The organism is Exiguobacterium sp. FD-YE-25-4, assembly GCF_057004685.1.
In genome coordinates this window covers 1,133,368-1,191,038 of sequence record NZ_CM168041.1, presented here as the reverse complement: position 1 = coordinate 1,191,038, position 57,671 = coordinate 1,133,368, and the positions used below count along the sequence as shown (strand labels likewise).

The 57,671-nt window shown below is 54.7% G+C and carries 55 protein-coding genes, 1 pseudogene and 1 riboswitch (2 of these 57 only partly in view); of the genes and pseudogenes, 2 read left to right on the top strand and 54 right to left on the bottom strand.

What is annotated here, in order from left to right; all coding sequences use genetic code 11:
• From fabG to AC13H5_RS06080, 9 genes are all read right to left on the bottom strand, one after another.
• A protein-coding gene (gene fabG / locus AC13H5_RS06120) for a 3-oxoacyl-[acyl-carrier-protein] reductase (protein ID WP_214752696.1) crosses the window boundary here: on the bottom strand, window positions 1–207 show its start. The gene continues 534 nt to the left of window position 1, outside the view; only the first 207 of its 741 coding nucleotides appear in the window; it begins with the start codon at window positions 205–207; the stop codon falls past the left edge of the window.
• Window positions 200–1,120, bottom strand: a complete 921-nt coding sequence (gene fabD / locus AC13H5_RS06115; protein ID WP_214752694.1) for an ACP S-malonyltransferase — start codon at window positions 1,118–1,120, stop codon at window positions 200–202. Before fabD ends, fabG begins: the two co-directional genes overlap by 8 nt.
• An 18-nt stretch (window positions 1,121–1,138) precedes the next feature.
• Window positions 1,139–2,128 (bottom strand): phosphate acyltransferase PlsX, encoded by a 990-nt coding sequence (gene plsX / locus AC13H5_RS06110; protein WP_034777147.1) that lies wholly within the window; start codon window positions 2,126–2,128, stop codon window positions 1,139–1,141.
• A complete protein-coding gene (gene fapR, locus AC13H5_RS06105) occupies window positions 2,125–2,694 on the bottom strand; it encodes a transcription factor FapR (protein WP_021067087.1) in 570 nt (189 codons plus the stop codon). The genes plsX and fapR overlap by 4 nt, the downstream gene beginning before the upstream one ends.
• 92 nt (window positions 2,695–2,786) lie before the next feature.
• The gene (recG, locus tag AC13H5_RS06100) at window positions 2,787–4,817 is read right to left on the bottom strand and encodes an ATP-dependent DNA helicase RecG (RefSeq protein WP_034777146.1); all 2,031 of its coding nucleotides are present in this window, start codon (window positions 4,815–4,817) and stop codon (window positions 2,787–2,789) included.
• On the bottom strand, window positions 4,804–5,691 hold the full coding sequence (gene sdaAA / locus AC13H5_RS06095) for an L-serine ammonia-lyase, iron-sulfur-dependent, subunit alpha (protein WP_034777145.1): 888 nt from the start codon (window positions 5,689–5,691) through the stop codon (window positions 4,804–4,806). Before sdaAA ends, recG begins: the two co-directional genes overlap by 14 nt.
• A 12-nt stretch (window positions 5,692–5,703) precedes the next feature.
• The gene (gene sdaAB / locus AC13H5_RS06090) at window positions 5,704–6,366 is read right to left on the bottom strand and encodes an L-serine ammonia-lyase, iron-sulfur-dependent subunit beta (RefSeq protein ID WP_034777144.1); all 663 of its coding nucleotides are present in this window, start codon (window positions 6,364–6,366) and stop codon (window positions 5,704–5,706) included.
• Window positions 6,367–6,429: 63 nt separating this feature from the next.
• The gene (locus AC13H5_RS06085; protein ID WP_483546471.1) at window positions 6,430–8,112 is read right to left on the bottom strand and encodes a DAK2 domain-containing protein; all 1,683 of its coding nucleotides are present in this window, start codon (window positions 8,110–8,112) and stop codon (window positions 6,430–6,432) included.
• A gap of 22 nt (window positions 8,113–8,134) precedes the next feature.
• Window positions 8,135–8,497, bottom strand: coding sequence for an Asp23/Gls24 family envelope stress response protein (locus AC13H5_RS06080; protein ID WP_016509701.1), 363 nt, complete (start codon window positions 8,495–8,497; stop codon window positions 8,135–8,137).
• Between the two features lie 253 nt (window positions 8,498–8,750).
• On the opposite strand from AC13H5_RS06080, the gene rpmB reads away from it, so the two are divergent.
• Window positions 8,751–8,939 carry a 50S ribosomal protein L28 gene (gene rpmB / locus AC13H5_RS06075; protein WP_015881349.1) on the top strand — a complete coding sequence of 63 codons (189 nt, stop codon included), beginning with the start codon at window positions 8,751–8,753 and terminating at the stop codon, window positions 8,937–8,939.
• 58 nt (window positions 8,940–8,997) lie between these two features.
• On the opposite strand, the gene AC13H5_RS06070 is transcribed toward rpmB, so the two are convergent.
• The 14 genes and pseudogenes from AC13H5_RS06070 to gmk form a co-directional block, all read right to left on the bottom strand.
• Window positions 8,998–9,585, bottom strand: coding sequence for a thiamine diphosphokinase (locus tag AC13H5_RS06070; RefSeq protein ID WP_483546470.1), 588 nt, complete (start codon window positions 9,583–9,585; stop codon window positions 8,998–9,000).
• Window positions 9,585–10,157 carry an energy-coupled thiamine transporter ThiT gene (gene thiT / locus AC13H5_RS06065; RefSeq protein ID WP_034777141.1) on the bottom strand — a complete coding sequence of 191 codons (573 nt, stop codon included), beginning with the start codon at window positions 10,155–10,157 and terminating at the stop codon, window positions 9,585–9,587. Before thiT ends, AC13H5_RS06070 begins: the two co-directional genes overlap by 1 nt.
• 76 nt (window positions 10,158–10,233) lie before the next feature.
• Window positions 10,234–10,334, bottom strand: a riboswitch (TPP riboswitch).
• A gap of 19 nt (window positions 10,335–10,353) precedes the next feature.
• A complete protein-coding gene (gene rpe / locus AC13H5_RS06060) occupies window positions 10,354–11,010 on the bottom strand; it encodes a ribulose-phosphate 3-epimerase (RefSeq protein WP_214752686.1) in 657 nt (218 codons plus the stop codon).
• A gap of 1 nt (window position 11,011) precedes the next feature.
• Window positions 11,012–11,896: a ribosome small subunit-dependent GTPase A gene (gene rsgA, locus AC13H5_RS06055; RefSeq protein ID WP_214752684.1), complete on the bottom strand. Its 885-nt coding sequence runs from the start codon at window positions 11,894–11,896 to the stop codon at window positions 11,012–11,014.
• Between the two features lie 44 nt (window positions 11,897–11,940).
• Window positions 11,941–13,878, bottom strand: coding sequence for a Stk1 family PASTA domain-containing Ser/Thr kinase (gene pknB / locus AC13H5_RS06050; RefSeq protein WP_214752682.1), 1,938 nt, complete (start codon window positions 13,876–13,878; stop codon window positions 11,941–11,943).
• A 5-nt stretch (window positions 13,879–13,883) separates the two neighbouring features.
• On the bottom strand, window positions 13,884–14,618 hold the full coding sequence (locus AC13H5_RS06045; RefSeq protein ID WP_034777132.1) for a Stp1/IreP family PP2C-type Ser/Thr phosphatase: 735 nt from the start codon (window positions 14,616–14,618) through the stop codon (window positions 13,884–13,886).
• Between the two features lie 8 nt (window positions 14,619–14,626).
• Window positions 14,627–15,712 carry a dual-specificity RNA methyltransferase RlmN gene (rlmN, locus tag AC13H5_RS06040; RefSeq protein WP_034777130.1) on the bottom strand — a complete coding sequence of 362 codons (1,086 nt, stop codon included), beginning with the start codon at window positions 15,710–15,712 and terminating at the stop codon, window positions 14,627–14,629.
• 2 nt (window positions 15,713–15,714) lie between these two features.
• Window positions 15,715–17,043 (bottom strand): 16S rRNA (cytosine(967)-C(5))-methyltransferase RsmB, encoded by a 1,329-nt coding sequence (gene rsmB, locus AC13H5_RS06035; RefSeq protein WP_034777128.1) that lies wholly within the window; start codon window positions 17,041–17,043, stop codon window positions 15,715–15,717.
• 1 nt (window position 17,044) lies between these two features.
• Window positions 17,045–17,959, bottom strand: coding sequence for a methionyl-tRNA formyltransferase (fmt, locus tag AC13H5_RS06030; protein WP_251131351.1), 915 nt, complete (start codon window positions 17,957–17,959; stop codon window positions 17,045–17,047).
• 39 nt (window positions 17,960–17,998) lie between these two features.
• Window positions 17,999–18,430: pseudogene (def, locus tag AC13H5_RS06025) on the bottom strand (peptide deformylase); the annotation flags it as partial.
• Window positions 18,431–18,441: 11 nt separating this feature from the next.
• Window positions 18,442–20,766: a primosomal protein N' gene (priA, locus tag AC13H5_RS06020; RefSeq protein ID WP_483546469.1), complete on the bottom strand. Its 2,325-nt coding sequence runs from the start codon at window positions 20,764–20,766 to the stop codon at window positions 18,442–18,444.
• Complete coding sequence (coaBC, locus tag AC13H5_RS06015; protein ID WP_232939336.1) at window positions 20,763–21,953, bottom strand: bifunctional phosphopantothenoylcysteine decarboxylase/phosphopantothenate--cysteine ligase CoaBC; 1,191 nt, start codon at window positions 21,951–21,953, stop codon at window positions 20,763–20,765. The genes priA and coaBC overlap by 4 nt, the downstream gene beginning before the upstream one ends.
• 59 nt (window positions 21,954–22,012) lie before the next feature.
• Window positions 22,013–22,222 (bottom strand): DNA-directed RNA polymerase subunit omega, encoded by a 210-nt coding sequence (gene rpoZ, locus AC13H5_RS06010; RefSeq protein WP_034777123.1) that lies wholly within the window; start codon window positions 22,220–22,222, stop codon window positions 22,013–22,015.
• On the bottom strand, window positions 22,222–22,869 hold the full coding sequence (gene gmk / locus AC13H5_RS06005; protein WP_052090097.1) for a guanylate kinase: 648 nt from the start codon (window positions 22,867–22,869) through the stop codon (window positions 22,222–22,224). The genes rpoZ and gmk overlap by 1 nt, the downstream gene beginning before the upstream one ends.
• A 131-nt stretch (window positions 22,870–23,000) precedes the next feature.
• Between gmk and AC13H5_RS06000 the strand changes: the two genes are divergently transcribed.
• A complete protein-coding gene (locus tag AC13H5_RS06000) occupies window positions 23,001–24,689 on the top strand; it encodes an Rqc2 family fibronectin-binding protein (protein ID WP_483546549.1) in 1,689 nt (562 codons plus the stop codon).
• A gap of 406 nt (window positions 24,690–25,095) precedes the next feature.
• Here AC13H5_RS06000 and AC13H5_RS05995 read toward each other — a convergent pair whose 3' ends face one another.
• The 31 genes from AC13H5_RS05995 to rsmH all read right to left on the bottom strand — a co-directional run.
• Window positions 25,096–26,031 (bottom strand): FUSC family protein, encoded by a 936-nt coding sequence (locus AC13H5_RS05995; protein WP_034777117.1) that lies wholly within the window; start codon window positions 26,029–26,031, stop codon window positions 25,096–25,098.
• Window positions 26,028–26,828 carry a hypothetical protein gene (locus AC13H5_RS05990; RefSeq protein ID WP_483546468.1) on the bottom strand — a complete coding sequence of 267 codons (801 nt, stop codon included), beginning with the start codon at window positions 26,826–26,828 and terminating at the stop codon, window positions 26,028–26,030. The genes AC13H5_RS05995 and AC13H5_RS05990 overlap by 4 nt, the downstream gene beginning before the upstream one ends.
• 134 nt (window positions 26,829–26,962) lie before the next feature.
• Window positions 26,963–27,589, bottom strand: a complete 627-nt coding sequence (pyrE, locus tag AC13H5_RS05985) for an orotate phosphoribosyltransferase (RefSeq protein WP_483546467.1) — start codon at window positions 27,587–27,589, stop codon at window positions 26,963–26,965.
• The gene (pyrF, locus tag AC13H5_RS05980; protein WP_483546466.1) at window positions 27,573–28,277 is read right to left on the bottom strand and encodes an orotidine-5'-phosphate decarboxylase; all 705 of its coding nucleotides are present in this window, start codon (window positions 28,275–28,277) and stop codon (window positions 27,573–27,575) included. The genes pyrE and pyrF overlap by 17 nt, the downstream gene beginning before the upstream one ends.
• A complete protein-coding gene (locus AC13H5_RS05975) occupies window positions 28,252–29,178 on the bottom strand; it encodes a dihydroorotate dehydrogenase (protein ID WP_034777110.1) in 927 nt (308 codons plus the stop codon). Before AC13H5_RS05975 ends, pyrF begins: the two co-directional genes overlap by 26 nt.
• A complete protein-coding gene (locus tag AC13H5_RS05970; RefSeq protein WP_034777108.1) occupies window positions 29,175–29,894 on the bottom strand; it encodes a dihydroorotate dehydrogenase electron transfer subunit in 720 nt (239 codons plus the stop codon). Before AC13H5_RS05970 ends, AC13H5_RS05975 begins: the two co-directional genes overlap by 4 nt.
• On the bottom strand, window positions 29,891–33,094 hold the full coding sequence (gene carB, locus AC13H5_RS05965; protein WP_483546465.1) for a carbamoyl-phosphate synthase large subunit: 3,204 nt from the start codon (window positions 33,092–33,094) through the stop codon (window positions 29,891–29,893). Before carB ends, AC13H5_RS05970 begins: the two co-directional genes overlap by 4 nt.
• A gap of 1 nt (window position 33,095) precedes the next feature.
• Window positions 33,096–34,178: a carbamoyl phosphate synthase small subunit gene (locus AC13H5_RS05960; protein ID WP_483546464.1), complete on the bottom strand. Its 1,083-nt coding sequence runs from the start codon at window positions 34,176–34,178 to the stop codon at window positions 33,096–33,098.
• Window positions 34,156–35,436 carry a dihydroorotase gene (locus tag AC13H5_RS05955; protein ID WP_034777102.1) on the bottom strand — a complete coding sequence of 427 codons (1,281 nt, stop codon included), beginning with the start codon at window positions 35,434–35,436 and terminating at the stop codon, window positions 34,156–34,158. Before AC13H5_RS05955 ends, AC13H5_RS05960 begins: the two co-directional genes overlap by 23 nt.
• On the bottom strand, window positions 35,433–36,338 hold the full coding sequence (locus tag AC13H5_RS05950) for an aspartate carbamoyltransferase catalytic subunit (protein ID WP_214710570.1): 906 nt from the start codon (window positions 36,336–36,338) through the stop codon (window positions 35,433–35,435). The genes AC13H5_RS05955 and AC13H5_RS05950 overlap by 4 nt, the downstream gene beginning before the upstream one ends.
• Before the next feature lie 130 nt (window positions 36,339–36,468).
• Entirely contained in the window at window positions 36,469–37,770 is a 1,302-nt protein-coding gene (locus AC13H5_RS05945; RefSeq protein WP_214752666.1) for a uracil-xanthine permease family protein, read from the bottom strand.
• 48 nt (window positions 37,771–37,818) lie between these two features.
• On the bottom strand, window positions 37,819–38,352 hold the full coding sequence (gene pyrR, locus AC13H5_RS05940) for a bifunctional pyr operon transcriptional regulator/uracil phosphoribosyltransferase PyrR (protein WP_034777096.1): 534 nt from the start codon (window positions 38,350–38,352) through the stop codon (window positions 37,819–37,821).
• Between the two features lie 200 nt (window positions 38,353–38,552).
• Window positions 38,553–39,464 (bottom strand): RluA family pseudouridine synthase, encoded by a 912-nt coding sequence (locus AC13H5_RS05935; RefSeq protein WP_034777094.1) that lies wholly within the window; start codon window positions 39,462–39,464, stop codon window positions 38,553–38,555.
• Window positions 39,464–39,937 (bottom strand): signal peptidase II, encoded by a 474-nt coding sequence (gene lspA / locus AC13H5_RS05930; protein ID WP_034777092.1) that lies wholly within the window; start codon window positions 39,935–39,937, stop codon window positions 39,464–39,466. Before lspA ends, AC13H5_RS05935 begins: the two co-directional genes overlap by 1 nt.
• A gap of 58 nt (window positions 39,938–39,995) precedes the next feature.
• Complete coding sequence (gene ileS / locus AC13H5_RS05925; RefSeq protein ID WP_034777090.1) at window positions 39,996–42,722, bottom strand: isoleucine--tRNA ligase; 2,727 nt, start codon at window positions 42,720–42,722, stop codon at window positions 39,996–39,998.
• A 270-nt stretch (window positions 42,723–42,992) separates the two neighbouring features.
• Complete coding sequence (locus tag AC13H5_RS05920) at window positions 42,993–43,538, bottom strand: DivIVA domain-containing protein (protein ID WP_021067053.1); 546 nt, start codon at window positions 43,536–43,538, stop codon at window positions 42,993–42,995.
• 18 nt (window positions 43,539–43,556) lie between these two features.
• Window positions 43,557–44,327, bottom strand: coding sequence for a YlmH family RNA-binding protein (locus AC13H5_RS05915; RefSeq protein WP_034777088.1), 771 nt, complete (start codon window positions 44,325–44,327; stop codon window positions 43,557–43,559).
• On the bottom strand, window positions 44,328–44,600 hold the full coding sequence (locus AC13H5_RS05910; RefSeq protein WP_021067051.1) for a YggT family protein: 273 nt from the start codon (window positions 44,598–44,600) through the stop codon (window positions 44,328–44,330).
• 4 nt (window positions 44,601–44,604) lie between these two features.
• Window positions 44,605–45,072: a cell division protein SepF gene (locus tag AC13H5_RS05905; protein WP_029595732.1), complete on the bottom strand. Its 468-nt coding sequence runs from the start codon at window positions 45,070–45,072 to the stop codon at window positions 44,605–44,607.
• 23 nt (window positions 45,073–45,095) lie between these two features.
• Window positions 45,096–45,749 carry a YggS family pyridoxal phosphate-dependent enzyme gene (locus tag AC13H5_RS05900; RefSeq protein WP_034777085.1) on the bottom strand — a complete coding sequence of 218 codons (654 nt, stop codon included), beginning with the start codon at window positions 45,747–45,749 and terminating at the stop codon, window positions 45,096–45,098.
• Window positions 45,746–46,507 carry a peptidoglycan editing factor PgeF gene (gene pgeF / locus AC13H5_RS05895; protein ID WP_483546463.1) on the bottom strand — a complete coding sequence of 254 codons (762 nt, stop codon included), beginning with the start codon at window positions 46,505–46,507 and terminating at the stop codon, window positions 45,746–45,748. The genes AC13H5_RS05900 and pgeF overlap by 4 nt, the downstream gene beginning before the upstream one ends.
• Window positions 46,508–46,561: 54 nt before the next feature.
• Window positions 46,562–47,707 (bottom strand): cell division protein FtsZ, encoded by a 1,146-nt coding sequence (ftsZ, locus tag AC13H5_RS05890; RefSeq protein ID WP_034777081.1) that lies wholly within the window; start codon window positions 47,705–47,707, stop codon window positions 46,562–46,564.
• A 48-nt stretch (window positions 47,708–47,755) separates the two neighbouring features.
• Complete coding sequence (gene ftsA, locus AC13H5_RS05885) at window positions 47,756–49,045, bottom strand: cell division protein FtsA (RefSeq protein ID WP_034777079.1); 1,290 nt, start codon at window positions 49,043–49,045, stop codon at window positions 47,756–47,758.
• 227 nt (window positions 49,046–49,272) lie between these two features.
• A complete protein-coding gene (locus AC13H5_RS05880; RefSeq protein ID WP_215190236.1) occupies window positions 49,273–50,043 on the bottom strand; it encodes a cell division protein FtsQ/DivIB in 771 nt (256 codons plus the stop codon).
• A gap of 12 nt (window positions 50,044–50,055) precedes the next feature.
• Entirely contained in the window at window positions 50,056–51,132 is a 1,077-nt protein-coding gene (murG, locus tag AC13H5_RS05875) for an undecaprenyldiphospho-muramoylpentapeptide beta-N-acetylglucosaminyltransferase (protein ID WP_483546462.1), read from the bottom strand.
• On the bottom strand, window positions 51,129–52,466 hold the full coding sequence (gene murD / locus AC13H5_RS05870; protein ID WP_483546461.1) for a UDP-N-acetylmuramoyl-L-alanine--D-glutamate ligase: 1,338 nt from the start codon (window positions 52,464–52,466) through the stop codon (window positions 51,129–51,131). The genes murG and murD overlap by 4 nt, the downstream gene beginning before the upstream one ends.
• Before the next feature lie 15 nt (window positions 52,467–52,481).
• Complete coding sequence (gene mraY / locus AC13H5_RS05865; RefSeq protein ID WP_034777072.1) at window positions 52,482–53,441, bottom strand: phospho-N-acetylmuramoyl-pentapeptide-transferase; 960 nt, start codon at window positions 53,439–53,441, stop codon at window positions 52,482–52,484.
• Between the two features lie 21 nt (window positions 53,442–53,462).
• The gene (locus tag AC13H5_RS05860; protein ID WP_052090095.1) at window positions 53,463–54,770 is read right to left on the bottom strand and encodes a UDP-N-acetylmuramoyl-tripeptide--D-alanyl-D-alanine ligase; all 1,308 of its coding nucleotides are present in this window, start codon (window positions 54,768–54,770) and stop codon (window positions 53,463–53,465) included.
• Window positions 54,771–54,828: 58 nt separating this feature from the next.
• Entirely contained in the window at window positions 54,829–56,937 is a 2,109-nt protein-coding gene (locus AC13H5_RS05855) for a penicillin-binding transpeptidase domain-containing protein (RefSeq protein ID WP_235420177.1), read from the bottom strand.
• Between the two features lie 38 nt (window positions 56,938–56,975).
• Window positions 56,976–57,338, bottom strand: coding sequence for a cell division protein FtsL (gene ftsL / locus AC13H5_RS05850; RefSeq protein ID WP_251126243.1), 363 nt, complete (start codon window positions 57,336–57,338; stop codon window positions 56,976–56,978).
• A gap of 23 nt (window positions 57,339–57,361) precedes the next feature.
• Window positions 57,362–57,671, bottom strand: partial view of a 16S rRNA (cytosine(1402)-N(4))-methyltransferase RsmH gene (rsmH, locus tag AC13H5_RS05845; protein ID WP_034777067.1) — the 3' end only. Its footprint extends 623 nt past the window's final position; only the last 310 of its 933 coding nucleotides appear in the window; its start codon lies off the right edge, out of view; the stop codon is at window positions 57,362–57,364.

Here is a 57,671-nt window from a genome sequence, read left to right as displayed (position 1 = left end):
TTTCACATCATCACTGTTCGAGACGTCGGCTTTGACGGCGATGGCCTCGCCACCGTTCGCTTCGATCTCGCTGACGACAGCGTTCGCTTTCTCAACACTACCCGAGTAATTCACGACGACCCGAAAGCCGTCCTCCCCTAAACGCTTCGCGATGGCGGCCCCGATTCCTCGAGATGCGCCTGTCACGATTGCTACTTGGTCATGCACGTACTTCTCCTCCTAACGCGGCCACCTCTTCGAGCGTCGTCGCCTGTTTGATCGTCACTTTCGAATCGATCCGTTTGATAAGACCTGACAGTGGTGACGTCGGACCGAATTCGATGAACGTGTCGACGCCAGCGTCGATCGCTTTGCGAACACACGCTTCGAATCGGACCGAGGCGTACAATTGCTCGGTGAGAAGTGCTTTCAATTTTTCCGGGTCGGTATGGATATCCGCATCGACGTTGGAAATGATCCCAATCGCCGCCGGTTTGAACGGCGAAGAAGCGAGCACATCTTTGAACCGCGTCGCGGCCGGCATCATGTAGGAGCTGTGGAACGCCCCTGAGACGTTCAGCGGCAAGACGCGTTTCGCGCCTGCTTCTTTCAAGTCTGTTTCGGCCTGTTTGACCGCATCGACATGCCCCGAGATGACGAACTGACCCGGACAGTTGTAGTTGGCGATTTGTACAAGGTTCCCGCTAGCACTGATTTTCTCCGTCACATGGAACGCTTCGTCGACATCGGTCATACCGATGACGGCTGCCATCGTCCCATCCTTCACTTCTGACATGAGCTTGCCGCGTTCGTGGACGAGCACGCTCGCTTCTTCCAAGTCGATGACGCCGGCGACGACGAGTGCCGCATATTCTCCGACGCTGTGACCGATCACCAAGTCTGGAGTGGCCCCCGTTTTGGCGTGAGCTTGTGCGAGTGATGCCGCATGCGCCACGATGGCCGGTTGGGCCACTTCTGTACGTTGAAGCTCTTCTTTTGATCCTGCCGCCATGGCGTCGAGTAAATCAAATCCGAGGCGACGGTTGATCGCTTGCAGTTGTTCAGGATTGTCGAGGAACGTTTGGCCCATGCCGACGGCTTGTGACCCTTGTCCCGGAAATACCCATGCTGTTTTCCCCATGTACTCACCTTCTTTGAATTAGTTTGTGGCTTTTGCTTGTTTGATTTTCGCGACGACGTCGTGATCGACCATGATTTTCGCCTGTTTAAGCGCGCTCATGATGGCGAGCGCGTCGCTCGAACCGTGTGCTTTAATGACCGGGGCGTTGATTCCGAACAAGCCGGCCCCACCGTGTTCCCGATAATCTAATGTTTGTTTCAATCGCTTCAACTTCGGTTTTAAGACGAGAGCGGCGAGCTTCGAGACGAGATCGCTCGTGAACTGCTCTTTCATCATCTTCATGAGCATCGACGACGAACCTTCGACACCTTTGAGCAAGATGTTTCCGGCGAACCCTTCCGTGACGATGACATCGACATCACCGGACATCGCCTCGCGCGCTTCCACGTTGCCGACAAAGTGGACCGGGGCTTGTTCAAGGAGGGGGTACGCCTCTTTCGTGAGGGCGTTTCCTTTCCCAGCCTCGGTCCCGATGTTCAGTAGCGCGACCCGCGGACGTTTGACGCCGCGAACGTGCTCGGCATAGAGCGAGCCCATGATCGCATAGTCGACCAAGTGCTCGGCCTTCGCGTCCGGGTTGGCCCCGACGTCTAAAATGACGACACCGCTACCCGTATATGTAGGGAACGTAGGTGACAACGCGGGGCGCTCGATTCCTGGGATCCGTCCGATGACGAACAGTGACGCCGCCATGAGAGCACCGGTATTCCCAGCCGAGACGAGTGCGTCGGCCTCTCCGTCTTTGACGAGTTTGGCCGCCACGACGAGTGAGCTGTCCTTTTTGCGACGGACGGCTCGGACCGGTTCGTCGTCCCCGGTGATGACTTCGCTCGCTGGAACGATTTTGATTCGCGGGTCGGTCAACCCGTACGAAGCGAGTTTGACCTCATCTCCGACTAAAAACAGTTCCATCGATTCGTTCGGGAATGCGTCGGCAAACTGCTTGACGCCTTCCACGATCGCTTTCGGGGCGTGATCCCCGCCCATTGCATCAATTGCTAATTTCATGCCTGTTCCTCCTCACCGCGACGATAAATCGTGAAGTCTCCGCTAAAGACACACTCTTCGCCGACATAACTATCCACTGTGACGTCCGTTCTTCCGTCCCGACGCAGTTTGATCACACGAGCCTTGGCAACGACTCGCTCTCCAAGATGGACTTGGCGACTGAAGCGGATGTCCGCTTTAGTGGTCAACGCCAATTCATCATTGATGAGCGCCACCGCTAACGAGTTGGCCTGGGCGAACAATACATGTCCCCGGGCGATCTCGTTGCGGCTAAAGACGTGTTCTCTCTCAATGTCGAGAACCGAGATGGCCGATTCATCGAGCTTCAAGTCAATCATATCACCGATGACCTCGCTCATGGCGAGCGACTTCACTTCATCGAGGTGTTCTGAAGCAACATGCTTGATCCGTTCTCTCACTTCCGGAATTTTTAATTCCATCCGATCGAGACGAATCGTTTGAATACTGACGGCGAACTGCTTCGACAGCTCTTCGTCTTTGATGAACGGGTTACGATCAATCGTTTCTTGCAATAAGCGTTGCCGCTCTTTCTTAGGTACCCGCATTCAGTTCCCTCCTAAACTCTATGCTAAAGAACTTAATACCTGGTACTAATAGCAGTATATATTCTTTAGATTGTATTTTCAAGTGTTGTTTCTCATTCCAAGCGGCTCCCGACGAGTAAGTCGAGTCGCTTCAAGTATTGACGGAGCGGCGCATACGTCGCTTCATTCCAAAACGCCTCGCTGCCGAGCAGACGAACCGCGTCTTGCATCGCTACCTCCATCACTTTTAAATCAAGTACGGGATCGGCGACGCGGAAGCTCGGAAGACCGCTTTGGGCCGTCCCAAAGAAATCACCGGCCCCGCGCAATTCCAAGTCTTTCTCGGCCAAGACGAATCCATCGTTCGTCTCCGTCATCGTCTTCAAACGAAGTTTGCCGACATCGGACTTCGGGTCCCCTACCAATATACAATAAGATTGGTCGGCGCCTCGACCGACGCGTCCACGCAACTGGTGTAGTTGCGCCAAGCCGAACCGCTCCGCATCATGGATGATGATCAGCGAGGCGTTCGGCACGTTCACGCCGACCTCGACAACCGTCGTCGAGACGAGGATTTGGAGGGCATTGCTGGCGAACGCCTTCATCACGTCATCTTTCTCGGTGCTCGACAGTTTTCCGTGCATGAGACCGACCGCGTAGTTTGGGAAACGTTCCCGCAACATGTCGTAGAGCGCAGTCGCACTCTCGACCTCGAGCGTGTCCGATTCCTCGATGAGCGGCGCAATCACGTAAGCTTGGCGTCCAAGCGTCAGTTCACGGTCGACCATCGCGTGGACCCGATCGATTTGGTCGGTCTTGGCCCAATACGTCTCGATCGGTTTCCGGCCGGCCGGCATCTCATCGATCGTCGAAACGTCCATCTCGCCGAAAGCACTGATGGCGAGCGTCCGTGGAATCGGTGTCGCCGTCATATAGAGCACGTCGGCGAGCTCCGCCTTGTCACGGAGCATCTTGCGCTGTTCGACTCCGAACCGGTGTTGCTCGTCGGTGATGGCTAAATGTAGGCGCGAGAACTCGACCGGCCCTTGGATCAAGGCGTGCGTCCCGACGATGATATCGACGTCCCCCGCTTTGATGGCCTGAAGCAACTCAGTACGGGCCTTGCCTTTGACCGAACTCGTCAATAAACCGACTCGAATCCCGTACGGCTCAAACAGCGCTTGAAGCGAGGCGAGATGCTGTTCAGCCAAAATCTCGGTCGGGACCATGAGCGCCCCTTGATAGCCGGCGCTCACCGTCGCATACAAGGCGATCGCGGCAACGACTGTCTTTCCGCTCCCGACATCCCCTTGTAGCAACCGATTCATTCGTTCTGGCACTTCTAAATCCCCGACGATTTCCCGGATGACACGCGTCTGCGCCCCGGTCAACGGAAACGCAAGTTGTTTGACGAATTCGTTCAATTGAGGCTTATCGAGCGTGAGGGCACGGCCTTTACCCGACCGTTCCATCTTCCGGAACGCCTGAAGCTTCAATTGATAGAGCAGACATTCTTCATAGACGTAACTGCGGCGTGCCTGTTTGTACGTCTCGACCGAATCAGGGAAATGCATCCCTTTTAACATCGCCTCCCGGTCCTCGAGACGATAGCGTTGCCGAATCAATTCCGGCAGGCGGTCCTCGAACGAGGTCGTCTGTTCAAACGCAAGCTTGACGATCCGGCTGAAGTTCTTCTGGGTCAACCCGGCCCGAAGCGAATAAATCGGTTGCAGCCCGTCCGACAGTTCACCGAACTCGAGGTCGGTCGCGCTGATCGTCATCCGGTTCATGTCCCATTTCCCTTTGACCGTCACGGTGGCGCCGAGCGTGAGCTTGTCTTTATAGAACGCCCGGTTGAACATCGTCACGTGGACGACGTAGCGTTCCTCGAGCAATAGCCGAAATTGGAGCCGGTTCTTGCCTTTACTGTAATAACGGACGAGCGGTTCCGCTTGGACGGTACCGCTCCATTTGACGAGATCGCCGTGGATGGCCGTCGTCACCGTGCCGCTATTATAATTTTCATAACGAAACGGGACGTGCTCCAGCACGTCCTCGATTCGTTCGAGACCCATCGTCTCTAATTTTTTGGCCATCTCTGGCCCGACCCCTTTGAGCGTCGTCAGCGCCTCACTTCTCGACATTTTCTTTCTCTCCAAAGATGTTTCGTTCGAGACGGCGGGCCGTCGGCGTATTGGCAAGTCCGCCGCGGGCTGTCTCTTTCAAGGCGGTCGGCATCATCTGGCCGATCTCATGCATCGCCGAGATGACCTCGTCACAAGGGATGCGAGACGTGATACCAGCGAGGGCCATATCGGCCGCGACGATCGCGTTCGCTCCACCCATGGCGTTCCGTTTGACACACGGCACTTCGACGAGACCCGCCACCGGGTCACAGACGAGACCGAGCATGTTCTTCAAGGCGATCGCAAACGCCGTCGCCGATTGTTCCGGCGTCCCACCGGCTGCTTCGACGATGGCCGCCGCGGCCATTCCGGTCGCCGAACCGACTTCCGCCTGACAACCACCGGCCGCCCCTGAAATCGAGGCGTTGTTGGCGACGACGAACCCGAACGCACCAGACGTGAACAAGTACCGGACCATTGCCTCGCGGTCCATTTCCAGACGTTCTTTGACCGCAAACAACGTACCCGGTACGACACCGGCGCTGCCGGCCGTCGGGGTCGCACAGATGCGTCCCATCGCCGCGTTGACTTCATTCGTCCCGATCGCTTTGGCGACCGCGTCTAAAATCAAATCCCCAGCGAGCGACTTGCCCGAGCGGATATAGTCGGTCATGAGCACGGCGTCATTCCCCGTCAACCCCGTCACGGACGTCACGCCTTCGAGTGCCCGCGCAACCGCTTCTTCCATCACCTCGAGGTTGCGTTCCATCATGCCGACGACGTCTTCACGCGTCGAGCGTCTGACGTGCACTTCTTGCTCGATCATCACTTCTGAGATTGGAATCCCTCGTTCCGTTGCCGTTCTGACTAATTCTTCTACTGATTTAAACATATTGGTGTCTCCTTATTCCCCAAAGATGGCTACCCGCTCGATTTGAGGTAACCGCTCGATTTCCGCTAACACGTCTTTTGACAAATGATCATCAATCTCGATCGCCATGAGCGCTTGCTTGCCTTTCTCATGACGGCTCACTTCCATATGGCCGATGTTCAACTCATGTCTGGCCAAAATACCGGTCACGGCCGCGATTGCCCCGAAGCGATCGTGGTGCAAGACGACGAGTGCCGGCCCGCCGCCCGACAATTTGAGCGGGAATCCATTCAACTCGGTGATCTCGATCGTCCCGCCGCCGATTGAAATCCCGACGATTTCAAACGTGCCGTCCTCGTCTTCTAGGCGGACGCGGGCCGTGTTCGGATGATCCGTCAGGGCATCGCTCGTCTCAAAGACGACCTCGATGCCGCGTTCTTTCGCGAGATCGAGCGCTTGCGGGATCCGTAAGTCGAACGTATCGAAGCCCATGATGCCACCGACGATGGCCACATCGGTCCCGTGTCCCCGATACGTATCGGCGAACGACCCATAAAACGTGATGTGCGCGAGCCGCGGTGTCCGTCCGAACAGTTTTCCGGCCATGAGACCGATGCGGGCGGCGCCCGCCGTATGCGAACTCGATGGACCGACCATGACCGGTCCGATGATATCAAACACACTGCGATATTTCATCGCATTTCCCCCTTTCAAAAAAACCCTACCTTCATTATACAGAAGGTAGGGCTGAGTTACAGCTTATTCCACACTAAAAATGTAGGAGTAGAGCGGTTGTTTCCCGTCATGAACCTCGATTTCGATCTCGTCGTTCTTCGACTCGATGTACGCCGAGAGTGCCTCCACGTCTTCTGCTGACGAACCTTCGCCCGTCAAGATCGTGATGATCTCGTCGTCGGCATCGACGAGGGCGTCGACTAATTTCTTCGCCGCTTCGAGGCTCGAGGCCGATGAGGCGACGATTTTCTTCTCGGCGATCGCCATGTGGTCGTCTTTACGAATCTCGACACCGTCGATGCTCGTATCACGAACCGCATACGTCACTTGACCAGACTTGACGGTACTAGCCGCCGTCTTCATGACGCTTTCGTTCGTCTCCACATCGGCTTCCGGGTTGAACGCGATTGCTGCCGCAAGTCCTTGTGGCACCGTCTTCGTCGGAATGACCGAGACGCCGCAAGATGCGACCGATGCCGCTTGTTCGGCAGCCATGATGATGTTCGAGTTGTTCGGGAAGATGAAGACATGGTCCGCGTTGGCCGCTTCGATTGCCTTGACGATATCTTCCGTCGATGGGTTCATCGTCTGACCGCCCTCGATGACGTGAGCCGCACCGAGTGAACGGAACAAGTCGCTGACGCCTTCACCCATGGCGACCGTGACGATCGCATACGGTGCTTTCGCCTTCGGAGCCGTCGGTTGGACGCCATGTTGGTTCGCGCCGTGCTCTTCTTCTAAAATGGTCGAGTGCTGTTGACGCATATTCTCGATTTTGACAGCGACGAGTTCACCGTAACGCTGTCCTTTCGTGATGACGTCGCCTGGCGTCTCGACGTGAACGTGAACTTTAAGCAACTCTTCATCTGCGACGACGAGGAGTGAGTCCCCGAGTTCAGACAGTTCGTTGCGGAACGCGTCCTCGTTGAACGGGGCATCCTTCAACTTCGCATCTTGGAAACGAACCATGATTTCCGTGCAATAACCGAACTCGATGTCTTCGGTCGACATGAATCCTTGCGCGGCGTGGGCATGATGTTCGGCTTCGATGAGCGCATCCATGACCGGTGCATGTGGCTTCTCGAGCTCTTTTCCTTCGAGGCTCGCAAGGAACCCTTCATAAATAACGAGCAAGCCTTGGCCGCCCGAATCGACGACGCCGACTTCTTTCAAGACCGGCAATAAGTCCGGCGTCCGCTCGAGTGAAGCTTTCGCTTCCACGATCACACGTTCCATGAACTCGTTGAAGTCGCTCGTCGACTCTGAAGCACGGAGCGCTTCGTCGGCCGCTTCACGAGCAACCGTCAAAATCGTTCCTTCAACCGGTTTCATAACCGCCTTGTATGCCGTGTCGACACCACGTTTCAATGCCTCGGCGAAATCGACTGTCGACACTTCGGTCTTTCCTTCGATCGCTTTACCGAAGCCACGGAACAATTGGCTTAAAATAACACCGGAGTTCCCGCGTGCTCCCATCAAGAGACCACGTGCAAACTTCGATGAGACGTCAGCGATATTTGCCGTGTTGAGTGCGGCCACTTCCTTCGCACCCGATGTCATCGTCAAATTCATGTTCGTCCCCGTGTCGCCATCCGGCACCGGGAAGACGTTAAGCGAATCTACATAATCCGCATTCTGGCTCAAGTTGGCTGCACCGTTCGCGACCATGTTCGCGAACACCAATCCATCTAAACGTTTTAAACCCACACCAAATCCTCCTTCGTTCTCGTCAGTCATTCGTCAGACGAACGCCTTGTACGAATATGTTTACCGACGAAACGTTTAATCCTAAAGTTTCACCGAGCGTGTATTTTACACGGCTTTGCACGTTATATGCGACTTCCGACACTTTCGTCCCGTAACTCACAATGATGTGCATGTCGATATGTACGTCTTCTCCATCTTGACGTACGACCACGCCTCGGGCGTAGTTTTCACGCTTCAATAGTTCTGCAATACCGTCTTTCAATTGAGCTTGAGACGCCATTCCCACAACGCCGAAACATTCCATCGCCGCACCGCCTGCGAGTGTTGCGACCACGTCGTTCGTGATGTCAATATTGCCATATGTTGTCTTCATTTCAATTGCCATATGGAGTAGCCTCCTTCATTCGGAATGATTCCTTCACTACATTCTACAATAAGTACCTAGTTATTAAAAGAACCTGCTCCATAAACTCGGTCAATTGTAGCCGTAACCCTCATTCATTATTAAAATCCTTTCCAGTAATGTCAAGTTTTTTTCTTGTCATCCTATGATTTTCTAGTTGCATCGTGAAAAAACCCGTGCTAATATAAACGAGTGTCTATTAGGACGAACCCACATAAAAAAGGAGGGGAAACGCATGGCACGTAAATGCTACGTAACAGGTAAATCACCTAAATCAGGTAACAACCGTTCGCACGCACTCAACAAGACAAAACGCACTTGGGGTGTAAACGTACAAAAAGTTCGTATTCTCGTTGACGGTAAACCTAAACGAGTTTGGGTTTCAGCTCGCGCTCTTAAATCAGGTCTCGTTGAACGCGTATAATTTTTATACACGAACGAAATAAATCCCAGCGGCATTCGCCGATGGGATTTTTTTGTGTTCATTTTTTGATATACAGCACGAGCACCTTTCCTTCGTGCACGATCAAGTCCGCCGCCTCACCGGCCCACTCGTTCGAGATCGTGAGCGCCTCATGGCTGACGACATCGTGACGGTCGAGCGGATATTTGACGCCGCGGATGGACACGTTCGCCCGCTTCCACGGGATGAGCGACAAATAATGATCGGCTTGACGTGGAAGCTCGTGACGCCCAGATCCAACAAGACGAACGGTTTGCCCGGCCGTGAACAAACGCATCTCTGGATATGCCTCGAGCAGCCCAATATTGCCGAGCGTCATATCGAGGCGTCCACCGAGAGCGCCGTACACGAGCATCTCCGTCGCCCCGTGTCCACGGGCCACCTCGAGCGCGATCTCGAGGTCGGTCACGTCTTTTTCAGATGGGTAACGGACGGCGTCAATCGGCACTTCGCCCGTGAAGGAGTCGAAATCGCCGACGACGAGATCCGGGTTCAGCCCTTGGTTCAACAGTGTCTCGTACCCCCCGTCGACGCCGATGATGTAATCGACGTCACGCGGGAGTCCCGAGATTGGTTCCGGGCTGGCCGCCACAATCAACACCCGCATTAGCGGAGGCCCCGGGTCGCGAGCGTGGCGAAACGTGGTGCCGAGACGAACAAGAGAACGAGGACGACGGCCGACACGAGGAAGGACGGCAACATATACGTCATGTTATAAGCGAACGAATAGGCGACGACCGGCCCTTCCGCGTACTCGGCGAAGAAGACGATCCCTGATAAGACGTGGGCGCCGTAGCGAAGCAAAGAACCGAGGAGCGCCCCGAGCACCAAGTAGACGACGAGCGTCTTTTTCGCCTCGTCCTTGGCGGCCCGTTTCACTTGACCAGCGAACAGTCCGGCCATCCCGACGACACCGTAAGCGAACGTGTAGTCGAGCAGGAACTGGACCGGTGTGAAGATGTAAGCCCCGAACAGCAGTTGCAGCGTTCCGACGAGCGCTCCTGTCGCCAGTCCGCCTTTTAATCCATGGCGGTACGCCATCACAAAGATCGGCAACATCGCCAGGCTGATCGATCCGCCCTGCGGCATCCGGAACGGGATGAGCAAATCAAAGATCAAGCCGAGTGCGGCGAACAATGAGATTTCAATGAGCGCCTGTAGTTTTAAACGTTGTTTCATCTTATTCCCTCCTTATTATATGAGCGAACGACAAAAAGCAGCATGACGTAAACGCCATGCTGCTATCGAGTAGCAACGTGCATTTTCGCCACATCCCTACGTCCGTGTGAACGGAACAGGTTCAAAGGGTTAGCAAATGCCTCTCAGCCACAGAATGTGACACCCCTTGCGACAATATTTGTTGTTCTATCGACGATTATACACGAGAAGCGTGACGAATGCTATCGATTGCGTCTTTATAGCTCGGCTCGTTATAGATGGCTGAACCAGCCACGAGCACATCAGCGCCAGCGTCGATGCATAATTTCGCCGTCTCTGCGTTGACACCGCCGTCAATCTCGATTTCAAAGTCGAGACGACGCGCTTGGCGCATCTCGCTCAGCGCCGAGATTTTCGGGACGACCGATTCGATGAATGCCTGGCCCCCAAAGCCAGGGTTCACCGTCATGAGGAGCACCATGTCGACGTCACCGAGCACGTGTTCAATCGATGACAGCGGCGTATGCGGATTCAAGACGACACCACACTTGGCGCCGGCCGCTTTGATTTGTTGCAACACGCGATGCAAATGATTCGTCGCTTCAACGTGAACCGTGACGATATCCGCCCCGGCCTTGATGAAATCTTCGACGAACCGTTCGGGCTGGTCGATCATCAAATGGACGTCGAGTACCATGTCCGACTTCTTCCGTAAGCTCGCTAACACCGGTAGGCCGATTGAGATGTTCGGGACGAATTGACCGTCCATGACGTCAAAATGGATGTAATCCGCTCCGGCCTCTTGGACCGCCTTCACTTCTGCCTCTAAATTGGCGAAGTCCGCCGCTAAAATCGATGGTGCAATTTTAATCATGTTAGTACCTCCGTTGTCTATCGTTTAACTCTGCCATAAACGTAACATAATTCTCATAGCGGGTGGAAGCGATTTCTCCCGCCTCGACGGCCGCTTTGACGGCACAACCTGGTTCGTTCAAATGGGCACAACCGCGGAATTTACAGTCATCATGCCGCTCGACGAACTCAGGGAAACACCAGCGCATCTCTTCGACTTCGAGTTCTTCTGGGAACTCGAGGCTCGAGAAACCAGGCGTATCGGCCACGAGCCCGTCAGCGAGCGTGATCAGCGTGACGTGACGCGTCGTGTGCTTACCGCGCCCAAGTGATTTCGAGATCTTCCCGGTTGCAAGTTCAAGCTCAGGTGCGACCGCGTTCAAGAGCGAACTCTTACCGACCCCGGTCTGTCCGGCGAACACACTCGTCTTCTCCTTAAACGACCCGCGGATTTTTTCGATCCCCGACCCGTCCTCGGTCGACGTCTCGATGACCTCATAGCCGATGGAACGATATAAAGCCGCTGCTTCGTGAATCTTCTCCCGTTCCGCCTCCGTCAACAAATCCATTTTCGTCAAAACGATAATCGGATGGACTTGCTTCGACTCGATCAAGACGAGGAAACGGTCGAGCAGATGGAACGAGAACGCCGGCTCTTTTACCGAGAATAACAAGAACGCTTGATCGATGTTGGCAATCGGCGGGCGGACGAGATGGTTCGACCGCTCGTCAACAGCCAATATATAACCGGTACCATCCCCTTGGTCTTGGATGTCGACATCGTCACCGACGACCGGCGAGATGTTCCGGTTGCGGAAATTGCCGCGGGCGCGACAACGGATCTCTTGTTTTTCTTCCGTCATGACGTCATAAAATCCGCCTTGTAATCGAATAATCGTACCTTTCATTCCATTCCCTCCTTAGAAAAAGAGGCGACGCGCACGCCACCTCTTCATTGTGAATCTTTTGCTTGTGCGTAAGTCACCGTATCCGTGCGAACGACTTCGCCGTCGACTTCAATCGTCGCGGTTCCGACTTCGTCCGGTGCGATGACGAGCGTATACGAGTAAGTCGTTGTCTCCGTTATCTTATCACGCAACACCTCGACTTCGCCACGGGCGTCGACCGTCCGAATGACGACTTCGAGTGCCTCGGCTTCTTCGCCTTCAGCGGGCGGCTCGATTTCGACGTTGACTTCCCGTTCAATCGAGACGTCCGTCGGTTCTACCCCTTGTGACACGATAACGGTCAGTTCCGTCCCCGGGTCGACTGCCGTACCGGCCGTCGGGAGTTGACGGATGATTTGATTCGCAGGAACGCTCGTTGAATACTCATCACGTTTGACGATTTTCAAGCTATTCTGTTCGGCATACGTTGTCGCTTCCTCGAACGTATAGCCCGCCAAGTTGGCGAGTTCGATTTTATTGCTGCCGGTCGAGACGACGAGCGTCACCGTCTCTTCAGATGGGACGACCTCGTTGCCTGGGGCGATCGATTGGGAGATGACATCCCCGCTATCGACCGTCTCGGATGCCTCCGACTGAATCTCGATGTCCGTGAACTCAAGATCTTTGAGCGTCCGCTCGGCCGACGACTGGGACAGTCCTTCAACATCCGGCATCTCGACCGTCTCTTTTCCGGCCGAGACGACAATCGTCACGGTCGTCCCACGTTTCGGCTTCCGTCCGGCTTGCGGTGTCTGCGAGATGACGTCGCCAGCGGCGATGTTGTCACTTGCCCGTTCAGTTGCCTCGACGACAAAACCGGCCGTTTCGAGCTCGGTCGTCGCCTCGTCGCTCGTCATGCCGACGACGTCCGGCACGACGGCACGGGACATCTCGTCAGCGATGACGTAAGCCCCAATCCCGCCACCGATCAACAGGAGCGCAAGCAAGAGCCAAAGCCACCACTTCTTCTTCCGTTTCGGTTTGTCTTTCACGGGTTCACTTGCTGCGACCGGTTGCTCCGGCGCCTCTTTGACGTTTGGCTCATCCGGTACGACCGGCGCCATGACGAGCGTCTGATCAAACGCATCTTGCTCAGCATTCGACCGCTTCGGTTCATTCGCACGTTCTGAATCAAGTGACGTCATGCAATCCTTTTTAAACGCGGCGACCGAGGCATGACGTGCGCCCGGTGACTTCGCGAGCGCCTGCATAATACAGTTCTCGAGCGCTTGCGGGATGTTCGGGTTCAAATCCATCGGTCGAATCGGGTCGTCTTGCAGATGCTGCAACGCGACGGCGACCGGCGTCTCGCCGATGAACGGCACCCGGCCGGTCACGAGTTCATAGAGCACGGCGCCGAGCGAATAAATATCTGACTTCTCATCGGCGAACTTTCCGCGCGCTTGCTCCGGGGAAAAGTAGTGGACCGACCCGAGGACCGACATCGTATGGGTCAGCGTCGCGTTCGACATGGCCACCGCAATCCCAAAGTCCGTCACTTTGACGTTGCCGCTCTGATCAATCATCATGTTTTGCGGTTTGATGTCCCGATGAATGATTCGATTCGCATGGGCATGGTCGATCGCATCACAAATCTGTCCCATGATGCGAAGCGCCTCGTCGACAGATATGTACTCTTCTTGCAAATATTGTTTCAGCGTCATCCCGTCGACATGTTCCATGACGATGTAATAGATGTCGCGTTCGTCTCCGACGTCGTAAATGGCGACGATATTCGGATGGTTCAGACTCGTCGCCGCATGGGCTTCTCGTTCAAACCGGCGTATAAATTGTTCATTATGCGAGAATTCAGATCGCAACACCTTGATGGCGACGGTTCGGTTTAAAATCTCATCGTGAGCCCGGTAGACATTTGCCATGCCGCCGCTGCCGATTTGCTGTTCGATCCGATAACGATCGTTGATTCGTTCTCCACTTCGCATCGGATTCATCCTCTCTTTCTATCTGTGAACTGGACGAGGGCAACAGTGATGTTGTCACTCCCACCCAAACGGTTGGCTCGATCGATCAATTGATCCGCCTTGACGTCCGCCGAGACGGGGCGTTCCAAGACTTGCTTGATCTCGTCATCGGTCAAATGCGTCGTCAAGCCGTCCGTACAGATTAAAATCGTGTCAAACTCGGGTTCGGCAAACACTTGCAGATCAGGTTCGACATGCTCTTTCGAGCCGATCGCACGGGTGATGATATTACGTTTCGGGTGGACGCGCATCTCTTCCTCGGTCAACTCCCCGAGCTGCTTCAACACGTTCACGTAGGAATGGTCTTCTGTCAACTGCTGAAGTTTATCGTCACGCAAGGCATACACACGACTATCCCCGACGTGGACGATGACGATCGTCTCGTCGTGCCAGCAGACACCGGCGATCGTCGTCCCCATCATGAGCAGGTTCGCTTGTTTCGAGAAATCGAGCACTTGCTCATTGGCCAGTTCCACATTGTGGCGAAACCAATTCTCCATCTCCATCGGTGAGGCCGGAAGCGTCGGGAAGGCACGACGAAACTGCTCGATGACGAGCTGACTCGCGACCTCCCCGGCTTCATGCCCTCCCATACCGTCGGCCACGAGTGCGATCCCGGCGTGCTCGTCCCCTAAAATCAAGACGGCATCCTCGTTTTGCGCTCTCACTTGCCCCCGGTCGGTTCGGTATGCTAATTCCATCTTCCTGATTACCTCGTTTCTTGTTCGCGCTCCTTCGCTCGAAGCTGCCCACAAGCCGCATCGATATCCGAACCTTGTTCGCGACGAATCGTCACGTTCACTTTTCGGTCTTTGAGCACTTTTTCAAAGGCAAAAATTTGTTTACGTGGTGTGCGGACGTAGTCGCGCTCGAGCACGTGGTTGACTGGAATCAAGTTGACGTGACATTTGACGCCTTTCAACAAGTCCGCCAACTGATGGGCGTGTTCTTCCGTGTCGTTGACACCACCGAATAAACCGTATTCGAACGTGATGCGGCGACCACTCTTCTCTGTATAGTAGTTGACGGCTTCCATCAACTTATCCAAGTTGTAGGCACGGTTGATCGGCATGAGACGAGTCCGAATCTCTGTCGTCGGCGCGTGAAGCGAAATGGCGAAGTTGATGCGCATCCCTTCATCGGCGAACTTGTAAATCTTCGGTACGATCCCACTCGTCGACACCGTAATATGGCGTGAACCGATGTTCAAGCCGTCATCGTGGTTGACCGTGCGCAAGAAGCGCATCAATTCGTCGTAGTTATCGAACGGTTCGCCGATACCCATGACGACGATCGAGTCGACTCGCTCTCCGCTCGCGTCGAGCGCGCGTTGGACGTCGAGGACTTGCGCCGTGATTTCACCGGCTTCTAAGTTACGTTTCAAACCGCCGAGTGTCGAGGCACAGAATGTGCAGCCGATCCGGCAGCCGACTTGTGTCGTGACACAGACCGAGTTGCCGTACTCGTGACGCATGAGCACCGTCTCAATCGAATAACCGTCTTGAAGCTCGAACAAGAACTTGATCGTGCCGTCCTGTGATTCTTGACGGACGAGTTCTTTCAACGTCGTCAATTGGAACGCCGCGTCTAATTTCTCGCGGAGCGGTTTAGAGACGTTCGTCATATCGTCGAACGATGTCACACGCTTGACGTACATCCAGTCATATAACTGTTTCGCGCGGAACGATTTTTCTCCTGCTTCGATGAGCCACTGTTCGAGTTCTGAATACGTGAGGGAATAGAGTGACGGCTTGGCACCGACCAATGGATTTTTTTCAACTGCTTTTGGATTCATGTTTATACCTCTTTCTTGAATGCGGCGATATAGAAACCGTCCGTCCCGAACGTCGTCGGGAGTAATTTGAGTTCAGCGCGGTCCGATGACACCATCGGGCGCAATACTTGGGGAAGACGGTCTTGGAGTGTCTCATCCCACGTCAATCCGTTCGACAAAATGTAATCGGCCTGCTGCTCATTCTCAGACGGGTCGATCGTACATGTCGAGTACACTAGCGTACCACCTCGTTTGAGGAGTGGCAAGACGGCGTCGATGATTTCACGCTGGACTTTCGGCAGTCCGGCGAGAGCAGATTTGTCTTTTGTCCATTTGATATCGGGCTTGCGGCGGATGACGCCGAGTCCTGAACATGGGACATCGAGCAAAATCCGATCGAAGCTCTCCGGTTCAAACTTGTCACCGGCCTGACGGGCATCGAGGGCAAGTGCGGTCACTCCATCGATATGCAGACGCTTCGCTTGTCGTTCAATCAACTTCGCTTTATGCGGATGCAAGTCGAGCGCGACGAGCGTTCCGCCGTCCATGCGTTCGGCCGTATGCATCGCTTTCCCGCCCGGGGCGGCACAAGCGTCGAGCACGCGTTCTGTCTTCGCGGCTTGAAGCGCATCGGCGACAATCATCGAGCTCTCATCTTGAATCGACAACAAGCCCATGTCGATGAACGCCGTCGCGTGAACGTTTCCGGACTCGATGACGAGCCCGTCCGCTGATAGTTCCGACCGCGTGGCGACGACATCGACTTCAGCGAGCCGTTCAATCATCTCGTCAACGGTGACACGTTGGCGGTTGACCCGGACCGTGACCGGCGCGGGTTCGTTGTTCAATTTACACATCGCCTCGGTCGCTTCGACACCATACGTCTCCACCCATTCGGCGACGAGCCAATCAGGATGGCTATGTTCGATGGCAATCCGTTCAGCGTCTGGCAGCGTGCTCAAATCCGGGAACCCATCCCGGACGACGTTGCGCAAGACGCCATTGACGAACTTGCCGGTTCCCGAATGGCCCCGTTTTTTCGCGATTTCAACCGCTTCATGCAACACGGCCCGATCCGGGATCTTGTCGAGATAAAACAGTTGATAGACGCTCATCCGCAAGAGCGGCAAGACAAATTTGTCCAATTTTTTAGGGTTTTGGACCCGCTTCTCTAAAATATAATCGAGCGTCCGTTTCCGACCGAGCGTCCCGTAGACGAGCTCCGTGTAGAGGCCGACGTCTTTCGTCGCTAATTTTTTTTGTTTCAATAGGTCGTTGACCGCAATCGTCGAATAGGCGCCGCCTTGTTCGATTTTGATTAGCGTATCAAGCGCTGCAACTCGTACGTTCATATTATCCTCCTAGTCGATCGCCGACTTGTAACTTTTGGCCGGCCCCACGCATAAATGTGGCCCCGTCCATTCGTTTTTTACCAGATGGTTGCAAATCGATCACTTTAATGGCGAGCGCGTCGCCTGTCGCGACGACAAATCCATCCTCTTCAAGCCGTACAATCGTTCCCGGTTCACCCGTCCCTGTCGTCTTCGACCCGAAGAACAGTTTGACCCGTTCACCCGCAATTGTCGTATACGCCGTCGGGAACGGATTCATCCCTCTGATATGGTTATAAATGTCTGTGCCGGAACGGGTCCAGTCAATCTGTTCCCGCTCCCGGCTGATGTTCGGTGCGAACGTGACGTCACGCTCGTCCTGCGGCACGGCTTCAATCCAACCAGCAAGGAAAGCAGGAAGCGTCTTGATTAACAAGTCAGACCCTGCGACCGCGAGCTTGTCGAACAACGTACCGACCGTGTCCAATTCTTCGATTGGTACGACCGTGTTGGCAATCATATCGCCGGCATCGAGCTTATCGACCATGTACATGATCGTGACGCCCGTCTCTTTGTCCCCGTCGAGGATGGCTTGATGGATTGGAGCACCACCCCGATGTTTCGGCAAGAGCGAGGCATGGACGTTGATGGCTCCATGTTTCGGCGCTTCTAACAGTTCGGTCGGAACAATTTGACCGTACGCCGCCGTCACGATCAAATCCGGTTCAAGTGCCAAGATGTCCGCATAATCGGTGCGCACCTTTTCAGGCTGTAACACCGGGATGTTGTGGCGCAGGGCACACTCTTTCACCGGCGTCGGTTTCAGTTCGCGTTTTCGTCCGACCGGCTTGTCCGGTTGCGAGACGACACCTACGACATTGTATCCTTCTTCGAGCAAGCGCTCAAGTACGGATACGGCAAACGTCGGAGTGCCCATGAAGACGATGCGTTGATCCGTTCCTTTTTCCGGCACGGCGAGTTTGTCCGTGAACAACACCCCGTCGAGATGATCGATCTCATGTTGAATCGCCCGGGCGAAGAAGCCGCTCGCCTTCACTTGTTGGTAGCGGCCCTTCAAATCCTGCGTCTTGACGACGATCGTCTCATGCCGTTCGACGAATCCGAACTCTCCCGGGATGCTCAAACACCCTTCAAGGCCGACCTCGCTTCCCGACGTCTCGATGATCTCTGGATTGATCAACACGAGCGGTCCCGTCTCATCATCCGTATGGACGACGGCGAGCCGTTGATTCAAGTTGACCTGCGGGGCGGCCACGCCGACGCCGTCATATTCGTACATCGTGTCGAACAGTCGGTCGACCGTCTGACGCAACTTTTTATCAAATTTCGTCACCGGATCACACGTGACCCGTAAAATTTCATTTGGAATTTCTACTACTTTATACATCTGGTTCCACCTCACATGAATACGTATGGGTTTACGTCGATACTCAATTGATACTCTTTTTTACTGATCGCCTTCGCGCGTGCCTGTTGCAACGCGGCGAGGACCGGATATAGCGCCTCAGGATGTTTCGTTTTGATGAACAACTGATAGCGGAACAAGTTCTTTAGTTTAGACAACGGTGCCGGCATCGGTCCATTCAGCCGTGACTGGGCCACATGCGCCTCGACGAAATCAGAGGCGAACAGCTCGGCCTCGGCTTGGGCGACGAGCGGACTTTCGGCCGCGAACGTGACGAGCGTGACGTACCAATACGGTGGATGGTTGCCGACTTGGCGCAACTGCATCTCACGAGCGAAAAAGGATTCATAGTCGTGCTCGCTCGCCGTCTCGATGACGTAATGGTCGGGATTGTATGTCTGCACGTATGCCTCACCTGGTAGACTTCCTCGACCGGCCCGGCCCGCGACTTGGGTGACGAGCTGGAACGTGCGCTCGGTCGCCCGGAAATCGGGCATGCCGAGTGTTGCATCCGCCGCGAGCACCCCGACGAGCGTGACGTTCGGGAAGTCGAGTCCTTTGGCAATCATTTGGGTGCCGAGCAAAATGTCGGCTTCTCCATCCTCAAAGCGTTTCAACAGTTGCTCGTGCGACCCTTTTCGGGACGTCGTGTCTTGGTCCATCCGGATGATCCGCGCCTCGGGAATGCGGTTCAACAGCTCGGTCTCGATCTTTTGCGTGCCGGTGCCGAACTGTTTGATTTTCTTGCTGTCACATGTCGGACATTTTGATGGCATCCCAATCTCATAGCCGCAGTAGTGGCATTTGAGCCGGTCACCGTGTTGGTGATACGTCAAGTTGACGGCGCAGTGCGGACATGTGAGTCCTTCCCCGCAGTCGCGGCACATGACGAACGTCGTGAAGCCACGACGGTTGAGCAAGATGACACACTGTTCTTTTTTGGCGATGCGGTCATTGATGGCGACAAATAAGTCTTCTGAGAACATCGTCGTATTGCCTTTGGCGAGTTCGCGTCGCATATCGATAATATGGACCGGCGGCATCTCGCCCCCGTACCGTTCGCTGAGTTGCAGATAACGATAGACGCCTTTTTGGGCGCGGGCGTAAGACTCGAGTGACGGGGTCGCGCTACCAAGGACGACGGGACAACCGTGGTAACGGGCCCGCCAAATCGCAACGTCACGTGCATGATAGCGCGGGTTTTCTTCTTGCTTGTACGTCGTCTCATGCTCTTCATCTAAGATGAGCAGGCCGATGTTCTCAAGCGGGGCGAAGATGGCCGAGCGTGCCCCGACGACGACATCGACTTCACGCCGTTTGATTTTCCGCCATTCGTCATATTTTTCCCCTTGCGACAAGGCGCTATGAAGCACAGCGACCCGGTCGCCGAAACGGCGCTTGAACCGTTTCACCATCATCGGCGTGAGCGAAATCTCTGGCACGAGCAAAATCGCCTGTTTGCCTTCATCGACGACTTGACCAATCGCTTCGAGATAGACTTCTGTCTTCCCACTGCCGGTGACCCCATGCAGGAGCAACGTCTCCCCGGCTTCCGCGTCACGGATGGCATGAACGGCCGTCGCTTGACTCTCGTTCAATTGGACCATCTCAACGACCTGTTCGATTGTGGCATACGGGTCGCGATTCAGTTCGACCTCGGTCACTTTGACGGCACCGAGCGACTCCATTTTTTGCAGTTGGGCGCGCGATAGCCCGATTTGACGTAACGACGACCAATACATGCGCGGTACGTCCTTTAGCAACTCAATCGCTTCTTGTTGTTTCTTCGCACGGGCCGGGATGAGAGTCGCATCAATCAGTCCGATGACGAGGTCCGTCTTGACCGTCCGTTTCTCTTTTAACACCGGCGCGAGCAAGATGTCCCCTTTTTTGGCGAGCGCCAAGATGATGGACTGCGTCTCTTTCGGGTACTCCGAAAGATGGGTACCGGCCCGGACGCCGTCCGGTAGCGTCTCGCCTTTAATCTCTTTGTCGTAGCTCACTTTCAGCGCCGCCGGCAGCATCGCGAGAAGCGCCGACGACCGGAAGCAGAGCGTCGTCTCTTTCACGTGTGTCGATAAGTCGAGCAACTCGTCCGTCAGAGATGATTCTTCATCTAATAGGGCTTCAAGTGGCTTCAAGCCTTCACGCGTCCCTTCCGAGACACCCGTCACGATCCCGAGCAGGCGTCGTGAGCCGAACGGGACCGAGACGCGCATGCCCGGCTCAATCAATGTCTCGAACTGGGATGGGACCTCATAATCGAACGGACGGTCGATTGTGATGACCGGGGCGTCGACATGGACGTGGGCGATCATCGTAAATCTTCCTTAAAGTGGGTGAGCAACTCGACGGCGAGCTCGCGTTTGCTTTGACGAGGCAAGCGGACATGCGCCCCGTCCGCCCGAAACAACATGACCTCGTTGTCGTCAGAGCGGAAGCCGATATCCGGCTGCGACACATCATTCGCGACGAGGTAGTCGACCCGCTTACGGGCGATTTTATCGCGTGCATGTTGCTCGAGGTTCTCCGTCTCGGCCGCAAAACCGACGAGGAGCTGATGCGTCTTCTTCTCACCGAGTGTCTTCAAGATATCGGTCGTCTCTTCAAGCTCGATCGTCAACGGCCCGTGTACTTTTTTGTGTTTCTCGGTGTGGACCGTCTTCGGACGATAGTCGGCGACGGCTGCCGATTTGATGACGAGATCTTGGTCATCGAAACGTGCGAGCACCGTCTCGAGCATATCTTTCCCCGATTCGACGGCGATGGCGGTCACACCGTCCGGAATCGGTACTTGCAGCGGACCATGGACGAGCGTGACGAAGGCACCCATATCGCGGGCCGCCTCGGCGAGCGCGACGCCCATCTTGCCTGACGAGTCGTTCGATAAGAAACGGACCGGGTCGATGCGTTCGACCGTCGGCCCCGCCGTGATCAATACTTGCTTCCCGAGCAGATGTTTCGGGACGAACTGGCTCTCGATAATCCGGACGAGGTCTTCCGGTTCCGGCAGACGTCCCCCGCCGATCCAGCCGCAGGCAAGGTTGCCGACACCGGGCTCGATGATTTGATAACCGAACGTTTTGAGCGTTTCGATATTGCGGCGTGTGGCTGGATGTTCGAGCATATTGACGTTCATCGCCGGTGAGACGATGACCGGGCATTTCGCCGCTAAAATCGAGGTCGTGATGAAGTCGTCGGCAATACCGGCCGCGAGTTTCGCGATCATGTTCGCCGTGGCAGGTGCGACGACGATCAAATCACTCGTGTCGACGACGTCGATGTGGGCGATTTTGGTCGGGTCGTGTTCCTCGAACACGTCGGTGTATACCGGATTGCGGCTGAGCGCCTGAAACGTCGCTTTCCCGACGAACTCCTCGGCTGAGGCCGTCATCGCCACGCGCACGTTCGCACCGGCCTGGACGAGTTTCGAAGTGAGCGCGCACGCCTTATACGCCGCAATCCCTCCGCTCACACAAAGCAAGATATTCCGATCGTTCAACATTCACATTTCTCCCCCTTATAGACAATGAGACCCAAGTCGCATCCGACTTGGGTCACAATTCATCCGTTGTTTTTTTCGTTCGTGATGATTGTCGTGTCACCCGAGAATATTTCTTCTAGCGCTTGACCGACCGGCTTATACGATTTTGGCACGGCGATTTTCGCTGCTTTTCCGTCCTGGATTTGGCGGGCCCGCTTCGCGGCCACCGTCACGATCGTGTATTTCGACGGGATGATACGTTGTAAGGCATCAATCGAAGGGTATAACATTAAATGACCTCCATCATGGCTTTTTTATAGAGAGATGCGACACGTTCACGTTTACAATGTTCGGCCGTCACGATCGCTTTGATACGATCAATCGCTTTGTCCACTTCATCATTCGTAACGACGTAATCGTATGCATCCATCAATTCAATTTCTTCCCGGGCGACGAGCAAGCGTTGCTTGATCACATCTTCCGATTCCGTACCTCGACCGACTAAGCGGTTGCGTAGTTCTTGCAAGCTTGGCGGAGCCAAGAATAAAAAGACCGCTTCCGGGAAACGCTCTTTCACTTGGAAAGCACCTTGGACTTCAATCTCAAGGATGACGTCTCTTCCGCTCTCGAGTGTCTCACGAACCCATTCGACCGGTGTCCCATAATAGTTGCCGACAAATTCAGCGTGTTCGAGCAATTGATCGTGCTCGATCATGTCTTCAAATTGTTCTCTCGTCTTAAAGAAGTAATGCACGCCTTCCACTTCCCCTTCACGCGGTTTCCGGGTCGTCGCCGAGACCGAATATTGAAGGTTGTTGTCCTCTTCCTCACGGAGCACGCGGCACACTGTCCCTTTACCGACGCCACTCGGGCCAGACAAGACGATTAATAATCCTCGTTCTTTAAAATTCACTGCAAGACCTCCATCTTCTAACATCACATTTAATTATAATAGCAGTCAATCAATTGTTCCGGCAAGAAGAAGTTCGGATTTCCTACTTCATCGTACCATATTTTCCATGAATCTGATAACGTAGAGACAGAAAAAGAACAAAGGTGATGAGACTAGTGGCATATGATGGATTAATGACATATCGTGTTGTAACAGAATTACAAGCTCTTGTCGGAGGGCGAATCAATCGCGTGCACCAACCGTATTCCCTCGACTTGATGATTCAAGTCCGATCGAACCGCCAAAGCGTCCAGTTGCTCGTTTCGGCGAACGCGATGTACGCGCGGCTCCAATTAACGGATAATCCGACCAAGAACCCGCAAGAACCCCCGATGTTTTGCATGATGCTCCGCAAACATATCGAAGGTGGCTTCATCACGGCGGTCGAACAAATCGGACGCGACCGTGTCATCGTCTTGTCGATTCGTTCACGAAACGAGCTCGGCGACGAAGAGAACAAGAAAGTGTATATCGAATTGATGGGACGGCACTCGAACGTCGTGTTGACGAACGAGGACGGCAAAATTTTGGACGCGATCAAGCACTTGCCACCGTCACAGAACACGTACCGGACGATCATGCCGGGCAGCGATTACTTATTGCCACCGGCCCAAGACAAGTGCGACCCGTTGACAGAACGTGAGGCCGGCTTGAAGCGAATCGATTGGAATGCCGGAAAACTTGATAAACAACTTGTCGCCAGTTTCGCAGGTCTGAGCCCGCAGATTGCACAAGAAATCGTCCATCGGGCCAAACTCCCGAACCGGGCGAGTATCGAAGAGGCGTTCATCGGTGTGATGGCCGACCTCGAAGGACCGTTCGTTTTCCAACAGCTCGCTTCTGGAAAAGAACGTTTCAGTCCGATCGTGCTCACGTCAGGAGAGATTGCCGCCGAAGAACGCTACGAGACGAGCAAAGACGTCCTCGACCGCTTCTTCTATGAAAAAGCGAACCGGGACCGCGTCAAACAACAGGCGCATGATGTCGAACGTTTGCTCAAGTCCGAGCTCGAGAAGAACATCTTGAAGCGGAAGCGTCTGCTCGACGACTTGAAGGCGACGGAACGGTCCGATGAGCTCCAAAAATACGGTGAACTGTTGACGACGTACTTGTTCCAACTTGAGAAAGGCATGACCGTCGCTCACGTCGTCGACTACTACGACGAAGAAGGCGGTATGATCGACATTCCGCTCAATCCGCTCAAGACGCCAAACGAAAACGCACAAGCCTACTATAAGAAATACAACAAGTTGAAAGTCGCCAAAATCGAAGTGCAAAAGCAAATCGAATTGAACGACGCCGAGATTCACTATTTAGAGACGCTCGTCGCCCAACTCGATGTCGCCTCGCCGGCTGATATCGTCGAGATTCGGGAAGAGTTGGCTGAAGGCGGCTATATGAAACAACGAAGCCAAAAGAAAAAGCAGACGAAAAAAGTCACGCTCGAAGCGTATACGTCGTCGACGGGGACAGAGTTCTTCGTCGGGAAGAACAATACGCAAAACGATTATTTGACGTTCAAGTTCGCACGTCGCGACGAGATTTGGCTCCACGTGAAAGATATTCCCGGTTCACACGTCATTATCCGTTCGAGCGAGCCCGACGAGACGACGCTGCTCGAAGCCGCGACAGTCGCCGCCTACTTCTCGAAGGCCCGTGCCTCGAGCGGTGTGCCGGTCGATTACACGAAAGCACGCTACGTGAAAAAGCCGAGCGGCGCCAAACCTGGATTCGTCATCTATACGGATCAGCAGACGGTGTACGTCACGCCGGATGAGCGACTCGTTAAATCACTCCAGCAATGAGTTCAGGCCACGTCACATGACGTGGTCTTGTTTGTGACTTGCATAGAAATCGATGCTTACTATCGCCTTCGCCGGCACCCTCCGTTCCTGGGGCGATGCGGATGCCTCCGCAGTGCGTACCGCACTTTACGGGGTCATCCTTGCATCGCTCTCCCCTAGGAGTTCGGGTGCCGGCCCGGGCATCGGTTGGTCCTGCTTCTTTTTGGTTTTCCTCTAATACGTAAAGATGAAAGATTGCTTGTCCGTGGCGCCGGAGACTCCTACAGGATAGCAATCCGACGGAGACCCAGCAGCGACGCTAGTCGCGATGCGGCTCCGGGATTGCCTGTGGAAAGCGAAGGTGCCTAAAGGACGAGCTCTCAATCAATCATAAAGCAAGGCCCCGTCGCTAAAACGGGGCCTTGCTTCATTTCGGATTATGTTTGAACGCTTCGAGCTGTTCATGATAGTCGAGCAAGTGCCCGTGTAAAATTTCAGAAACGGATAGATCCTCATGCGGCAACGTGAACAGCGAATACGGCTTGTCACACGTGTAGAGGATGTCGTGATGATGCGCAAGAAGATATAAAAATTCGGATTCGAACGCCCGGCGTTCTTCCTCACCCATCAATAATAGTGCCTCGCGGTGTTCGGCGAGACTCTCGAGCAGCAAGACGAGCTTGTCCTCAAGGTGAATCAATAGACGATACTGTTTGATCGTCAAATGCTTCAATGTCACGTTCGTCACTTTCATGTCTTCTTGGAGCATCATGTGCAGCTCCTGATGCCCGAGGATGCGGGCCCGCGTCTCGAGCAATTCTGATGGGGATCCGACAAGTTCGCGCCAATGGTGGAACATGTAGGCCGATGTCTTTCGAATCTCACTGAGCAACCGATCTTCATAACGAGGCGGCAGGAACGCATAGTTCACTCCGAGCGAGACGAAAACACCGACGGCCGTCAAAAGCGAACGGGTCCACGCATAATGGAAGAAGTCGGTCGTCGGGTTCTCGAGCATGAGCACGATTGCGAACGCCGCGTACGTCGACATGTGTGTCTTATCGAACGTCGTGTTGAGCGTGAGCGCCACGATGACGGCGAGCCCGATCGAGATCGGGTTGACTCCGAACGCGTAGACGATCAAGAGACCGCACATGAGCCCGACAATCGTCCCGAAGATTCGACTGAAGACGATATTTGATGACCGTTTCACGGTCGGTTGCATCGCGACGACGGCCGCGATGGCCCCCATGCCTGAATAGATGCCAAACACGTACCACGACAAGGCGATCGTGATGGCGACGGCAATCCCCGTCTTTAATGTCCGGAGTCCGACTTTAGGGATGTAACGTTTGTTGATCATTTAAGTTCGACCTTTCCTGTCTCGGAAATGAGTTCGATATTCGGTCGGTTCGAGTTCGACAGATGATACACGCCACCCCCGATTTCCTTGAACCGCTCGGATGCTGTCACGTTGCCGGACGTGGTGACGTTCACTTGTCCGGTCGCATTGCGCGGCTCGTAGGCGAGCGTCCCAGCCTCGGTCTGAACCGTCAAGCTTTGATTGACGACGATGTCACCCACGGCCGCATTCCGATAGGAGCGGATATTTCCCGTGACGACCCGGACGGTCTCTAGTGTCGCATCACTCCGCGTCTCGACACGAAGTCGATCACTTTCGAGTTTCTTTACACTGACTGCGTTCGCCTCCAAGACAATCGTCTTGGCGATCAATCCTTGTCCCGTCACTTGCTCGGCCTCGACATCGATTGACGTCATCGAGCTCGGCAAGGCGACGCGAATTTTATAGCGGGACGGCTCATCGCTCGCCCGGCTGCCGAATTGACTCAATTGGCCATACCGCTCGACGACCGAGATTGTGTCGCCGACCGACTTGACTTTGATGCGACGCTCTTTCGAGTTCGTCTGCAACACGTCAATCTGAACCTTCTCATTCGTGCTCCGAACAAATTCGACGTTGCCATGCGCCGTCTCGAGCCGAAGCCTCTTCATCTGGTATCGGTCCTCGTACGTGTCCCCGAGTGCCAACACATGGCTGAATATGAATAAATTCAAGAAAAAAATGAGGGGCAAGACGGTGAGGACGAGTCCGAACGCGATTTTACGATGTTTCGGGATCGCTTGAAAGCGAGCTTTCAAGGACTTTCCCTTCATTCTAGAATACGCCATACACATCTCCTTTATTAACTGCTTTCCCTATTCTAACACGTTCAGTATGCCATGTTACCAATTGAAAAAGAATCCGCCCGGAGGTGGATTCTTAGAAAGGTAGATTACGATGTGACACGAGCGCTCCAACCTGTCGGATCATTCCGCCAGTCACGTAAAGTAGCAGCCTCTTCTTTACTGATGATGCGCTTCTTGACGGCGACGTCGAGCACATCCAACAGTGTGATCAGCGCGTGCGCAGTGAAACCGGAGTCCAACAAATTGATGTGAAGACGGCTCAGACTGTAGGAAAAGATCGCTTGAATCTTGATCACTTCCCCGCCCGCTTTCTGGATCGCTTTGGCGGCCTCGATGCTCGATGAACCGGTCGACAACAAATCTTCAATCACGACGACACGAGCGCCAGGCTCGAACCGACCTTCGATTTGATTCCCTTTCCCATGTCCTTTCGCACTCGAACGGACGTAGACGAGCGGCAAGCCGAGCCGGTCGGCGACAAGCGTCGCATGAGGAATTCCCGCTGTCGCTGTCCCGGCGATGACATCGGCGTTGTGCGGACGGATCGCTTCGACGAGCGCATCGATGATGAGATTGCGGACGTCAGGATAGCTGAGCGTCAAACGGTTGTCACAATAAATCGGACTCTTCATCCCGCTCGACCATGTATACGGGTTCTCGGGAGAAAGGGTCACGGCCTCGATCTGTAATAAAGCTTCAGCGATTTGTCTCATAAGTTCGACTCCATTCCTGTAAGTAGTATTCATATGCGGCGTTCGGGTCTTCGGCCCGGGTGATCGGCCGGCCGACGACGATGGCCGACACGCCGGCCTCACGCGCCGCTTTTGGTGTGGCGGTCCGGACTTGATCGTCTACTGTCTCGTTCATCCGGATACCCGGCGTCACGGTCAAAAATGAAGAGCCGAGTGCTTGGTGAATCGCGCGGGCCTCATGCACGGACGCGACGACCCCGTCGAGTCCGGCCCGATCGGCCATGGTTGCCTGGCGAAGGACGGCCTGCTCCAGACCGCCTTTGATGTTTAATTCTTCAGAAAGCATCCGTTCATCGGTCGACGTCAACTGGGTGACCCCAATCAATTTCGTCGTATCGGTCACATCACGTAAGCCGTCTAAGGCGTAGCGCATCATCGTCTCGCCGCCGAGTGTATGGACGTTCGTCAACTCGACGCCGAGGCGGCCGATTTGACGGAGCGTCCGCCGTGCCGTCTCCGGGATGTCGTGGACTTTGATGTCTAAAAAGACGGGGTATCCATTGTCGACGAGTTGCTCGACAAAACGCCCCCCTTCCCGATAGAACAGCTCCATCCCGACTTTGACGGCTGGTTTCTGATTGATCCGTTCCAATAGACGGAACGCGTCGGCGCCCGTCTCGACATCAAGCGCGAGATACAGTCTGTTCATAAGCTTTCCCCCTGATGTCTAAAATGTGATCGATGCCAAGTTCGTCAAGTCGTCCCGGCAACGCTTCGATGATTTCTTGACAGACGTACGGGTTCTCAAAATTGGCCGTTCCGACCGCGACCGCTGAGGCACCTGCGTAGATAAACTCTAATACGTCGTCCACCGTCCGCACGCCGCCCATCCCGATAATCGGGATATCGACGGCCTGAGCGACTTCATACACCATCCGAATGGCGACCGGTTTGACGGCAGGGCCGGACAAGCCCCCGATTCGATTGGCGAGAATCGGTTGCCCGGTCGTGACGTCGATGCGCATCCCGACGAGCGTATTGATCATCGTGATCCCGTCGGCACCGGCCGCTTCGACCGCCTTGGCCATCGCCGTGATCGACGTGACGTTCGGTGATAGTTTAACGTAAACCGGTTTCGTTGACGCCGCTTTGACAAGCCGGGTCAATTCGGCCGCCATCTCGGGATCGGTCCCGAACTGCATCCCGCCGCACTTCACGTTCGGACATGAAATGTTCAGCTCGAGCGCTTTAATGGTCGGGTCGGCACTCATCTGGCGGGCGACGTGAATATACTCTTCTGGCGTCGAGCCGGCCACGTTGGCGATGATCTCGGTATCAAATCCCGACAGGAACGGAAGCTTGTCTTCGATGATGGCGTCGACACCTGGGTTTTGAAGGCCGATGGCATTCAGCATCCCTTGCGCCGTCTCAGCGACACGGGGCGTGCCGTTGCCGAATCGCGACTCGCCTGTCGCCGCCTTAATCATAATACCGCCTAATATCGATAAGTCATAGAGTTTGGCGAACTCTTCACCGAATCCGAAACAGCCTGACGCCGGCATGATCGGATTTTTCAACTGTAAGCCTGGCAAATCGACGTGTAATCTCATAGCGTCACCTCTTCCGCACGAAATACCGGTCCGTCACTGCACACTTTGACGTAACCGCCTGGCGCTTCGCACACGCAAGCGAAACAAGCTCCAATGCCACACCCCATCCGATTCTCGATCGAGATATATCGCTCTTCGATATGTGATGCGGCGACTGCCTTCAACATCGGTTCCGGTCCACAGCTGAACAACACATCGGCCTCGACCCGCGCGAGCGGGCCGGTCACAAATCCCATTTCCCCATACGTTCCGTCGACCGTCGTGATGATCGTCTCCCCCAGTTCACGGAACGCGTCTTCATAAAAAATGCTCGTTTTCGTATCAAACCCGAGAATCGCCACCGTCTCAATCCCGCGTGCGGCGAGCAGACGCCGCGTGTAGTAGAGCGGCGGCACCCCGATGCCCCCACCGACGAGGACGACACGCTTGCCTGTTTGCTCGAGCGGGAAACCGTTGCCGAGCGGTCCGAGGACGTCCAAGACGTCTCCCGTCCGACGAGCGGCCAAATCTGCCGTCCCGCTGCCGATGACTTTATACAGGAACGTGACGACGTTGCCTTCGACGTTCGCGACCGAGAGCGGCCGGCGCAACAGCTCTGACGTCTTCACGTGAAAGAACGTGCCCGGCGCGACTTCTTGCGGTGCGATTTCGACTTTCATCTCCATCGTCGCTGTCGCGATCAATCGGTTCGATAAAATGGTCGCGAGTTGTCTCATACGGTCACCCCGAATGTCGTGAACGCCGGCAAACTCGTTGTTTGGAACGACAGGCTCTCGATGACTTGGAGCAGCGCCTTGACCGTATCGAGCGACGTCAGGCAGAGCACGCCTTGCTCGGCCGCGGCCCGACGGATGATGAACCCGTCTTTCGTCGCGAGGGCGTCACGCGTCGTCGTGTTCAAGACGATGTCGACTTCTCCTCGTTCGATGACGCTCAGCATCGTCTCACCAGACTCATTGATTTTCCCGACCGGATGGACCGGTAGGCCGTCTGCTGAGAGCGCCTGCGCCGTACCGGACGTGGCCATCAGGCGGAATCCGAGTCGATTGAAACGGCGGGCGATGTCGAGCGCCTCTTCCTTGTCTTGGTCGGCGACCGTCAATAGGACGTTCCCTTTCAAGGCGATCGTCATGCCGGCGGCGACGAGCCCTTTATACAGTGCTTTTTCGAGCGTACGGTCTGTCGCCATGACTTCACCGGTCGATTTCATTTCCGGCCCGAGCGACGGATCGACTTCTTTTAATTTCGCGAAACTGAACACTGGCACTTTGACCGAAATCGCGTCCGCTTCTGGATGCAGGCCGGTCCCTAACCCTAAATCTTTCAGACTCGTCCCGAGAATCGTCTGCGTGGCGATGCGCGCGATCGGCAGGCCCGTCACTTTCGAGATGAATGGGACGGTCCGGCTCGCCCGCGGGTTGACCTCGATGACATATAAGTCGTCCGCGTAGACGAACTGGATATTGAGCAATCCTTTGATTCGGAACGCCTTGGCGAGTTTGATCGTGTAATCGACGACTTTTTCTTTCAATGCCTCACTCAATCGTTGCGGCGGATACACGGCGATCGAGTCGCCCGAGTGGACCCCGGCCCGTTCGATATGTTCCATGATGCCCGGGATATAGACGTCGGTCCCGTCACAGATGGCATCGACTTCAATCTCGATGCCCGTCAAGTAGCGGTCGATGAGGACGGGACGGTCTTTCGAGGCGACGACGGCGTGGCGCATATACCGTTCGAGCTCCGAGCGCTCATAGACGATTTCCATCGCCCGGCCTCCGAGCACATATGACGGGCGGACGAGTACCGGATAACCGAGCATATCGGCGCAAGCGACGGCCTCTTCGACCGTGACCGCCGTCTTGCCCGGCGGTTGGGCGAGTCGTTCGGCCGAGAGCGTCGCTTCGAACGCTTTCCGGTCTTCGGCGCGGTCGATATCTTCAAGCGACGTCCCTAAAATTTGGACCCCTTCTGCTTCGAGCGAGGCCGCCAAGTTGATCGCCGTCTGGCCGCCGAACTGGACGATGACGCCGAGCGGCTGTTCGTTGCGGATGACCTCGAGCACGTCTTCGGTCGTGAGCGGTTCGAAGTAGAGCCGGTCCGAGATTGAGAAGTCGGTCGACACCGTCTCCGGGTTATTGTTGATGATGATCGCTTCGTAGCCTGCGTCACGGATCGTCTGAATCGAGTGGACGGTCGCGTAGTCGAATTCGACACCTTGCCCGATCCGGATCGGTCCCGAACCGAGGACGAGAATCGATGATTTGTCCGTCTTCACGGCCTCGTTCTCGACTTCGTACGTCCCATAAAAGTATGGCGTCTCCGAAGCGAACTCGGCCGCACACGTGTCGACCATCTTATACACCGGACGGATGCCCCAGTCGTTCCGAAGCGATGTCACCGTCTCCACAGTCTCATTCGTGATTCGGGCGATCATCTTATCGCTGAAGCCGAGACGTTTCGTCTCGATGAGGCGTTCTTTCGAAAGCGGCTCATGCTGAAGCGTCTCTTCTTGTTGCCAAATCCGAGCGAGTTTCGATAAGAAGAAACGATCGATTTTTGTCAGCTCATGCAACTGTTCTGTCGAGTAGCCGCGGCGGAGCGCCTCATAGAGCATCCACAACCGCTCATCCGTCGGTGTCGTCAGCTCGTGGTCGAGCTCCGCGGTGCTGAGTTGCGCGAGGCGTGGCACGGCCAAGTCTTCTGTCCCGAGTTCGAGCGAACGGACGGCCTTCAAGAGTGCTTCTTCCAAATTACGGCCGATCGCCATCACTTCCCCGGTCGCTTTCATCTGCGTGCCGAGGCGACGATCAGCCGTCTCGAACTTATCGAAGGCGAAGCGCGGGATTTTGGCGACGACATAGTCGAGCGCCGGTTCGAACGAGGCGTAACTCGTCTCCGTCACCGGGTTCTTCAGTTCTGACAACTTGTATCCGACCGCCACTTTCGCAGCCAGCTTGGCGATCGGGTACCCCGTCGCTTTCGAGGCGAGCGCCGAACTGCGCGAGACACGCGGATTGACCTCGATGACGTAATACGTGAAGCTGTCCGGGTCGAGGGCGAATTGGATGTTACATCCGCCTTCGATGCCGAGGGCGCGGATGATGTCGAGTGAGACGCTTCGAAGCATCTGATAGTCGCGGTCAGACAGTGTCTGTGTCGGTGCGAAGACGATCGAGTCGCCCGTATGGACCCCGACCGGATCAAAGTTTTCCATCGCACAGACGATGATTGCTTGGTCGCTCGAATCGCGCATCACTTCATACTCGACTTCTTTCATGCCAGCGATCGATTTTTCGAGCAACACTTGTGTCACCGGGCTCGCTTTCAGCCCCGATTCGACGAACTGCTCAAATTCATTCCGGTCATGGGCGATCCCGCCACCGGTTCCTCCGAGTGTGTACGCCGGACGGATGATGATCGGGTAGCCGATTCGTTCCGCAAAGCCCCAAGCCGACTCGAGTGACTGCACGATCTCGCTTTTCGGGACCCCGTGCCCGAGTTTATACATGAGGTCGCGAAACTGTTCCCGGTCCTCAGCCTGTTCGATGGCCGATAATTTCGTCCCGAGCAATTCGACGCCGCAATCTTCAAGCACGCCGCGGCGGTCGAGTTCCATCGCCAAGTTGAGGCCGGTCTGCCCGCCGAGTGTGGCGAGGAGCGCGTCCGGACGTTCTTGACGGATGATCCGCTCGACGAACTCCGGTTCGAGCGGTTCGATGTAGACGCGGTCCGCCGTCGTCGGGTCGGTCATGATCGTGGCCGGGTTCGAGTTGACGAGGATGACCTCGTATCCTTCTTCTTTCAAGGCGAGACACGCCTGGGTACCAGCATAGTCAAATTCTGCCGCCTGTCCGATGACGATCGGGCCGGATCCGATTACAAGGATTTTCTGAATATCTGGTCGTTTTGGCATGTCAAATTCCTACTTTCTGTTTGTTTTCTTGGACGATCTGCATGAAGCGGTCAAATAAGTCGTTGGCGTCATATGGACCCGGTGCCGCTTCCGGATGGTATTGGACCGAGAACGTCGGATGATGCAAGTGCTTCACCCCTTCGACCGTGCCATCGTTGACGGCGCGATGCGTGACGACGAGTCCGGTCGTCGCGAGTGATGCCTCATCGACCGCGTAGCCGTGGTTTTGGGATGTGATCGTCACCGCGCCGGTCTCAAGTTCGAGCACCGGATGGTTGGCGCCGCGATGGCCGAACGGGAGTTTGAACGTATTGGCCCCGCTCGCGAGTGCGATCAACTGATGGCCGAGACAGATCCCGAAGATCGGGAGTGTCGGCATGAGGCGCTCGATGAGCGGCAACGCCGTCGGGACGTCTTTCGGGTCCCCCGGTCCGTTCGACAGCATGACGCCGTCCGGTTCATAGCGCATCACTTCGTCGGCCGTCACGTCGTGCGGCAAGACGACGACTTCACAGTCGCGCTTCACGAGTTCACGCATGATGCCGAGCTTCGCACCGAAGTCGATCAGGGCGATACGCGGCCCGCGGCCCGTGCTGACATACGCCCGCTTTGTCGAGACGCGCTCGACTTGATCGGTCGGAAGAAGGACGTCAAAGCGATCCTGGACCGATGCCCACGTCGATTCCCCATCGACCATGACGCCGCGCATGACGCCACGTGAGCGGAGATGACGCGTCAACATCCGCGTGTCGACCCCTGCTAGACCTGGGATATTGAAGCGGAGAAGCGTATCGCTGAGCGTTGCGGTCGAGCGGAAGTTCGAAGGCAAATCGCACACTTCTTTCACGATGAGTCCTTTCGCCATCGGTACGGTCGTCTCAAAATCTTCCCGGTTGACGCCGTAGTTGCCGATCAACGGGTTCGTCAGCACGATGAGCTGGTCGCAGTACGATGGGTCCGACAACATCTCCTGATACCCGGTCATCCCGGTCTGAAAGACGACTTCCCCGATCGTCTCGACGTCTGCGCCGAATGCTGTTCCTACAAATGAAGTGCCGTCCTCAAGCCATAATGTTCGTTTCATCGAATCTCCCCTTATATACGATTTTTCCAGCCGCGATCGTCATGACCGGCCAGCCTACCAGTTTCATCCCCGCGAACGGTGTGTTTTTTCCTTTCGAGCGGAATGTCGTCGGATCGACCACTTGCTCCGTCTCCGTATCGATGAGGGCAAAGTCTGCCGCCCGTCCGACTTCAATCACACCGTACGGTAACCCGAACACGTCGCTCGGACGTTTCGTCATCCAGTCGATGAGCGCCGCTTCTTCCATCTGACCCGTCTTGACGAACGTCGTGTACAAGAGCGGGAACGCTGTCTCGAATCCGGTGATGCCGAACGGGGCCCGTTCCATGCCGGCCGCTTTTTCTTCGGCCGTGTGCGGGGCGTGGTCCGTCGCGATCATATCGATCGTCCCGTCGAACAAGCCTTCAAGGAGCGCCTCACGGTCGTCACGGCTCCGGAGCGGCGGATTCATTTTAAAGTTCGGGTCGAGGCCCGGGATATCGTCTTCACAAAGGACGAGGTGATGCGGTGTCACTTCGGCCGTCACCCGGATGCCGGCTCGCTTGGCGTCGCGGATGACGCGCACCGACTGTCGTGACGAGACGTGGCAGACGTGATAGTGACAGCCCGTCTCTTCGGCGATCAAGACGTCACGGGCGATATGGATGCTTTCGGCGAGGCTCGGGATACCTTGGATGCCGTGTTCTTCACTGAACCGGCCTTCATGGACTGAACCGGCCTTGAGCGTATTGTCCTCGCAGTGGGCGACGACCGCCTTATCGAGACGTTTCGCTTCCCGCATCGCCTCACGCATCATCGCCGCCGATTGGACGCCGACGCCGTCATCGGTGAACGCGAACGCATCTGCGAGCGAAGCCATGTCGACTTGTTCGGTGCCGAGCTGTCGTTTCGTGATGGCGGCGTATGGAAGGACGCGTACGCTTGCGTCTTGCTCGATTTTAGCCAGGAGCTGGTCCATCGTCGCCCGGTCGTCCGGGACGGGACGTGTGTTCGGCATGGCGCAGATTGTGGTGAACCCGCCGGCCGCAGCCGCCTCGGTCCCCGTTTTGATCGTCTCTTTCTTCTCCCCGCCCGGCTCGCGCAAATGAACGTGGACATCGACGAGCCCCGGAATGAGGAGCTTCCCTGTCGCATCGATCACTTCATGTCCTTCGGTCGTGCCGTCATAGTCGATCGAGCGGATTTCGCCGTCCTCGATCAATAGATTCGTCGTCCGTTTCGTGTTCCCGTCATACCAAGTTGCGTGTTGAAGTATCATAATTGTCCCCCTAATGCTCGATTTAAAATGGCCATCCGGGCGTAAACGCCGTTCGTCATCTGTGGAAAGATCCTCGACTTCGGATGTTCAATCAAACTGCCAGCGATCTCGACGTCACGGTTGACCGGTGCCGGATGCATGATGATCGCTCGTCCTTTCATTCGGTCGACGCGTTCGGGCGTCAACCCGTAGCGCGCATGATAATCTTCCTTCGAGAAGATGTCGCCCATGATGTGGCGTTCGTGCTGGACGCGGAGCAGCATGACGACGTCACAGTCCGCTAACACATCGTCGAGGTCCCGATGCTCGAGCCCCATCGACTCGTCCCACCAAGAGGCGGGGCTGCAGCCGACGACGTTCGCCCCCAGGCGTTTCAATACGCTTGCGTTCGAACGTGCGACGCGGCTATGGACGAGGTCGCCGCAGATGGCGATGTTCAACCCTTCGAACGTCTTGAACTCTTCAAAGATCGTGACGAGGTCTAACAGTGACTGCGAGGGGTGCTCCCCGCTCCCGTCACCGCCGTTCAACACCGGGATGTTCAACTTTTCAACGAGTTCATGGTAATAGCCCGACTCCGGATGGCGGATGACGAGGGCATCGACCCCGATTGCCTCGAGCGTCTTGCACGTGTCGTACAGCGTCTCGCCTTTCGTCACCGATGACGTCGCCACGTCGAACGGAATCTCTTGCACTTTCAAGTGCCGTTCGGCCATTTGAAACGAATTTTTCGTTCGCGTCGAGTTTTCAAAGAACAAGTTCGCGACCGTCTTGCCGTCGAACAAGGGTGGCATGTCCCCTTGTTTGTAGCGTAGCGACTCCTCGATCAAACCCATGATCTCGTCGAGCGAGAGCGTATCCAGACTGACAAAATGCTTCGGTTGTTGTTTGATTAAGTTCATGTTCGTCTCCTCCTTTTGTGTGAAGGCAAAGAGAAAAGGCGTCTCTTCACCTACGTGAAGGGACGCCTTCATTTGGGTAGACTACACCCAAATAAACGAGCCTTCACTTTGCCGACCTCACGGGATCGAATTAAAAGTTACTTGCTTGTCGTGTATCTTCAGTTGTTTCGGCAGCAGCTTCGTCGACCGCTTCTTCTTTCGGCAAGAAGGCGTTCAAGAGAATCCCGACGACTGTGGCGAGTGCCATCCCTTGAACCGGGAAGCTTCCAAGTTGGACCATGGCCCCACCAAGTCCGATGACGAGGATGACTGAGGCGATGATGAGATTGCGTTTCTCAGCGAGGTCGACGTTGCTTTCGACCATCGTCCGCAGACCGTTCGAAGCGATGACTCCGAACAAGAGGATCGAGATGCCGCCTTTGACCGGGTTCGGGATCGTCGAGATGAACGCTTCGACGTGACCAAGGAAACCAAAGCTGATAGCCATGAGCGCTGCTCCTGCGATGACGTAGACACTGTACACTTTCGTGATGGCCATGACCCCGTTGTTCTCACCGTAAGTCGTACACGGTGGACCACCGAGCGCCGAGGCGACCGCTTTCCCGACCCCGTCGCCGAGGAGTGTCCGATGGAGACCTGGATCTTTCATCGTTTCGCGTCCGATGATTTTTGACGTGACCATTTGGTCGCCGATATGTTCCGTCATCGTGACGAGCGCGACCGGGACGATGGCGAGCAGTGCTCCGACTTGCCACATCGGCATGTAGTCGACGAACACCATCGTGAAGTCAGGCAGTTGGAACAAGCTCGCTTGACCGAGCGCCGAGTAGTCGATGATGCCGAACAGGGCAGCGATGATGTAACCACCGATGATACCGAATAAGATCGGTACGGCGCCCCATACTCCTTTGAGCGTCGTCATAGCGAACATCGTGATGCCGAGCGTGAGAAGCGCGACGGTGATGAACGTTCCATTGTAGGCACCGTCTTTGTTCATCGACATGTCGATGGCGACCGGTGCGAGCGATAAGCCGATGACCATGATGACCGGACCGACGACGACTGGCGGCAAGAGGCGCAGCAACCAGTTCACACCTGTCTTATAGATGATGAGCGAGACGACACCGTAAACCGATCCGGCGATGATGCCACCGAACAAGGCGGCTTCGACACCCCATTGCTGGCTGACGGCGATGATCGGGGCGATGTAGGCGAAACTTGATCCGAGATAGGTCGGGACTTTGAAGCGGGTAATCGCTAGGAATGAGAGCGTGGCCACACCGGAAGCGACGAGGGCGACGGACGTGCTTAGGCCCGTCAAAATCGGGACTAAAATCGTCGCTCCGAACATGGCGAAGACGTGCTGCAGGCTGAAGAGCAGCCATTGCGGTAAGTGAGCGGGACGCTCGTGGATGTTGAGGATGGGTTTCATATGTGGTTCTCCTTCCTGGCCTCTCTGGACCACCTTAAAGGTTTTGGATTATTGCTGTTTGATAAACACTTCGTCGGTCGTGTCGACTTCACTGAGTCGGACGACGACTTGTTCTGACTTCGAGGTCGGGACGTTCTTGCCGACGAAGTCGGGGCGAATCGGTAGCTCGCGGTGTCCCCGGTCGATCAAGACAGCGAGCTGGATGTAATCCGGGCGACCGTGGTCGACGAGTGCGTCCATGGCGGCTCGCACTGTCCGGCCCGTGTAGAGGACATCGTCAATCAAGACGACCGTCTTGCCGTTGATGTCGTGTGGCAGTTCAGTCGCTTTCACTTCCGGGTCGAGTGACTTCTTAGACAGGTCATCCCGGTACAGCGTGATGTCTAAGTTACCGAGCGCGATCGGTTTGCCTTCGATTTCTTCGATGCGGCGGGCGAGTCGGTCGGCGAGCGTCTCGCCTCGGGTTTTAATCCCGACGAGCACGACGTTGTCCGTTCCTTTGTTGCGCTCGATGATCTCGTGAGCGATTCGGGTAAGTGCACGGCGGATGGCCGCTTCATCCAATATGGTAGAACGTTTCAAACGTTTCCCCCCTCTCTCAAATTATACAAAAAAGAAGACTTCCTCATCCGGCTGGAAAAGGAAGTCTTCATATGTGAGGGCAGACCTCTGCCTCAAATAATCGACGTGTCGTGGCCGCGGCCACAATCCTTTCACAGCCTCTCTGGACTGGGTTTAAAGGTGTTATGCTTCCTAGACTATAAATCGGAATCGGTTGAAAGTCAACGCGTTTTCTCGATTTTGTCCAATTTTGCAAGTTCCGCTTCGAAGTCGGCCGGGAGCGGCGCCTCGAATTCGAGCCATTCGTCCGTGCGTGGATGGAAGAAACCGAGCGTCGCCGCATGGAGCGCTTGTCCGTTCAATTGAATCGTCCGGCGCGGACCATATTTCGGGTCACCAGCGAGTGGATGGCCGATATAACGCATATGAACGCGGATTTGGTGTGTCCGTCCCGTCTCGAGCTTACACTCGACGAGTGTGAAGTCTTTATACCGCTCGAGCAGACGGAAGTGCGTGATCGCTTCTTTCGCGTTCTTGTCCGTCACTGTCATCCGCTGACGGTCGTTCGTGTCACGCCCGATTGGCGCCTCGATCGTCCCGAGCTCATGGGCAACTTCGCCGTGGACGAGAGCGATATATTCACGCTTGATTTTACGATCCTTCAACTGGCTCGCGAGCGATTCGTGGGCCACATCGTTTTTCGCGACCATGAGGAGACCGGTCGTGTCTTTATCGATGCGGTGGACGATGCCTGGTCGTTTGACACCGTTAATGCCTGACAAATCGTCACAGTGATAGAGGAGTGCGTTGACGAGCGTGCCTGACGTATGACCAGCCGCCGGATGGACGACCATGCCGCGTGCCTTGTTGACGACGATGACATCCTCGTCCTCATAAACGACGTCGAGCTTGATATTCTCTGGCAACACTTCGAGTTCGACGGCCTCCGGGACCGTCACGACGATTTCGTCGCCTTCTTGCAGTTTATAGTTCGGCTTGACGACCTGGCCGTTGACGAGGAGGTCCCCCGCCTTGATCCAGTCTTGGATTTGCGAACGTGACCAGTCACTTTGTTCGCTCATCCATTTGTCGATACGTGCCTTTTCTTCGGCGACAAATGTGTAAGTTTCCATTACGATTGTCCCCTTTCTTTGTTTAATTTTTCTTCGAACAAGACGCCGATGATCATGAAGATGACCCCGAACGTGAGCGCCATATCGGCGACGTTAAAGATTGGGAAGTTGTAGCCGAACGGATACGTGTCGACGAAATCGACGACTTCACCACGAAACAGACGGTCGATGAAGTTCCCGATCGCACCGGCGAGCAATAACCCGACGCTATAACCGAGCAGATCAAACCCGTTCACTTCTTTATGCAAGAAATAAATCAAGCCGACGACGACGACCGCAGTGACGATGAAGAAGAACACCATCTGCCCTTCGAGCATGCCCCAGGCCGCGCCTTTATTGCGGTAAGACGTCAAGTAGAGCAATTCTGGGATGAGCTCGATTGACTGCCCGATCGTCATCGTCTGGACGACAATCCATTTCGTTACTTGGTCGAGCAAGATGAGGAAAAGTGCTAATCCGTAATAACGTTTCATCAGATTCTCCTTTCAAGTCATAAGAAACCGGAGTGGACGATCACCACTCCGGTCCGGCTTATGCGATGACTTCAGTACAACGCGGGCAAAGCTCTGGATGTTCAGCATTTTGACCGAGCTCGGTCGAGTATGTCCAGCAACGGGCACAAGCGGCACCGTCAGCCTTCATGACGCTGATTTCGGCCGTCGCATAATCGACATCGGCCGATTCGACGTAATCGAGTTGCGACACTTGAAGCAACTGACGAACGTTATCGATCGTCTCGAGCAACTGTTTCGTCTCACCTTTTGGCGCGACTTGTAGTTTCGCCTCGAGCGGTTTACCGATCAACTTCTCGCCACGGGCGATCTCGATCGCTTTCAAGACGTCGTCACGGAACGTGAGGAACTTCGACCATTTAGCAAGCAATGCCGTCTCATCTTCTGTGAGCGGTGCCACTGCCTCAAGGTCTGTCAAGAAGACGCTATCAGCTGTCTTCGCCGGCACTTCTTGCCACACTTCGTCCGCTGTGTGCGGGAGGATTGGTGCGAGCAATTTCGTGAGCGTGACGACCGTGTCATACATGACCGTTTGAACGGCACGACGACGTGCGTCGTCTTCACGTTCGATATAAAGAATATCTTTCGTGAAGTCGAGATAGAACGACGACAACTCGTTGACACAGAAGTTATGGCTCAAGTGATAGACAGCCATGAAATCGAACGTGTCGTACGCTTTGACGACTTTCGTCTGAAGTTGCTTGAGTTTTGTCGCCATGAAGCGGTCCGCTTCCGGCATGTCTTCGAAGGCGACACGCATCGATGGGTCGAACCCGTTCAAGTTACCGAGCAAGAAGCGCAACGTGTTGCGGATCTTCCGGTAGACTTCCGACACTTGTTTGAAGTTGTCGTGCGATGCGCGGACATCCGACTGATAGTCGACCGACGATACCCAAAGACGGACGATTTCCGCTCCGTATTGTTTGACGAGATCGTTCGGTGCGATGGTGTTGCCGAGTGACTTCGACATCTTGCGTCCGTCGCCGTCGAGGACGAAGCCATGGCTGAGCACGTTGCGATACGGCGCTTTGCCCGTCGTCGCGACTGCCGTCGAGAGTGACGAGTTGAACCAGCCGCGGTATTGGTCCGAGCCTTCAAGGTACAAGTCGGCCGGACGGCGCAAGTTATCGCGCTGTTCGAGTACGCCCGCATGAGACGAACCTGAGTCAAACCAGACGTCCATGATGTCGAGTTCTTTCCGGAACTCGCCGTTCGGGCTGTTCGGGTGTGTGAAGCCTTCTGGCAACAAGTCTTTCGCTTCACGCTCATACCAGACGTTCGAGCCGTGCTCATGGAACAAGTTGGCGATGTGGTCGATTGTCTCGTTCGTGATGATCTCCGTGCCATCTTCGGCGTAGAAGATCGGAATCGGGACGCCCCATGCCCGTTGACGGCTGATGACCCAGTCCCCACGGTCACGGACCATGTTGTAAAGGCGCGTCATGCCCCACTCCGGTACCCAGTTCACTTCTTCGATTTCACGAAGCATGTCGGCACGGAAATCTTTGATTGACGCGAACCATTGTGGTGTGGCGCGGAAGATGACCGGTTTTTTCGTACGCCAGTCGTGCGGGTACGAGTGCTTGATGAATTTCAAGTTGAGGAGGTAGCCGTTCTCTTCAAGCTTCATGCCGATTTGTTTGTTCGCGTCTTCATAGAACAAACCTTCGAAACCTGGCGCCTCCTCTGTCATATAACCACGGTCGTCGACCGGGCAGAGGACGTCGAGTCCATAAGCTTGTCCGACACGGTAATCGTCTTCCCCGTGACCTGGTGCCGTATGGACGAGGCCTGTCGCGTCAGCCGTGACGTGATCGCCGATCATGACGAGCGATGTCCGGTCATAAAGCGGGTGCTGAGCCGTCATGTGTTCGAACTCGCGCCCGTTCCAAGAACCGCTCACCGTGTAATCCGTCCAGCCGAGTGCCGTCGTCACGTCTTCGACGAGCGTTTCGGCAACGATGTACCCTTTGCCGTCGTGCTCGATGCGCGTGTACGTCAACTCGTCGCTGACCGCGATCCCAAGGTTGGCTGGGATCGTCCATGGTGTCGTCGTCCAGATGACGAAGTGGTCCGTTGTCGCTAAGACGTCTTTGCCGTCGACGACTTGGAACGCCACGTAGATCGCCGGTGACTTCTTGTCATAGTATTCGATTTCTGCCTCGGCGAGGGCCGATTCAGAAGACGGTGACCAGTAGACCGGTTTCTTCCCTTTATAGATGTAACCCTTCTCGGCCATCGTCCCGAACAAGCGGATTTGAGCCGCCTCATATTCCGGCAATAGCGTGATATACGGGTTGTCAAAGTCAGCCATCAGTCCGAGACGCTTGAACTGCTCGCGTTGCGAGTTCACTTGTTCCATCGCGTACGCCGCACACTTCTCGCGGAACTCGGCGACCGTCATCTCTTTACGATTGACGCCTGCTTTTTGAAGCGCGTTCTCGATCGGGAGACCGTGTGTGTCCCAGCCCGGGATCATCGGTGACTGGTAGCCGTTCAATGATTTGAAACGGACGATAATGTCTTTCAATACTTTGTTGAGCGCATGGCCCATATGGATGTCGCCGTTCGCATACGGAGGTCCGTCGTGCAGGATGTATTGTGGCTTTCCGGCATTTTTTTCTTGGACGCGGTTATATAGGTCCATCTGTTCCCAAGCCTCGTGCATTGCTGGCTCGCGTTTCGGCAGATTTCCGCGCATCGCGAATTCTGTTTCAGGCATCAATAGTGTGTCTTTGTAGTTCATTGAAACTCCTCCTGCATCTTTTTTTGACAACAAAAAAACCCGCCCCTAATAGGGACGAGTTAGTCGACTCGCGGTACCACCCTACTAATCTCAGGGAAAACCCCGAGACCGCTCTTGGTAACCGATAACGAGGTCAGGCGGTCGCGCTTACTAACTTCAGCCCGACACTCATAGGGGATACCGATAAAGTCTTTCTCTTAGGCTTGCACCTTCCCTAAGTCGCTTCGTAGGTATGACTTTATCGACGTGTCCTAATCGACGTATTGTGTATTATCCGTGATGTTTGGTTGGTATGACTTCGTCGTCATTATACGCAAGTTCGGTCGTATCGTCAAGAACCGTCTGGACCGGCGGCTCCCCGACAATCGTGTCCCATTCCGTGCTGTTCAACAGCTCCATCTGAGCATCGACGAGGACGCGGAATCGGGTCCGGTACAACTCGACTTTTTTGAGCATTTGAATGACTTCGCGCTCAGCGAGCTGTTCTTTACGTGACGCTTCTTCCTCACGGGCGAGCGCCTCGCGTTCGGCCTGCTTCAAAATGAGACTCGCTTCTTTCGCCGCGTTCGTCTTCACTTCTTCGGCAGCCTCTTGGGCGACGATAATCGATTTGTTCAACGTGTCTTCCATCGAGGAGAAGTAGTCGATACGGGCTTGCATATCGTTGACGAGTTCTTCGTACCTTCTATTCTCACGAATCAATAGCTCAAACTCTTTGATGATTTGATCTAGAAATTCATTGACCTCATCGATATCGTACCCGCGAAAACGAGTCGAGAACTCTTTATTATGAATATCAATCGGTGTCAACGCCATTCGACTTTCCTCCTAAGTTCAACGTATGATGCCATACTGGATTTTTATTTTCTCACGTTTCGTCGAGCCAAGAATCGCCGTCAATTTGACACGGCCATACCCTCGGATCGAGACCAAATCGTCTGGTTCAAGGATGAAGCTCGCATCGTCAATCGGTTTATGATTCACTTTGCAGTCTCCATGTTTGACGAGCGCCTGCGCTTTTTGCCTTGATAATCCGAGCACTTCGCTGACGACCGTGTCAAACCGGAGCGATGAGACGATACCGAACTCGTCGCTCCATTTGACTTCGGGCACGACGAGCACGGACTCGGGCGGTACCTCTGAGATGCGAATCCGGGCCTTGCCGACCCGGTCGACGTTCATCTCGATGAACCCGACCGCCTCACGCGTCGTCGCGAATTGGGCGACGCCGTCGTCAAGGACGACATCTCCGAATTTTTGACGCTTCAACCCAGCGTTCAAGAGCGTACCCGTCACTTGACGATGCGTCAATTCGACAAATTTGGTTGGATAGTCGATTTGACGAATCGCGATATCAAAATCGTTCGGGTCGAGCTCGTAATAGTCCGGAGCGAGGATGAGTCGACGCCGTTCCGCGCCTTCAAATCCGCCGTCCTCATAAATCGCGAGCTGCTTCCCGACGAGTTGCCGGACGATTTGTTGCTCGCGTGGATCTAAAAAGTCCGTCACTTTAAACACATAGTTGTCCTCGACTTGTTGAACCCAATCGAGCACTTGCTCGACAAACGGGCGCTCATTCGGACGATAATGATCGAAGACGCTCATTTAAATACCGAAAATCGCTCGCACTCCAAATTGTGCCATCCGTAGCACAAATAAAGCGACGATTGGGGAGATATCGAGCATCCCGCCAATTGGTGGGATGATTCGACGAAACGGGTTTAAAAACGGCTCGCATAGATACGATAAAATTTGACCAAATTTAGATTCGCGCGCATTTGGGAACCACGATAATAAAATATAGGCAATCAAGACCCAACTATAATATCCAAGTAATGTAACGATCGTGTTGCCTAACGCAGGTATAGCATTTTCCATTCAGTTACCACCCTTTACTGTTGAGTTCGTCCTCCGAAATCAAATTCGAGATCGATCCCGTCAACTCGATGTTGTTTGGAGTACATAGAATCGTGTTATGTCCAATCGACGTCATCGTCCCTTCTAACGCATAGACGACACCTGACAAGAAGTTGACGACTTGACGAGACTGCTCTTTCGACATCCGTTGGAGGTTGACGATGACGGCCCGGTTCTCTTTCAATTGGTCGCTGATGTCTTGGGCTTCGGCGAATACACGCGGTTCGGCCAAGACGACTTTTGAACGTTCTTTCTTCTTCGTGTTCAACGCGACGATATTGTTCGATGTTTTCGGACGGTCCTCAGTTTTGACGATTGCCTCCGTCATCGGTTGTGTCTTCGTTTCGGCGACAGCATACTCGTCTCCTTCGAACTGGTTGTTCGGATCTTCCTCGAGTCCAAAGAAGTCCTTCATTTTGTTTTTGATTGACATAACGGATTCCTCCTTAAAATATATTATTGCACAAGTACGGTTCCAATACGAACAAACGATGCGCCTTCTTCGATTGCCAACGTGTAGTCGTTCGACATCCCCATTGACAGTTCGGTACACGGTGCATGCGGATAGGCAAGACCTGCGACGTCATCGCGCAATTGTCTCAAGTTTCGGAACGTCTCCCGAATCACCGTCTCGTCCTCTGTGAACGGTGCCATCGTCATCAATCCGATGATCCGCACGTGAGGATACTGTTTACAGTTCTCGATGAACGGGATGACTTCCTCTTTTTCGAGACCATGTTTTGATGCTTCGCCCGATATGTTCACTTGCACGAAACAATCGATCACGCCTTGGGCGCGCTTATTGATCTCTTCGGCGAGCGAGAGGCGGTCGAGCGAATGGATCGCTGCCACATGGTCGATAATTTGTCTCACTTTACGTGTCTGCAGGCTGCCGATGAAATGAAACTTGGCATCAGGCGGCAACTGCTCGACTTTTTCAAGCAATCCTTCGGGACGATTTTCGCCGAAGTCACGGATGCCTTCCGCATAGAGGGCGTTCGCCACGTCGGGACCGACCGATTTCGTGACCGCGATGAGCGTCACCGCTTGATCGGTCCGATGCGCGTCGATCGTCTGTCTGACTTGATTCACATTATTCGCTATGCTCACGATTTCTTCTCCTTGACGAGGACAGCCGCAAATCGACGTTTGGCATCTCCGTTCCGATACGAGAAAAAGCTTCGATCGGCTACGGTCGACAAGTTCGATTGGGTCACCTCGATATTTCGTTCAGCGGCGAGCGTCTCGTTCACTTGTTGAAGTGAAAGATGGGCATGGCCTGCCTGTTCGTCCGAGACTGATGCTTCATAAGCTGCCGGCGAGACAGCTTCGACCGCATCAAGGACACGGCGGTCGACCTCGTAATGGTCGGCCGTGATGGCTGGTCCGACAAACATATCAATATCTTGTTCCGGTACGCCCAATGTTGCAAATGCATCGGTCATCGAGGCCACGATGTTACCGACTGTCCCTTTCCAGCCTGCGTGTGCGACACCGATGACGCCATGGTCTTTGGCGCAAAAGAACAGCGGGACACAATCAGCGAACACGAGGGCGAGCGGTAACGAATCGGCCGTCGTGACGAGACCGTCCGTCGCCGGAATCGTCTCATCGTAACGGTACGCTCCTCTGCCTCGGTCAGCGTCTCCGACGACTTCGACGTTTGTTTGATGCACTTGGTCGGCCCATACCGAATCAGCGAGGTCGAGACCGGTCGCTTCAAAAAATTGCTTTCGATTGGCGACGACTCGATCCGGGTCATCTCCGACGTGGAGTCCGACGTTGCCTTCGTTATGCCCATCGGTCCGGGTCGTGACGTAGGCGCGGTAGCGATCCGTCTCGGTTTCCCATGTATGTAACAGTCGCATATGATTCTCCTTTTTAGAAAAAGGGGATGCCGAGAACCGGCACCCCCCTGTTGTTTAGTTACGGCGTTGTCTTACGAACGCTGGGATGTTGATCGTCTCGTCTGGGACGTCCCCGCCATAGACCGGTCTATGGAAGTTCCCTTCATCTTGTGGCGCAGCTTCTTGCGTTTTCGGTTGAGCCTCACGGTTCACTTCAGCTTCCGGTTTTTTCTTCGGTTGCTGGAGGAACGGGTTCGTCCCTTGCGCTTCTTCTGCGAATTCAGTTGCGATCACGGTTACGATGATCTCGTCGTTCAAGTTTTCGTTGATGACCGAACCGAAAATCAAGTTCACTTCTTCATCAGCGGCACTTTGTACGATTTGAGCAGCTTCCGTGACTTCGAACAAGCTGAGGCTAAGTCCGCCTGTGATGTTCATCAAGACACCTTTCGCGCCTTCGATTGAAGACTCGAGAAGTGGAGATGAGATGGCTTTCTTCGCTGCCTCGACGGCACGGTTCTCGCCTGTCGCGACACCGACACCCATGAGGGCCGAGCCTTTTTCTGTCATGATTGTCTTCACGTCAGCGAAGTCGAGGTTGATGAGTCCAGGGATGGCAATCAAGTCTGTGATCCCTTGGACACCTTGACGAAGAACATTATCCGCTTCACGGAACGCTTCAATCATTGGCGTATTGCGCTCGACGATTTCAAGCAACTTATCGTTCGGAATAACGATGAGTGTATCCACTTTTTCTTTGAACGCTTGAATCCCGTGTTGGGCGTGTTGCATCCGTTTGCGTCCTTCGAACATGAACGGTTTCGTGACGACACCGACCGTGAGCGCTCCGATTTCTTTCGAAATCTCAGCGATGACAGGTGCAGCCCCAGTCCCGGTTCCTCCGCCCATACCTGCTGTGACGAAGACCATGTCGGCGCCATCAAGCGCTTCAATCAACTGTTCACGGCTCTCTTCTGCCGCTTTTTTCCCGATATCAGGATTTGCGCCGGCACCGAGGCCACGCGTCAATTTCGCGCCAAGTTGAAGCTTCACGTCTGCTTTTGACATGTTGAGTGCTTGCGCGTCTGTGTTGACGGCGATGAACTCGACACCTTGCACTCCGTGCTCGATCATGCGGTTGACGGCGTTTGAACCGCCACCACCGACTCCAATTACTTTAATTTTTGCTACGGCGTCAATCGCCTCATCAAAGTACATCATTTCAGGTATCCCCCTACGTAATTTCCAATTGTTAACACAACGTCAAGTTTACACGCCAAATAGTTTTTCCATTAAGCGGCCAAATCCATTTTTCGTTTCGCGATCGTCCCGCTCCACATCCACGTCGTGGTCGTGGTCGTTTGGCATCGTGCCGTCCGGTTTCGTGACGGTCACGCGCTCTTCCGGCTTTTCAAGTCGTGACTTCGAGACGTGATGATCGCTCATAAGCACGTACTTGAGGACGCCGACCGCGGTCGCGTATTTCGGGTGTCTGACGCCAATCGACGAAGGCTGATACAGTCTCGTCGTTTGACCCATAACACGAGTCGCCAATTCTTGGATGCCAGGTAAAGCAGCGGCCCCACCGCAGAGGAGATATCCTCCACTGAGCGTCGGGACGCCTACCTTTTGCACTCTATTCAACACAAGCGTAAACATTTCCTCTATTCTTGCCTCTAAAACATAACTAATTTCTGCTTGCGGTTCGAACGTGACTTCTCCGTTAATGTTCGTGAACGAGAAGCCCTCGGATGCGTCGGCCATTTCTTCAAGGGCGAGTCCGTATTCTTCTTTCGCCACTTTGGCGTCCTGGTATTTACAGTTGAGCTTGTAAACCAAGTCGCGTGTCATATGATCGCCTCCGACAGGAAGGATATATGAGTAGACAAGGTCGCCCCGATAGAAGACAGAGACGGTTGTCTTTTCATGTCCGATATCGATCAATCCGATACCAAGATCGATTTCGTCGACAGATGCCGCGCTCATACCGAGTGCCAAGTTGCCGAGGACGAATCCTTCGAGTTTCAGACCCGCTCGTTCGATGGAGCGACGAATGCTATGTAAAATCGTCTTCGAACCAGTTACCATCTTCCCGTGCATCTCTAAACGATAGCCGAGCATTCCCCGAGGATCGACGACACCTGTCTGTTGATCGACCGTGAATGACGACGGGATCACATCGATGACGCTCATCTCGTCCGGCAAGCGCATGACTTGCGCCGAGTTGATGACTTCGATGACATCTGTATCCGTGATTTCTTGGTCTTCTCGTTTGACCGACGCGATTCCGTGACATGGGGCGATTTGGATATGTTCCCCTTCGATGGCAACATATACCGACCGAATTTGATCACCGAGTGCCGCTTCGGCATGTTCGACGGCTTGTTTGATGGCTTGAACCGTCTTATCGATGTCGACGACGGCGCCACGTTTTACTCCTGCAGACGGGGCACACCCCTCCGCCAAAATGTTAAGCGTTCCCCCGAGTAATTCACCCACGACGAGCTTAATTTCTGACGTTCCTATATCCAATGCGGCCACATAACCATTCGCTTCCAAAAGGGAAACACCTCCGCGCTTTAATTTCTATACTTGAATTCCGTTACATTGTTACAGATATCCAAAAATATTGTTAGGTCCGGCAAGATATCTCACGTCTAAGTTTACAACAAATAAGATAGTGAGAAAAGGTAGAATCCTACAAATTAAGCGGTTTTGGGGTGTCAATTCGATTACAATCGATAAAAAAACAGCCCTTATGTGTCTAAGGACTGTAAAATATCAGATTATTCTTTCGGTTTTTCATACGGGACGAAATAATATCCGCCATCCATGACGACAGTTCCTCGTTGTCCTTTTGGAATGTTTTCATAGATTTCACCGTATTTGGACACGGTTTGACTGAGCTTGAACGTCGGCGTTTGAATCGTGTTGCCGTCGTTCATATAAATCTCATATCGAGTCGATTCACCGTCTTGTTTCGAGAACACGATTTCCGACATCCGGGCCCGCATCGCGTCATCGACTTGTTCAAGCTCAGTCGCGATTTTCTCGAGTTCCGCTTTGTCCGTGAATTCACGCAAGAGTGGACCGTCCTTTAACTTCTCAGGGTCGGTGATGCCGCCAGTCGGATGAAGCGAGCCATCGGCAAGTACCGCGACTTCTTCTTGATCCGTCCGCGAGTACGCGATCATCTTTTCTTCTTCGACATCGATTGTCACGATGTTATACCATGAGCGGTCGACGTCGACATCTTTCACGCCAGGCACGGCGCGGAGTTCTCGTTCAATCTCCTTCGGTGACACTTGAACGATTTTTGTGGACGTATCGATGTCCGTCCCGGCGAGCACGTACGCTTCTGTCAGCCAGGACAGACCGTTCACGTTCACCGCCTTCACGTCAGAGACCGACGTCTGCATATATACGACGAGTGCGATCAGCACCGCGAATAAGATCAAGATGGTCGACAAGCGTCGGTTCGCTTTTTTACGACGCTGATCTTTCATATACGGGATACGGTCTTCTAAACTACGAACGGTGTTCTGACGTGTCTCCATGTCTATTCTCCTTTATCGGCGGACTTCTTCGACGAGGTCGGCGAGTGATTCCGCAGCTTGCGGGAATCCTAGCCGTTTCGATGCTTCTGCCATCTCAGTATGATGTGCCAATACGTGACGGATCGACTTGACAAGTGTCTCGCCCGTCAAGTCTCCTTCTTTGATCAATTCGGCCGCGCCGCTCTCAACGAGGGCTGACGCATTTTTCGTCTGATGATCGGCCGTCACATACGGGCTCGGAATCAAGATGCTCGGTAGACCGAGCGCGGTCAACTCCGAGATCGTCGACGCGCCGGCCCGTGACACGACGAGGCTCGCGCAAGCGAGGAGCTCAGGCATATCGTAGACGTATGGCAAGACATGGACGTTTTCAGCTGTTGGCGCGGTGGCCACGACGTTGTCGTAGTGCACGTTCCCGGTCACGTAGAGCACGTTCACCGGTTCAGCCGCGAGCTCGGGAATAGCTTCGATGACAGCGCGATTGATCGCTTCTGCCCCGCGGCTTCCGCCGTAAATCAAGACGATCGGCCGCTCATCGATCCCGTACTCGGCACGGACGGCCACCTCATTTACGGTCGTCTTCAACACTTCGCTCCCACGCGGGTTCCCGATGACGCGAACGTTCGCTCCGGGGAACTGCGACTCAGAACCGGCGAACGACAAGGCGACGCGGTCGGCTTTCTTCGAGAGGAACTTGTTCGTCAAGCCCGGGATGCTGTTCTGTTCATGCAAGATGGTCGGGATTCCGAGTTGCTGTGCCGTAAAGACGACCGGTCCTGAGACGAAGCCGCCCGTTCCGATGACGACATCCGGACGAAACGTCTTCATCTCTTTACGTAACGTGAGGACGGATTGAATGAACCAATACGCCGTCTTGATGTTGTCTAGCGATAGAGAACGTTTTAGTCCGGCAATCCGGATTGATTTGAACGGGACGCCCGCCCGTGGAACGAGGTCAGCCTCGAGACCGTTCTCAGTCCCGATATAAAGCACCTCGAGCTTCGGGTGCCTCGCTTTGAGTGTGTCGAGAAGAGCGAGTGCCGGGTAGATATGTCCACCCGTCCCTCCACCAGAAATCATAACTTTCATCGATTGGCCTCCTCATATGCATTCACGAGTCGGACGAAATGTTCGCCGCGCTCTTCGAACGTCTTATATTGATCCCAACTTGCACAAGCCGGCGATAATAAGATCACGTCATCAGTCGCCGACTGTTCGAACGCGAGCGGGACCGCCGCTTCGAGCGTAGCGACCGCGAACGACGGAATCTGCTCGGCCTCACCTAACGACTTGAACCGCTCCGCCGTCTCGCCGTAAGCGACAATCGCTTTGACCCGGCCGAGCGCCGGAACGAGAGAAGTGAGGTCGGCGCCACGTTCGAGTCCTCCGCACACCCAGACGATCGGGGCCTCGAAACCGTTCAATGCGGCTTCGGCGGCCACGTTGTTCGTCGCTTTCGAGTCGTTATACACCCGGCGGCCGAGCACTCGTCCGAGGCTCTCTGTACGGTGGGCCACTCCGCCGAACGTCTGAAGGACGCGTTCGATGTGTGCTCGCGGAATGTCGAACGGTTCGACGAGCAACAAGGCTGCCAACACGTTCTCGACGTTATGGGCCCCACCAAGGGCAAGGTCCTCGACGCGGATGACCGGTTCTCCCTGAAGCGTGACCCAACCGTCCACTACGTGTGCGTCTCCACTGTCGTAACCGAACGTTGAGGCGGGAAGACCGGACGGGACACGTTTCATCACTTCCGTGTCGCTGCCTTTGACGACGACACGGTCTGCGGCCGTCATGTTCCGGAACAAGTTTCCTTTGGCATCGGCATACGAGTCAAAGTCGCCGTGGTAATCCAAATGCGCCGGTGACAAGTTCAACAGTGCCGCCGCTTGCGGATGGAACTGTTCGACGCCCATCAGTTGGAAGCTCGACAGCTCGATGACGATGACGTCACCCTGCTTCGCTTTCGATGCCACTTCGATGGCCGGGAAACCGATATTCCCTGCCACATGCACCGGACGACTTCCCCCTTTGAGCAATTCGTGGACGAGCGTCGTCGTCGTCGTCTTCCCGTTCGAACCGGTGATGGCGACGAACGTGGCATCAGTCGCCAAGTAGGCGAGCTCCACTTCTGTATAGATCGGGATGTTCCGCTCAAGCGCTGCTTGGAGGAGCGGGATGTGATACGGGATACCCGGATTTTTGACGATCATGTCCGTCGTGTCGAGCAATTCGAGCGGATGGGAACCGAAGACGCCGTTGATGCCGAGCGCTTCGATTTTCATCCGTTCTTCCGTTGACGGTTCGCTCCCGGTATTGATGGTCACGTTCGCGCCGACATTTCTTAAGTAAGCGGCAGCGGCGATGCCGCTCCGTGCCGCGCCGAGTACGAGGACTCGTTTATCGTTCCACTGTTGTTGCATGTCTTCCACCATCCATTACATGAGTAGTAACGACAAGACTGCCGTGATCAAACTAATTCCACCGAACGTCAAGACGATGCGCCATTCTGACCAACCGACCATTTCGAAATGGTGATGGATCGGGCTCATCTTAAAGATTCGTTTGCCCGTCGTCTTGAACGAGAGCACTTGCAAAATGACGCTGAGCGTCTCGATGACAAAGATGATACCGACAAAGACGAGCAACAACTCGAGCTTGAGCATGAGGGCGAGACCTGCGACCGCACCGCCGAGGGCGAGCGACCCCGTGTCGCCCATGAAGATTTTTGCCGGGTATTTATTGAAGACGAGGAAACCGAGCAAGGCGCCGACGGCACTGAAGGCGAACCAAGCGATTCCGGCTTCGTCTTGCCCGAGGGCATAGATGCCGAAGAAGGCGAACGTCGGGATAGCCGAGAACGAGACGAGACCGTCGAGACCGTCCGTCAAGTTGACCGCGTTCGAGAAACCGACAAGCCAGAAGATGACGATGGCCACATAGAACCAACCCGTTTCAAACGCGATCGAGGTGAACGGGATTTGAATCGTCGTGTCGAGCTCCCCACCGAGTGAGAGGAACCAGACAAACAGGACGGAGACGACGATTTGACCGATCAATTTCTGGAGCGATGTCAAACCGAGGTTACGTTTGTTGACGACTTTGATGTAGTCGTCAAGGAAGCCGATCACACCGAAGGCGAGTGTCACGAACAAGAGCGTCCCGAATCCGGCGACGGCTTCTCCGAAGACGACCGAGACGAGGAATCCGATGATGAGGGCGAGCAAGATGACGATGCCTCCCATCGTCGGAGTGCCTGATTTCTTTTGATGCCAACCCGGACCTTCGTCACGGATTTCTTGGCCAAACTTTAAGTTACGCAGTGCCGGGATGGCCCGCGGCATGACGACCAATACGGTCAATAATGAACTGATTAAGACGATTAAACTGATTAGCATGTTCGTACCTCACTACTCTCTTTATTGAACTAAGCGCTCAAGCGCCAGTCCTCGCGATGCTTTTAACAATATCACAGTCTGGGGGCGTTGATAACTGCCGAGAAGCACTTTCGCTTCCTCGACGGTCGGCACCGTTGTCACGTTCACACGCGGGTCGGTAATGCCGTTCGCAATCCATTTCGCCTTCTCTCCGATGAGCACGCAATCTGTGACCGGGGCCGTGATGACACGGCCGACACTTTCGTGTTGCGTGACTTCATCTGCGCCAAGTTCATACATGTCACCGAGGACGAGGACACGTCGCGTGAACCCTTCAAGTGTTTTCATCGTCTCGATGGCGGCGATCATCGAAGTCGGGCTGGCGTTATAGGCATCATTGATCAAGTGCGCATCACCGAACATCCGCTTCTCCATCCGCATCGATGTCAACTGGACCCGATCGAGTCCGCGTTGGATCGTATCGTGTCCCAATCCGAACTTGAGTCCGCAAGCGATCGCATAGGCGGCGTTGCGGATTTGATGGGCGCCGAGCACTTTCAATTCATATAACTCGTTGTTGTAACGGAAAATCGAAGCATCGAACGTCGCCTCCACGACCTCGAGCTTCCCGTCAGCCGTCGCCTCATAACCGACGCGGTACCCGCCAGCTTCACTGAGGAGCGGCTCGTCGGCATCGACGATCAAGACGCCATCCGGTTTCAGACCGGCTTTAATCTCGAGTTTCGCCTTGGCGATCCCTTCGCGCCCCCCGACTTGTTCTCCGTGCGACTCTCCGATATTCGTGACGAAAGCGATATCCGGTTTAGCGAGCTTCGACAACAATTCAATTTGACCGAATCCGTTCATCCCCATCTCGAGGACAGCGACTTCCGTATCGCGTGGCATCCGTAACACGGTGAGCGGCAAGCCGACATCCGAGTTGAAATTGCCTGCCGTCTTGTGTGTCTTGAACGTCTCGCCGAGCACGACGGCGATCATATCTTTCGTCGAGGTCTTTCCGTTCGATCCGGTGATGGCGACGACTTTTGGATCAATCTCTGCCAAGTAGCGGGCTGCCGCCTCTTGAAGCGCCTGAAGCGGCGATGCGACCGGAATGGCGACAATCCCTTCCGGCAACGGCCGGTCTTGCTCCCAAAACGTCACGATCGCACCTTGTTTGATGGCAGACTCGATATAATCGTGTCCATCGACACGCGCCCCGATGATTGGGACGAACAAGCCGTCGGCGTTATCGTCTCGCGAGTCGGTTGCGACGTGGCGCACCTCACGCGTATCATCTGTCTTCATGCCAAACCAAGATGCGAGTGTTTGTATCGTCAACTGTTCCATAACCATTTCCTCCTGTGACAAAGGAAAAGAGAGCCGAGGCCCTCTTCATCCCTTTGCGTTAGTTCGACGGTGACTGGAGCTTCACTTTTAACGTCGCCCCGGTCTTGACAGGCTTATCTTTCCCAATTGACTGGGACGTGACAAAGCCGGTACCGTCTATTTCTAAATTCAATTGGTAAAGCGTCGCCAACCGTTTCACATCACGGAGCGACCAGCCTTTCAAGACCGGCATCGTGAACGACTCATCCGTCTTTAACAGCAAGCGCTCGCCGACAACGTACGGTTGACCCTCGACCGGACTTTGCGCGATGACCGTTTCGCCACTGCCGAGTGACACCGGGGTGAATGCCGCCGCCTTGGCTGCCTTCACCGCCTCGTCACGGCCTTGCCCGACGAATGACTCTGTCGTCTTCGTCGACGCATCGATCGTCTTCGCCTGTTTGTCTGGCTCGACACTCCGGTAACGGAGCGCGACGTCCATCACGTCTTTGAACAGCGGTGCCATGATACGCGGCCCCGTCGTCGACGAGTCACTGTTCGGTCGGTCGACGGCGATGTACATGACGAGTTCAGGGTCGTCCTCCGGCGCCATGCCGACGAACGAATGGATATATTGTCCACTCAAATACTTCCCGTTCTCCGCGATTTGTGCGGTCCCGGTTTTCCCGATGACGCGGTAGTTGTCGAGGGCGTACAATTGCCCCGTCCCGACGTCACTGTTGACGACGCCGTCAAGCGCTTCCCGCGTCTGCTTCGCCGCCTCGGCCGTGATCGGTTGTCCGACGACTTTCGGATTCGTCGTCCGAATCGTCTCACCCGTCTCACGGTTCACGACTTTTTTAATGACATGAGGTTGCTTCATCGTCCCATCGGTCGCGATCGCCGACGTCGCTTGCAAGATTTGCATTGGCGTGACGGCCGTCGATTGACCCCATGCTGTGATCAAGACGTTGAGCGGGCTCTCGAAATCGAACTGGCTGTTGACCTCGCCCGGTAAATCGACGCCCGTGCGTTGGTCGAACTTGAACGCTTTGAAATAATCCTCGTAGCGACTGAGTCCGAGCCGTTCGTTCGCCAATATCGAAAAGGCGACGTTCGACGAGTGCCAGACGCCTTCTACCATAGGAATCGTACCCCATCCGGTAATGTTGTAATCATTGAATACGGTCTTGCCATACTTATATGAACCCGACTTGTACAGTTCGTTCGGGTTGTAGACACCTTCGTTGATGGCAGCGGCCAACGTGAAGATTTTCATCGTCGACCCCGGCTCGAAGCGAGACGACACCGAGAAGTTACTGTATGAGCTGATTTCACGCGTGTTCGGATCGAATGACGGGCGGTCCGACAAGGCGATGATTTCGCCGGTCTTCGGGTCCATAATGATCGCCGTCGCATTCTTCGGCTTGTACTCTTTATACAGCTCTTCCATCTTCGTATCGAGCAGCTGTTGAATGCGGTGATCGATCGTCAGTTGGACGTCCGCCCCATCTTCCGGGTCAACCTTCAATTGCTCGTCACTCGAGACGAGTTGACGGCCGGCCAAATCTTTCTCGAACCGATACAGCCCATACGACTCGCTCAAGACGTCATTGAGTGACTTTTCAATCCCGAGTTCTCCAACGAGTTCGATTCGCCCATTCTGGTCAATCTTTTGGGCGTATCCGACGACGCTTGATGCGAACACTTTGTTCGGATAATAGCGTTTCGGTTCTTCGACGAACGTGATCCCGGGAATCTTGAACGTTTCAATCTCTTCTTTTTGTTCGACCGTCAAATCACGACCCGGCACGCCGAACTCGATTTGCCCACGGTCTTTGTTTTGCTCGAGCCGTTTCAAGATGTCACCTTCCGTCATCGGAAGCACGGTCGCAAGTTGCTTCGCGGCCTCAGGAAACGCTTCGGGCATGAGCGTCTTGTTTTCTACCCGCTCGCCGCCGAGCTTCAACACGGCCACGACTCGATACGACGGGATGTTGATGGCGATTGGTTGTCCGAACCGATCAAAAATCTCGCCCCGCTCCGCTTTTAACGTACTGACCGCTTTCCAGCGTTCTTCCTCGGCGAAGGCGAGCATGTTTTCCCCTTTGTACGTCTGGAAGACGGACAAATAAAGGAACCAACCGACAAAAAATAAAAAGAGTGGTGTGAAGCAAACAATCGCCACCCACGCCACTCTTTTTTTACTCTGTTGTAGAGAATTCATCAGTCAATCACCTTGACGTTGTTCTCATTGAATTGCATTCCGAGCTTTTCAGCAATCGCATAGATTCTCTCAGGTGAGCTTAGTTGGGCGATCTCATACTTCAATTCTTCATTCTCTTTCGCGATCGTGTTCGTCTCTTGTGTGATCAGAGCCGTGTCGCGCATGATGTTGTACGCTTCATTATGTTTCGATACCGTGATGCCACCGAACAAGACAACTGAACAGATCATGGTCGGGTACAGGATGGATTCGAACAAAGTCAACGTACGTCGTTTTGGAGCTGGTATTGGTCGTTCTTGCGGAATCGGATTGCGATTCGGCGAAACTTGAGGCTGCAAAGCCTTGCGAGCAGCTTCTGGCATCAGGTATCCCTCCTACGTACAGTCTATTTTTGTTTTTCTGCGACCCGAAGCTTGGCTGAACGGGCCCGGCGGTTGTCTTCAAGTTCAACGTCCCCGGCCGTGATCGGCTTGCGCGTGATCAACTTCAACTCGGGTTCAAACTCTTTCGGGATGACCGGCAATCCTGGTGGTAACGGCGGATGCTGGCTTCTCTCTTTGAAGACTTGCTTACAAATCCGATCTTCTAACGAGTGGAACGTGATGACACAAATCCGTCCACCGATGGCGAGTAGATCGATCGCGTCTTGGACGGCGCGGTCGAACACGTTCAATTCATCGTTGACGGCGATGCGG

Coding starts and splice junctions, on each gene's coding strand:
- fabD (WP_214752694.1), bottom strand. CDS start 1,120: ATGGGGAAAACAGCATGGGTATTTCCGGGACAAGGGTCACAAGCCGTC.
- plsX (WP_034777147.1), bottom strand. CDS start 2,128: ATGAAATTAGCAATTGATGCAATGGGCGGGGATCACGCCCCGAAAGCG.
- fapR (WP_021067087.1), bottom strand. CDS start 2,694: ATGCGGGTACCTAAGAAAGAGCGGCAACGCTTATTGCAAGAAACGATT.
- recG (WP_034777146.1), bottom strand. CDS start 4,817: ATGTCGAGAAGTGAGGCGCTGACGACGCTCAAAGGGGTCGGGCCAGAG.
- sdaAA (WP_034777145.1), bottom strand. CDS start 5,691: ATGTTTAAATCAGTAGAAGAATTAGTCAGAACGGCAACGGAACGAGGG.
- sdaAB (WP_034777144.1), bottom strand. CDS start 6,366: ATGAAATATCGCAGTGTGTTTGATATCATCGGACCGGTCATGGTCGGT.
- AC13H5_RS06080 (WP_016509701.1), bottom strand. CDS start 8,497: ATGGCAATTGAAATGAAGACAACATATGGCAATATTGACATCACGAAC.
- rpmB (WP_015881349.1), top strand. CDS start 8,751: ATGGCACGTAAATGCTACGTAACAGGTAAATCACCTAAATCAGGTAAC.
- AC13H5_RS06070 (WP_483546470.1), bottom strand. CDS start 9,585: ATGCGGGTGTTGATTGTGGCGGCCAGCCCGGAACCAATCTCGGGACTC.
- thiT (WP_034777141.1), bottom strand. CDS start 10,157: ATGAAACAACGTTTAAAACTACAGGCGCTCATTGAAATCTCATTGTTC.
- rpe (WP_214752686.1), bottom strand. CDS start 11,010: ATGATTAAAATTGCACCATCGATTTTAGCGGCGGACTTCGCCAATTTA.
- rsgA (WP_214752684.1), bottom strand. CDS start 11,896: ATGAAAGGTACGATTATTCGATTACAAGGCGGATTTTATGACGTCATG.
- pknB (WP_214752682.1), bottom strand. CDS start 13,878: ATGCGAAGTGGAGAACGAATCAACGATCGTTATCGGATCGAACAGCAA.
- AC13H5_RS06045 (WP_034777132.1), bottom strand. CDS start 14,618: ATGGAATTAGCATACCGAACCGACCGGGGGCAAGTGAGAGCGCAAAAC.
- rlmN (WP_034777130.1), bottom strand. CDS start 15,712: ATGAATCCAAAAGCAGTTGAAAAAAATCCATTGGTCGGTGCCAAGCCG.
- rsmB (WP_034777128.1), bottom strand. CDS start 17,043: ATGAACGTACGAGTTGCAGCGCTTGATACGCTAATCAAAATCGAACAA.
- fmt (WP_251131351.1), bottom strand. CDS start 17,959: ATGGGCACTCCGACGTTTGCCGTATCCGTACTTGAGCGCTTGCTCGAA.
- priA (WP_483546469.1), bottom strand. CDS start 20,766: ATGATCGCCCACGTCCATGTCGACGCCCCGGTCATCACAATCGACCGT.
- coaBC (WP_232939336.1), bottom strand. CDS start 21,953: ATGTTGAACGATCGGAATATCTTGCTTTGTGTGAGCGGAGGGATTGCG.
- rpoZ (WP_034777123.1), bottom strand. CDS start 22,222: ATGTTATACCCTTCGATTGATGCCTTACAACGTATCATCCCGTCGAAA.
- gmk (WP_052090097.1), bottom strand. CDS start 22,869: ATGTTAGAAGATGGAGGTCTTGCAGTGAATTTTAAAGAACGAGGATTA.
- AC13H5_RS05995 (WP_034777117.1), bottom strand. CDS start 26,031: ATGATCAACAAACGTTACATCCCTAAAGTCGGACTCCGGACATTAAAG.
- pyrE (WP_483546467.1), bottom strand. CDS start 27,589: ATGAGACAAATCGCTGAAGCTTTATTACAGATCGAGGCCGTGACCCTT.
- pyrF (WP_483546466.1), bottom strand. CDS start 28,277: ATGAACAGACTGTATCTCGCGCTTGATGTCGAGACGGGCGCCGACGCG.
- AC13H5_RS05975 (WP_034777110.1), bottom strand. CDS start 29,178: ATGAGATTACACGTCGATTTGCCAGGCTTACAGTTGAAAAATCCGATC.
- AC13H5_RS05970 (WP_034777108.1), bottom strand. CDS start 29,894: ATGAGACAACTCGCGACCATTTTATCGAACCGATTGATCGCGACAGCG.
- carB (WP_483546465.1), bottom strand. CDS start 33,094: ATGCCAAAACGACCAGATATTCAGAAAATCCTTGTAATCGGATCCGGC.
- AC13H5_RS05960 (WP_483546464.1), bottom strand. CDS start 34,178: ATGAAACGAACATTATGGCTTGAGGACGGCACTTCATTTGTAGGAACA.
- AC13H5_RS05955 (WP_034777102.1), bottom strand. CDS start 35,436: ATGATACTTCAACACGCAACTTGGTATGACGGGAACACGAAACGGACG.
- AC13H5_RS05950 (WP_214710570.1), bottom strand. CDS start 36,338: ATGAACTTAATCAAACAACAACCGAAGCATTTTGTCAGTCTGGATACG.
- AC13H5_RS05945 (WP_214752666.1), bottom strand. CDS start 37,770: ATGAAACCCATCCTCAACATCCACGAGCGTCCCGCTCACTTACCGCAA.
- AC13H5_RS05935 (WP_034777094.1), bottom strand. CDS start 39,464: ATGGAAACTTACACATTTGTCGCCGAAGAAAAGGCACGTATCGACAAA.
- lspA (WP_034777092.1), bottom strand. CDS start 39,937: ATGAAACGTTATTACGGATTAGCACTTTTCCTCATCTTGCTCGACCAA.
- ileS (WP_034777090.1), bottom strand. CDS start 42,722: ATGAACTACAAAGACACACTATTGATGCCTGAAACAGAATTCGCGATG.
- AC13H5_RS05920 (WP_021067053.1), bottom strand. CDS start 43,538: ATGGCGTTGACACCGATTGATATTCATAATAAAGAGTTCTCGACTCGT.
- AC13H5_RS05915 (WP_034777088.1), bottom strand. CDS start 44,327: ATGAGCGTCTTCGATCATTATCGTCCGAATGAGCGCCCGTTTGTCGAG.
- AC13H5_RS05910 (WP_021067051.1), bottom strand. CDS start 44,600: ATGGAAAATGCTATACCTGCGTTAGGCAACACGATCGTTACATTACTT.
- AC13H5_RS05905 (WP_029595732.1), bottom strand. CDS start 45,072: ATGTCAATCAAAAACAAAATGAAGGACTTCTTTGGACTCGAGGAAGAT.
- pgeF (WP_483546463.1), bottom strand. CDS start 46,507: ATGCGACTGTTACATACATGGGAAACCGAGACGGATCGCTACCGCGCC.
- ftsZ (WP_034777081.1), bottom strand. CDS start 47,707: ATGATGTACTTTGATGAGGCGATTGACGCCGTAGCAAAAATTAAAGTA.
- AC13H5_RS05880 (WP_215190236.1), bottom strand. CDS start 50,043: ATGGAGACACGTCAGAACACCGTTCGTAGTTTAGAAGACCGTATCCCG.
- murG (WP_483546462.1), bottom strand. CDS start 51,132: ATGAAAGTTATGATTTCTGGTGGAGGGACGGGTGGACATATCTACCCG.
- murD (WP_483546461.1), bottom strand. CDS start 52,466: ATGCAACAACAGTGGAACGATAAACGAGTCCTCGTACTCGGCGCGGCA.
- mraY (WP_034777072.1), bottom strand. CDS start 53,441: ATGCTAATCAGTTTAATCGTCTTAATCAGTTCATTATTGACCGTATTG.
- AC13H5_RS05860 (WP_052090095.1), bottom strand. CDS start 54,770: ATGGAACAGTTGACGATACAAACACTCGCATCTTGGTTTGGCATGAAG.
- ftsL (WP_251126243.1), bottom strand. CDS start 57,338: ATGCCAGAAGCTGCTCGCAAGGCTTTGCAGCCTCAAGTTTCGCCGAAT.